Raw genomic sequence first — 57,671 nt, 5'->3', positions numbered from 1 at the left:
CAAGCGAGCCTGAACCGTCACGGGTGAACAACTCCTGCAATAAGGCGCCGTCCTTTTTGTAACTGACACAGTGACAGCGAGGAATATCAGCGGCTATTGTCTGGTTAATGGCATCCAATATTCCTAACTGGTCTTCTCTGGCACCTTCTTCAAGCAAATCAGATAATTGGGCTGAATCGATATTACGACGCAGCTTTCCTGTTTCATCTAAAATGCCCTGATGTTCAGAAAAAACAATCAACTTATCGGCGTTTAAGCTGATGGCAGCCTGTGTGGCGACATCTTCATGAGATAAGTTGAAGACTTCGCCCGTAGACGAGTAACCCATGGGGGAAAGCAATACGATTGAACCATCCTGAAGATGATCGTTGATGCCCATCACGTCAATTCGTCTTACCACACCGGTATGCTCAAAATCGACGCCTTCTCTAACGCCCATGGGCATAGCCACAACCAAATTACCAGAACACACACGAATATGAGCTCCGTGCATTGGCGAGTTAGCTAGCCCCATGGTTAATAGTGCCTCGATTTGCGAGCGCACCGAGCCTGCAGCGTCTTTTACAGATTCCAAGGTTTGTTTGTCGGTGAGACGAATATTATTGTTGAAACGTTTTTCAACCCCTCTTAATGCAATGCGCTGATCGATTTGTGGCCTTGCACCGTGCACTAAAACAAGCTTCACACCCAAACTGTTGAGCAAGGCTATATCATTGATAATGTTAGGAAAATTAACATCCTCAACGGCCTCGCCACCAAACATTAAAACAAACGTTTTGCCCCTATGAGAATTAATATAGGGTGCTGAGTTGCGAAACAACCTAACGCCATCAATGTCTGACATCACCATCTTTCGTTCCTCAGCTCTTTAAACTTTTCAGTTCTGCATCAAGGGCTGCAAACACTGGATGAGCACCTGTGCCACCCAAAATATTGCGTTTGTCCACTAAGTATTCAAGCTCTAATACAGCATATACATCATCTTCAATTACTGAACTGAAGGTTTGCAATTCAGCTATGCTTAAATTTTCAATGGGTTTGTTTTGCTCAATGGCTGCTAGAACAATTTGACCAGAAATATCGTGTGCCGTCCTAAATGGAATACCTTTAGCAACAAGGTAATCTGCCATTTCGGTAGCATTGGCATAACCTTGTTTGGCCGCCTGAGCAGTCCGTTGAGCATCTAACTCAATAGTGTCTACCACTTCTGCAGCGATACACAAACAGATATGCCATTGATTAACTGCATCAAAGGCACCTTCTTTGTCTTCTTGCATGTCTTTGTTATAAGCCAAGGGAAGACCCTTCATGGTAACCAACAAGCCTTGTAAGCTTCCAAATACTCTGCCGCATTTTCCGCGCATTAATTCTAATGCATCTGGATTTTTCTTTTGCGGCATTAATGACGAGCCTGAAGTGACTGCATCACCAAGGGTGATAAAGCCGGCTTCGCCAGAGTTAAAGAAAATAAGATCTTCAGCCATGCGCGATAAATGCATCATTGAAGTACTGGCACAAAACAATAGTTCTAAAACATAGTCTCGATCGGATACGGCGTCTAAACTGTTGGCGCAAGGAGAGCCAAAGCTCAGCTGTTCAGCAATTTCCTGACGATCAATGGCGTAAACCGTGCCGGCTAGCGCGCCACTGCCTAATGGGCATTGATTCATTCTTACCAGCAAATCCTCTAAACGACTAATGTCGCGTTTGATCATCTCAACATAAGCCAAACACCAATGCGGGTATCGTACTGGTTGAGCTCGTTGCAAATGGGTGTAACCAGGTAAGATGACGTCTCTGTTGCGATCAGCAGACAATACCAGCGCACTTTTGATTGCCAGTAAATCGTCTTTCAAGCTTTCTAGGTGCTCTTTACACCACAATCGAAAGTCGGTAGCGACTTGATCGTTACGACTGCGACCGGTATGAAGCTTTCTTCCCAGATCACCAAGTTTTTCAATTAACGCAGACTCAATGAAACTGTGAATATCTTCTTCACTACTGGCATCAAAATCCAATTCATCTGCTTCGGCTTTGCTTAGCAATTCATTTAAAGCAGCTTCTATTTGTTGCTGTTCTTGAGTGGTCAATACACCTGCTTTAGCAATGGCACGTGACCACACAATTGAACCGCGAATATCTTGGCTGGCCAAAATCCGATCAAAGGGCAACGAGTCGTTGACCTGTTTGAACATATTACTGCTGCCCTCTTGAAAGCGGCCTCCCCATAAACCCATGACTAGTTTCCTTTATTCGCGTCGCGCGCTTTTTTATTTAAGGTTGCAATACGACTTGATAAGCTGAACAAACGAATAAATCCTTCAGCATGTTTTTGGTCATACACATCGTCTTGTCCGAAGGTGGCAAAATCTTCTGAATACAAGCTATTTGGTGAACGACGTTGAGTAACAGTAGCGCGACCTTTATATAGCTTAATGACGATGTCACCAGTAACTTGTTGCGCAAATACTTCGGCACCTGCTAACAATGAGTCGGAAAGAGCAGTAAACCAACGTCCGTCATACATCACGTGTGAAAACTCTAAACCTAAATATTCACGGTGTTTTAATGCTGCTTTATCTAAAACCATGCACTCTAGCGCTTTATACGCAGCCATAATGACTGTGCCGCCAGGAGTTTCATAACATCCACGAGACTTCATGCCGACTAAGCGGTTTTCAACGATATCGATTCGGCCAACACCATGTTTGGCTGCAATTTTGTTCAGTTCAACTAGCGCGTTATATGGCGAAAGAGCAACACCGTTAACTGTAGTAAGTTGTCCTTTATCAAAACTTAGGGAAACGCTTTCTGGCTTGTCTGGCGCATCTTCTGGATCGACGGTCATGGTCCAAATGCCTTTGGTTGGTTCACACCAAGGATCCTCTAATTCACCACCTTCATGAGAGATGTGCCAAGCGTTTGCATCACGGCTGTATATTTTAGTGGCAGAAGCACTGGTTTTAATATCACGTTTTGCTAGGTAATCTAATAAGTCTTCACGTGAAACCATATCCCACTCACGCCAAGGTGCAATAACTTGTAAGTCAGGTGCTAGAGCTGCAAAAGTACTTTCGAAACGTACTTGGTCGTTACCTTTACCAGTACAACCGTGGCATAGCGCGTCTGCGCCTACTTTACGGGCAATTTCTACTTGTGCTTTCGCAATTACTGGACGAGCCATTGAAGTACCTAGTAAATATTCTCCTTCGTATACCGCGCCAGTTTTGATTGTTGGATAAATATAGTCAGCAACAAACTCTTCTTTCAAATCAACGATATAACATTCGCTGGCACCGGTTTTAATGGCTTTTTCACGAAGACCTTCTAATTCTTCATCGCCTTGGCCAACATCTGCCGCAAAGGCGACTACTTCACAATCATAATTTTCTTTCAACCATGGAATAATGGCAGAGGTATCTAAGCCGCCTGAATAGGCTAAAACAACTTTTTTAACGTCGGGTTTTGACATAACTATTTCCTAAATAAACTTGTGTTGATTTGTAGTTTGAACAAATCAGCTTCAACAGATTGATTTTTTAAAATGAACTTCGAGTCACTCAATTTTAAGCTAACAACGTTACTAGAATGGCATTTTGGCCATGCATTCTATTTTCAGCTTGTTGCATTAATAATGATTTATCGCTATCAATTAAAGTACCGCTAATTTCTAAATCACGATGAGCGGGTTGGCAATGCATAACATATTGTGCACCGGTTAATGCCATCATAGCTTCGTCGACTTTGTATGGGTCAAAAATGCGTTTAATATCTGATAACGGTGTTTCATCTCCCATTGATAACCACGTATCAGCATAAAGTACATTGGCACCTTTAGCGTCTTCGACGTTATTACTTTGGATGATTTTTGCACCAGATTTTTCTGCAATTTTTTGGCTTAATTCAAATATCCCTTGATCAACTTCGTAACCTGCAGGGGTAACACTAACGATATTCACCCCTAGTATAGCGCCAACCAGCAATAGTGAATGGGTAACGTTATTGCCATCACCTACATAAGCTAAGGTTAAGTTTTCTAATGAACCATAGGTTTCTTGTAAGGTGAGAAAATCAGCTATTGCTTGGCACGGGTGATAGAGGTCGCATAACGCGTTGATTACCGGTACTTTAGAAGCTTGACTAAACTGCACTAAGGTATCATGACTAAACACTCTGGCAACAATCGCATCTGCCCAACAAGCTAAATTTGCTGCTGTGTCTTTGGCGTCTTCTCGGCCAGCTAGTTTACCAGCCTGGGAGTCAAGGTAAACCATGTGTCCACCGAGTTTATTGATACCAATATCAAAACTAACACGGGTACGCAAAGAGGGTTTCTCGAACAAAGCCGCAATTGATTTTCCAGCCAAAACTTGATTGTGTTCTTCAGGCGCAGCTTTAATTTTTGCCGCTAGCGCCAACAAATTATTTAAATCCTGCGAACTCCAATCTTTAAACGTTAATAGGTCCTGTTTCATTTGTTTTCCTTAGACGATGGGAAAATGGTTGTTCCTGCAGAAGCGTTTTCTTCAGTTGGAGTATCTTGGGTTAAAATATCAAGGTTTTTCCAACTTGCTATAGTCACAGACTGTCCTATTTGATTCGCCGCATCTAATGCCGCTTCTACTTTCACTGTCATACCATCGCGAATAACACCATCTGATATCAAAGTTTCAATATCGTCAGACGTGAGTTTATTAATAAGTGACTTATTCTGATCGAGCACACCTGCTACATCTGATAACAAAACTAGTTGTGCATTAAGCAGTTTGGCAATGGCTGTTGCTGCTTGATCGGCGTTGATATTAAGCAATTCACCCTGGTCATCTGCTCCAATGGAGCTCACTATGGGTAAAAAGCCAGCTGCCAACAGAGTCGTCAGTAAAGTTTGATCAATAGGCTCTGCAGAACCTACATTGCCTAATTCTTCACTGATTTGATGGCAATTGGTAATGTTACCATCCAATAAACTTAATCCCACAGGGATAAGTCCACTTTTTTTCGCTAATGCACACAAGTTTTTATTGGCTGTGCCGGCTAAAGCACCGACGACATAATCAATTTGTGATTTCGGCGTGACTCTCAGACCATTTAGTTTATGACTGCTAAGTGACAGATTTTTTAAAAGCTTCTCAACACTGCTGCCACCACCATGAACTAACACTATTGGCTGTTGTTCTTGAGCGGCATAAAGCGCGGCAAAAAAGTCTGCGGAAATACTTGGGTCATCTAAAAATGCACCACCAACTTTGATAACTTTTACTTTCATTTACTCACCTCAGCAATTAATCCAGTAGGAGATGCAAAACCGAAACTTAAGTTAGCACATTGAATTGCTTGAGATGCTGCACCTTTTAACAAGTTGTCGATGGCACTGCCAATGACTAAATATCCAGATTTTTCATCTAACTTCCAATGCAGATCACAGTGCGCAGTATTCACTACATCATCTAACTTAGGAAAATGATTTAGTAAACGGATAATAGGTTTATCACTGTAGGCTTTTTGGTAAGCATCCGATACTTGCTCTTTGCTGGTGCCAGCAACTGTTTTCACCGTAATTGTGGCCAATATTCCGCGCTTAAAATTACCTAAATGGGGAGTAAATATAACGTCGGTACCTAAGGCTTGGCTAATTTCTGGCTGGTGGCGATGGCCAAGAACACCATATGCTTGCAGGCTCACTTCGCAATAGCTATTTCCCAAAGCGGCTTTTCTTCCCGCACCACTAACACCAGATACCGCATTAATAATTGGACGATGCTGGCTGTCTAACAGATTTGAATTAAACAAAGGCTTGAGCGCTGATAGCGAAGCTGTAGGGTAGCAACCTGGCACTGCTACTAGCGATGCCTCAGCAATAGACGCTGCATTCCATTCAGCTAACCCGTAGACCGCTTTTTCAAGTAACGGTTTATGCTGGTGTGCAAATCCATAAAAGTCTGCAAACACGTCTGCATCTTTAATTCTGAACGCCCCTGATAAATCGAATATTTTTGCTTTTCCTGCCGTTAATATAGGCATCCAGTCGTGGCTGGCTTCGTGAGGTGTGGCTAAAAATATGGCATCTAAAGAATCTGCGAGCTCGCTTAACAGACCATCATTAATGGGTAAAACCTTAGTGTCGACTAAACCGCTTAAAGAGGGGTGGAGCTGACTTAAAGCTTTATTTGCATCTTGACTGTTTTGCGAAACAAACAATCCTGCTAGCTCAAATTTAGGATGCAAGGTTAATATTCTGGCGAGTTCTGCGCCTGTATATCCACTTGCTCCGATTACACATGCTTTCAACATAATGATGTTTACCGATAATTTTTGAAAATGTTAACTTAGAAAAATAAAAAAAGCGCCCCAATCCTTTAAAAACTTCTTCTATATCAAAGGAGAGGAGCGTGCTACGCAACCAAAATTAGATTCGTCGGACAGACGTACAAGCGTAGCAAGGCAGGGAGTTATTTGTGCTCATAGTTCTCATTTATTCTCTATTCATCAATTTTCAGGCAATATGCACTGTAATTGATCGTTAAGGTTTAAAAATCAGTTTAAAACTGGTTCTTTGTTGCATGGACGTAGCATGCCATCAATGTTATAAATATGCAATAAAAGTGAATAATTATATTTTAAGGTTCTTATGCCAAATTTAACTTTCTTAGAAGTTTATGAAAAAATCATTTCCATCCCTACAATAAGTGCCGTAGACGAAGATCTAGATATGAGTAATCGTCAGTTAATCGACTATTTAGGGAATCTTTTTTCAGACTTAGGTTTTAGCATTTCTATTCAAAAAGTGCCTGAAGCACGGAATAAATTCAATTTATTAGCCAAACTCGGCACGGGCAAGGGCGGTCTGCTGTTAGCTGGTCACTCAGATACAGTGCCATTTGATGAAGGTCGATGGAATAGCGACCCATTTATACTGCAGCAAAAAAATGATTCCTTTTATGGTTTAGGGACCTGCGACATGAAAGGATTTTTTGCTTTTATTTTGGAAGCTTTAAAAGATATTCCTTTAAAAAAGCTGCAAAAACCACTGTATATTTTAGCCACAGCCGATGAAGAAACCTCTATGGCCGGAGCTAGGTTTTTTGCTCAACAACAGTTAATTAAACCTGATATGGCTATCATTGGTGAACCCACAGAGCTGAAACCAATCGGTAAACATAAAGGACATATGGCGCAGAGCCTAAATATTACTGGAAAAGCTGGCCATTCCAGCGATCCAGATAAAGGCGTAAACGCCATTGAAATTATGCAAATGGCAATACAGCAGCTACTCACGTTACGTGACCAACTTGCCAAAAATTACCGCGACGAAAGTTTTAGTGTTCCCCAAGCAACGATGAATTTAGGGCATATTCATGGCGGCGATGGCGAAAATCGAATTTGTGGACATTGCAAACTTAACTTTGATATTCGCTGTGTACCTGGATTGAGTGATGAAGAAGCAATTGCATTGATTGATGAAGCGCTGTTACCTGTTAAACAGGCTTATCCTGACCGCGTAGACATGCAGCTTATGTATCCGACAGCTCCGGCGTTCTCATGTAAGAATGAGCACAATATTATCGCCTTAGCTGAAAAGTTGACGGATTTTAAAGTCACAAATGCTAATTATGCTACTGAGGCTCCTTTTATCAATCAGCTTGGCTGCGATACTTTGGTTTTGGGGCCGGGCAGTATCAATCAAGCCCATCAGCCGGATGAGTTTATATCGTTAGAATATGTGGACCCCACAGTTTCTTTGTTAAAGAATATGATAAAACACGTGTGCTTTAGCGAATCAGCTAGATAAATACTAGGAAATAATATCCATGACTGAATTAGTAAAAAAGACCATTGCTTTAGTGGCTCACGATCACATGAAAGCGGAGTTAGTTGACTGGAGTCGCACCCATATTGAACAATTGAAAAAGTATAATTTGGTGGCGACAGGTACAACAGGCGGACTAATCGCCGACAGTTTAGATTTACCTGTTCATCGTTTTAAAAGTGGACCTTTAGGTGGCGACCAACAAATTGGCGCATTAATCGCTGAGCGAAAACTAGATTGTTTAATCTTTTTTTGGGATCCACTCAACCCCGCACCTCATGATCCTGACGTAAAAGCTTTACTTCGATTATGTTCGGTGTGGAATTTGCCTGTAGCTTGTAATCGTTGCACTGCGGATTTAATCATTACTTCGCCGCTGTTTGACAGCGACGAATACTTGAGGACTGTGCCTGATTATTGATAGTTAATTTATAACTATCAATAATCTTTAACGTAACCAATGTGATAGTTAGAGTTCGTCGTCTTGATGACGTCTCTTCTTATCATGTTTGTCACCACCTTTGCGGTGTTCTCTTTTTTCATCCATTTTCGCCATTTTTGCCTGTTGTTCCTCATCAAGGATATTCCAGATTTGATGGCGCACTTTTGACATGTCTGTCGACATTTGCAAATGAGCTGCTTGAAGTTTCTCACTCACTGCCAACCATGCTGATTGATCAAAAGTTTCACTTCTAACCAGCTGTTGAGCTTGATCGCGATAACCTTTCACCGTTTCACGCTGAGATTCCATAGCCGCTTTTTGGCTTTCAAACAAAGCTTTAATTTTTGCACTTTGCTCGTCGGTTAAGTCGAGTCTCTTGAACATTTTCATCGGAGAAGAACGTTTTTCTCCTTTATGCCCCTTGCCTTTGCGTTCTTTGCCCTTTTCGCTCATGGCACTCAACTTTTGTTGTTGCTCTGCGGTGAGGGTATTCCAGACAGCGTTGCGTTTGGTCGCCGAGCTTAACGCAAGTTGAGATTTAATATCTTGCTCTTGTTGTAACAAACTCACTACCGAATCTTGATCCCAATCAGTAGATCTAATTAAGCTCTTAAGCTGATTTTTGATGTTGTTTAAATCTTGCTTGTAAATTTCACCATCTGCTTTAGATTGCTGCATGATAGTGCGTACATCAAGTTTTTGCTGATCTGTTAAATCTAGCTTTTTGAATACCGCACGCATTGGTGGTTCTGGACGCTCATGCGCTTGAATTGCAAATGCAGTGACGGCTGCGGTAGCAGCTATGGTAATGATTGCTTTAGAAAAAATCAATTTGCTTTTCATGTGTATCACCTTTTGATTAATGTTTAACGAAATAACGACATTTACCTTGTCGTTGATTTGATAAACATTATAGTTACGTCAATGCAAAGAAGTGTCTGGCCATTGTAAAGCTTGTGTAAATAATGTTCTTTTCGTCTGTCACTTAATCAGCTGGAAGCTTACAATTCACCACATAATGTACCAATGACATATAGAATAATTGAGGTTACATGCAAAATAAATCACTACTTGTTATCGATGATGATAAAGAACTGTGCAACTTGTTGATAGAGTATTTGTCGCCCCAAGGGTATGAAATAGATCAAGCCAATGATGGTGAGACAGGCTTACAAAAAGCCATCGGGCCGAAACATTACGATTTAATTTTGTTGGACGTGATGTTGCCGCAAATAGATGGATTTGAAGTGCTTAAGCGATTACGCACTAGTCATTTAACGCCAGTGTTGATGTTAACAGCTAAAGGCGATGATTTTGATAAAATTTTTGGGTTAGAGCTTGGCGCCGACGATTACTTGCCTAAACCATTTAATCATCGTGAGTTATCGGCTCGAATCAAAGCTATCGTCAGGCGCATGGATTATTTGCCTTCAACAAGCTCTCAGCAACGATTACAAATTGATGATGTTGTATTGAACCCCAATACACAGAGTGTTGAATGTGCTGGAAATATTTTAGAGTTTACCGCTACTGAGTTTTTAATTTTGCATTTGTTGATGATAAACGCAGGTCAAATTGTTAGTAAAAATGATATCAGCGAAAAAGTATTGGGCAGAAAATTGATGGCATTTGATCGCAGTATTGATATGCATGTGAGTAATATTAGGCGTAAATTAATGCAACACAGTGATCAAGAAAAAATTAAAACGGTCAGAGGTACTGGCTATTTGTTCGTGGTTGAACAATGAGGTTTTTAAAAAAGCTTAACCCTGCCAACAGTCTTTTTGGCAAAACGTTTTTATGGTTTTGGTTGGCAGCGATTCTGTTGGGTCTTGTTGGCGCTTGGTTAGCTAAGCAAACCAACTCTAACTACTCAATTAAACCGCTAAATAACGTAGACATTAATCGTATACAGCAAATAGCATCTCGTATTGAGCTAACTGCAGAGCGATTTCCCAAAGCCGAATTAAATCGTTTATTAGGCCGCACGGGGCAAAGAAGCAAAGATGCATTGATGTTAATAGATGCTCAAAGCAAAGAATTTATTTATGGTTTTCCAAGAGAAATGATGCCGTTAAAAGAGCCGTTTTTGGAACTCATTAATGAGACGCAACCTTTTGTTATTCGAACTACGTCAGGGGTCTTTTTTGGGCCAGCTAAAGTCTCGGTAAGAGGACAGACATATTTTCTGTTCACTGGTAAACCGCGCCCTCCAAATCTTGCACGGCAGTTGATGCAGACAAATCCCATAGCGCTTGGCTTAAGCGTATTGCTAGTCAGCGGAAGTCTGTGCGCTTTGTTTGTCTGGTCGCTTGTTCGACCTATTCGACAATTGCAGAAAAGTGCTAGGAAAGTGGCCAATGGTGACTTAACCCAGAACGTAAAATTTGCATCAAAAAGAGGTGACGAGATAGGCGCCTTGGGGCGAGATTTTAATTCTATGACGAAACGCCTTGCCGACTTAATGGGAAGTCAAAAAAGGTTAGTCGCTGATATATCACATGAGTTAAGGTCGCCACTGGCAAGATTGCAACTTGCCATTGGTATTGCTCAAAATCAAAAAGAACAGCTGCCAGAGTCGATTGAAAAACAGCTATTGAGAATCGAAAAAGAAGCACAGCAAATCGATTCAATGATTGGTCAAGTGTTGCGTCTATCTAGATTAGAGGCAGATGTAGCTGTTGAAGATAAACAACTTGTTGGTTTGAAAAGTTGTTTTACAGAGCTTTTCAATGATGCCGAGTTTGAAGCGCAAAATAGTGGTAAGGAATTAATTTTAGGTGACATTCCAGAACTGACTTTAAGTTGTTATCCACACCTACTGAAAAGTGCTGTAGGAAATCTGATTAGTAATGGAATTAAATATTGTTCTACTAAAGTTGAAGTGTCAGTGGTTAATCTGACTACTACACTACAAGTGACGGTAAAAGATGACGGTAGAGGTGTACCTTCTTCGGATTTGGAAGATATGTTTAAACCATTTTATCGGTTGTCTGCGTCACGAAATCGAGATACGGGTGGGGTAGGTTTAGGCTTAGCCATTGTTAAACAAGCGGTAAAATTACACGGCGGTGAAGTCGTAGCCATGAATTCGCCAGAAGGTGGGTTAATTGTAAACATCACGATTCCGATTAAACAATAATGAGTGAAACCTTTGAGGCGAGATCGCGAGTGAATTGTGTTTGTAGATTGATTCTATGCAACATTGCAGTATTACGCATCTTGATAAGTGATTTAATTGTTAGCGTACAACATGATTGAACAGAGCCAAATCCCAGAAGATGAAACTTTGGTAGAAAAGCGGAATCAGCAATTTATAGAACCGTTTTGGCAAAGAAACGTGATTAACGGTTATTTTCTGGGGAAGCAAAAGGTACGAATTGCCTATGCTTATGTGATCAATCCGAATCCTATTGGAAGCATAGCCATTTCCTCTGGTCGTATTGAAACCTTATTAAAATATAAAGAGCTGGTATTCAATTTGTACCACGCAGGTTTTAGTGTGTTTATTCACGACCATCGAGGACAAGGGTTGTCAGGACGAATGTTAGATGATCCAGAAAAAGGGTATGTGGCTGATTTTGCAGACTACGTTGCTGATTTTAAATCGTTTTTTGACCAAGTTATTAGCCCTAATAGCGGTCATAAACCGATTTTACTTAGCCATTCCATGGGAGCCGCAATTTCTAGTTTGTATTTACTCACACACCCTGGAGACTTCGCTAAATGTATTATGTCGGCTCCGATGTTCGGTATCAGGCCGGCATTACCAAAATGGTTAAGTTGTTTGCTAATTGAAAGTTATACCTTGCTAAACCATGTCTTTGGTAAAAGCCCATGGTATTTTATTGGTCAGTCCAAATATAACCCTAAAGCCTTTGCAATAAATGAATTAACCCATTGCCAACAAAGATACAAAATTTTTCGAGATACCTATGAGGCTAATCCGCAATGCAAGCTAGGTGGGGTAACAACAGCTTGGCTCAAACAAGCTGATAAAACGATGTCATTTATCCAAAAAAATGCTGCCGCGATTACTATTCCAGTGCTGTTATTGCAGGCTGGAGATGATCGGGTCGTGAATAACGCTAAACAAACTCAAGTCGCAGCAAAAATGCTAAATTGTGAGCTTATGCGAATTGAAAATGCGAGTCATGAAATATTCTTCGAAACTGAGGATATTCGTGATCAATCGTTACGGGCAATTTTGAGATTCTTAGCTTAAGCGAATTTGCCGCGGCATAGCTTAAAATAGTGAAGTTGCTGGTTCTTGCGGGCGTAATATTTGTTACACTTAAACAATTAGTTTTCTAGAACCTCGATTAAATATGCTTAGTATTGTTTTATATCAACCGGAAATCCCTCCCAACACCGGAAACATTATTCGTCTGTGCGCAAATACAGGTTACGACTTGCATCTGATTGAACCGCTAGGGTTTGACTGGGATGATAAAAAAGTGCGCAGGGCGGGATTGGATTATCATGAATTTGCTGAGGTTAAACGTCACGCAGATCTAACTGCTTATCTTCAATCCGAAAAACCGCAAAGAGTGTTTGCCTGCACCACTAAAGGTACTAAGAATTTCGCAGATGCTGATTTTAAATTGGGTGATGCGTTACTGTTTGGCCCTGAAACGCGAGGCTTACCTGACGAGGTCATTCAGAATTTACCGGCGGAACAACGCTTAAGAATTCCAATGTTGGCCAAGAGTCGCAGTATGAACTTATCGAATGCGGTTTCGGTTTTTGTTTATGAGTCTTGGCGACAATTGGGTTTTGAAGGGGCTGTTTAAGGAGAGGTTAGCTTAACTAACCTTCTACAGTTGGCTCTCTGCCTAGCAACGTAAGTGCGGCACTTTTCGCTGGTTTCCCTTGATAAAGCACTTGGTAAATCTGCTCAGTAATCGGCATTTCAACAGCTAACTTGTCGGCTAAAATTTTGACTTCTTCTGCATTTCGATAGCCTTCTACAACTTGACCAATACTGTCGATAGCATCTTCAACCGACTTTCCTGTTCCTAAGGCTAATCCAAAACGTCGATTTCGAGATTGATTGTCGGTACAGGTGAGTACAAGGTCGCCTAATCCTGCCATGCCCATGAAGGTTTCAGGTTTAGCTCCCATTTTTAATCCTAAACGGGTAAGCTCAGCAAGTCCTCGGGTGATTAATGCGGTTCTCGCATTTGCACCAAACCCTAAACCATCAGATAACCCGGCACCAATTGCGATCACATTCTTAACCGCACCACCTAATTGAACGCCAATGAAATCGGGATTTTTGTATACCCTGAAGCTTTTTGAACAGTGTAATTTTGCACTAAACTCTTCCGCTAAGAGTTCATCCGTTGACGACAACGAAATAGCGGTTGGTAACCCTGCCACCATTTCTTTGGCAAAGGTTGGTCCTGACAGAACAGCCAAAGGAATATCACTTCCCAAAACTTCCTCTGCAACTTCTTGGAGCAATCTACCAGTTTTTGGTTCCAGCCCTTTTGTCGCCCAAATCAAACGATGCTGATCTGTCAAAAATGGCTTAATTGCTGTTAAAGTTTGCGCAAAGGCATGGCTTGGTACAACGACTAGAATATCTTGACTGTTGGCAATTGCCGAAGCAAGATTTGGAATAATTTCCAAGGCGTCAGGAAATATCGCTTCAGGTAAGTATCGTTGGTTGCATCGGGACGTTTGCATTTCTTTCATCTGCGCGGTATCTCGACCCCACAGATAGGTTTGCACTTCATTTCGTGCAAGACAAAACGCAAGAGCAGTGCCATAAGACCCTGCTCCTAGTACTGTAACGCTTTGCTTATTTAGCATTGTCATTACAATGATTAAGCATCAAGTTTTTGCGCTTGACCTTGCTGTTCTTGGGCACGCTTTTGCATGTAAGCAGCAAAGATTGCATCAAAATTAACCGGTGCAAGGTTTAATGGAGGGAAAGTACCTCGATTAACCAAATTAGAGATAGTTTCTCTTGCATAAGGGAACAAGGTATTTGGGCAGAATGAACCTAAAGTATGCGCTTTATTTGCTTCAGGCATTTCACCAATCATAAAGATACCCGCTTGCTGAACTTCACAAAGGAATGCCGTTTCTTCGCCTAAATTTGCGGTTACTGTAACCGATAAAACGACTTCATAAAGATTCGTTTCTAATTCAACTGTTTTAGTATCTAAATCCAGTTTAATTTCAGGTTTCCACTCTTTTTTGAAAATTGCAGGAGAGTTTGGTGTTTCAAACGAAATGTCTTTTGTGTAAACACGTTGAATTGCAAATTGTGCGTTTTGTTGTGGAGCTTGCTCACCGGCTTGGTTAGCTTGGATATCATCTGCCATGTTAATTTTTCCTTGGTTTACTGCGTTATACGCTAAGTAGGTTGTCTAGTTTATTTTGTGACTCTAGTGCATACATGTCGTCGCAACCACCGATATGCTTGTCATCAATAAAAATTTGTGGAACGGTATAACCGCCATTCGCTCGGGTAATCATGGTGTCACGAAGATCAGGGTTTTGATCAATTCGATATTCTTCGAATGCAACGCCTTTTTCTTCTAGTAATGCCTTTGCACGATGGCAATACGGGCAATAACCTTTGGTATATAGTTCAACTTTGCTCATTGTCAGCCTTAAATCTGTTTATTTCGCAACGGGCAAATTTGCACTCTGCCACGAATTCATTCCACCTTTTAGTACGGAAGCATGACTAAAACCAGCTTTCAATAAAGCTGTTGCTGTCTTTTTAGCTGTCATGCCCATGGCACACACTACAATAATGGGTTTGTCTTTGAATTTTTCAAGGGCGCTAAAGTCAGCGCCATTTAGTTGTTCTGTTTTAATTTGTTTTGCGCCAAGAATATGGCCTTTATTGAACTCTGCAGCCGGGCGAATATCCAACACTACAGCATCTTGTCGATTCATAAGAATCGTTGCTTCGTGGGTGCTAAGTTCTTTGACTTGAGAAAAAATCCCAGCCACATAGCTATAGATAATTAACACTACTAGTGCTACCCAACCAGCAGACAAAAAAGGATGGTTTCCAACAAACTCAATAATTTGATCCATTACTACTTCGGCCCCTTGGCGTAGAAAAAAGAGTGCAAAGTATATAGAAAATCTATACAGAAACCAGTCCTTGCATAGTGGAATCTGCAATTCAGCTATAACTTAACTGATAAATACTCTTTAAGTGATGTAGTTCACAGGATAAACTGTTGGGGATCTATCAATATGAATGTTCTCAAAACCGATTCAAAAGTCGATAGATGACTTCACTCTTATTAACAACTTTATCAAAAATTACACAGGAGCAACCTATGCCCAACGCGAAAAAGACGCTAGCACTGCTTATATTGGATGGATGGGGACATCGTGAAGATACCGATAAAAACGCCATTGCTAACGCCAATACGCCAGTTTTAGATAAGTTGGTGCAGGAATATCCCAATACGTTTATTTCCGGGTCTGGTCTTGATGTTGGATTGCCACCTGGTCAGATGGGAAACTCTGAGGTAGGGCATGTTAACTTAGGAGCCGGGCGTGTGGTGTATCAGGAATTCACACGTATTAGTAAAGCGATTGAAGATAACGAATTTGAAAGCAATAAGGTTTTGGCTGCATCTGTAGAAAATGCAGTAAATAAAGACAAAGCTGTGCACATTATGGGGCTTTTATCTCCAGGTGGCGTGCACAGTCACGAAGACCATTTATTTGCAATGGTCAAAATGGCTGTCCATAAAGGTGCTAAAAAAGTCTTTTTACATTGCTTCCTTGATGGTCGAGACACAGCACCAAAAAGTGCAAAGGAATCTTTGCAAAAAGCTGACGAGTTATTTAAAACTCTGGGTGTAGGTAAAACTGCAACTTTAATCGGTCGTTATTATGCGATGGATAGAGATGAGCGATGGGAACGGGTTCAAGCGGCTTATGATTTAATTTCTCAAGGCAAAAGTGAATACCAATATGCGTCCGCAATAGAAGCACTTGAGGCTTCTTACGAGCGTGATGAAAAAGATGAGTTTGTTAAACCTACCATTATTGGTGATGCCGTTAAGGTTGAAGACGGCGATTCACTTATCTTTATGAATTTCAGAGCGGACCGTGCAAGAGAGATAACTCGTGCTTTTGTTGAGCCAGAATTTAGCGGTTTTGAACGGGAATATTGCCCTAAAAATCTAAACTTTGTGATGTTGACTCAGTATGCGGATTCTATCGATGCCCCTTCAGCTTATCCTCCCGAACCATTGGTTAATGTGATGGGCGATTGGTTGGCGCAGCATCATAAAACGCAATTACGTATCTCCGAAACAGAAAAATATGCTCACGTTACTTTCTTTTTCAGTGGCGGTCGTGAATCTGAGTATGAAGGTGAAGAGCGTATTTTGATTCCGTCTCCAAAGGTAGCAACATACGATTTGCAGCCGGAAATGAACTCTAAGTTGCTAACCGATAAGTTGGTTGAGGCAATTGAATCGGGCAAGTACGATGCAATCATTTGTAATTATCCAAATGGCGACATGGTAGGCCACACAGGCGTATATGAAGCGGCTATAAAAGCTGTTGAAGCTGTCGATAGCTGCATTGGACGGGTAACGGAAGCATTGAAGAAAGTTGGCGGCGAGTGTCTGATTACAGCTGACCATGGAAACGCTGAACAAATGGTCAATGCTAAGACTGGACAAGCGCATACCGCTCACACTAGTGAGTTGGTGCCTTTTATTTATGTTGGTCGAGATGCCGATGTTCGCACGGGTGGAACCTTGAGTGACGTAGCACCCACTATGTTGCACCTCATGGGCATGGAGCAGCCAAAAGAAATGACCGGCAAACCCATTATGACCCTTAAAAATTGATGTTACATGTAAATTTGTACACAGTTTAAGATGATACATATTCGTGCTTTACTCCGGCTACTGTGTTTTGCAGTGGTTGGAGTTTGTTTGTCTGTTAGTGCCCAACAAACTGAAGAATTAAAAGATATTCAGGCTCAGATTAAACAAAAACAGCAGCAAATTAAAAAGCAACTTGCCGAAGCAAAACAGTTACAGCAGCAATTAAAAGCTGCTGAACTGAATATCGCGCGAACAGTAGAGAAGATCGAAAATACCCGCAACGAGTTACGCAATAATCAGCGTCAACACACAGAGCTGGTTAATCAGCAAAAATCCTTACAATCACAAGTAAAACAACAGCAACAAGCCCTAGCAAGCCAGTTAAAAAGTATGTACATGGTGGGTGAAAATGATTTCGCTAAGATGTTGTTTAATCTTGAAGATGCATCAAAAATGGAGCGGACTTTTAGTTATTATCGCTACTTAACCGAGGCGAGAAAAAAACAAATTGATGCGTTTCGCAATTTAGTGACTGAACTTCGAGAGGTTTCAGAACAACTCTTAGCCAAACAGCATGAGTTGGAAATATTAGAAAAAGAACTAACTCAGCAACAAGTGCAACTTCAGCAGCAGCAAGATTTGCGACAAATTACGTTAACCAAAATTGAAAAACAAATTGATTCTGAAGCGGCAAAAATAGAACAACTACAAATCAATGAACAGGCGCTACTTAAAGCGATTGAAGAGGCTGAGCGTAACGCTAAGCAAGGGCCTTTGAACTTAACTGGATTAGCAGGCCTTAAAGGGAAATTACTATTACCGACGCAAGGTAAAATGCGTAATATGTTCGGTCGAATTCGACAGGGACAAATTCGTTGGAAAGGAGTGTTGTTTAACGGCAATACTGGGGCTCCCGTGCGAGCAGTGCATGCAGGTAGAGTTTTGTATGCTGATTGGCTTCGGGGGTTTGGTTTGGTTACTGTATTGAGTCATGGTGATGGTTATATGAGCTTGTACGGGCATAATCAGGCGTTGTTGAAAAAGGTTGGAGACACTGTGCAAAGTGGCGAAACCATTGCGCTGGTTGGGCAAAGTGGTGGACAAAGTAGCCCTAACTTATATTTCGAAATTCGTCACAAAGGGACGCCAATTAATCCAAGCCAATGGCTTAAAAAATAATAACTCACATGACATATACTAAGAATTAATCACTATCGTGCATTATATTAAAAAACAGTTACGCAAATTAGCCTGCATGGCTCTATTATATTTCCCAATGTTCCCCTTGTTGGCTGCGGAAATTGCGTTGATTATCGATGATATGGGAAATACTAAGCGTGACGAGGCGGCTTTCAACTTGCCTAAAGAGGTGGCATTTTCAATCTTGCCCCTTACCCATTTATCCGAAAAATTTTCCCGTAAAGCGGCATTCCAAAAACGCGACGTCATGCTGCATATTCCCATGGAGTCGCTGGCCGGAAAACGATTAGGTCCAGGAGCCTTAACCGCAGATATGTCTGCTGAATCTATTCGACAAACACTCATGCAGGCGCTGGCAACTGTGCCTGATGCTATCGGAGTGAATAATCATATGGGTAGTAAACTAACGCAACTTAGTTTACCGATGAATGTCACAATGAAATTCTTAGCTCAGCACCACCTATTTTTCGTGGACAGTAGAACAACGCGATATAGCAAAGCGCTAAAAATCGCGCAACAAAATGGTGTGTTAAGTGCACCACGCAACGTATTTTTAGATAATGATAGTCGAGTTGAAGAAATTGATGTTCAATTTCAACGATTACTCCAACTGGCCAAACAACACGGTCACGCAGTAGGGATTGCGCATCCTTACCCGCAAACTGTGGCCTATTTGCAAAAAGCTTTGCTGTCAGTCGACAAACTGAATGTACAATTAGTTACTATCAGCGAGCTATTGCATACTCAACACCTCGCAGTGGTCCAAGACGTAAATATAAAATCGCGTCGAGTATCATCTGAACTTGAATAAACTCAAAGCAGATAAAAGGAATAACCATGGCTGCTTCTAATCTACTCGCTTTAATTGATGATATTGCCACTATTCTTGATGATGTCGCTGTGCTTTCCAAAGTGGCAGCGAAAAAAACCGCCGGTGTCTTGGGGGATGATCTTGCTTTGAACGCCGAGCAAGTTTCTGGTGTAAAAGCTGATCGGGAATTACCAGTGGTGTGGGCTGTCGCTAAAGGCTCATTTTTAAATAAACTCATTTTAGTGCCTGCAGCTTTAGCAATTAGCGCATTTTTACCTGTGTTAATCACCGTTTTGATGGTTATTGGTGGCTTATATTTAAGTTTTGAAGGTTTTGAAAAGGTATTCCATAAGTTCTTCCACTCCAAAGAAGAGTTACAGGCCGAGCATGCAGAAAAGATAAAAGCTTTGGCAGATCCTAACGTTGATCTCGTTGCTTTAGAAAAAGATAAAATTAAGGGCGCAATTCGCACTGATTTTATTCTTTCTGCTGAAATAATTGTAATAGTACTGGGCACTGTAAAAGACGAAGTTTTCATGACCCAGTTGGCGGTGGTATCTGGGCTGGCGTTACTTATAACCGTGGGGGTCTATGGTCTAGTCGCTGGTATTGTGAAATTGGATGACTTGGGACTCTATCTACTGCGTAAATCGATAACCGGCAAGTTTGATACACTGCAACGCACCTTAGGTAGAGGACTATTAATGTTTGCCCCTATGCTGATGAAAACCTTAGCTATTGTTGGGACTGCTGCCATGTTTCTGGTTGGTGGTGGCATATTGGTGCATAGTATTCCAACTATTCATCATGTGGTTCATGAAATAGTCGCTTGGCTTGAAACCCTATTTGGCAGTGTTAGTCAAAGCGTTGCCCCAATTTTACTCGAAGGTTTAACCGGGGTAATGGCCGGTGCTGTAGTGATGCTTGTTGTGACCTTCGCCACTAAACTGAAAAAATCTTCCTAAAATGAAGTAATAGGTCGCTCAACAAAGCACAAAACCGATTGTTAACTTTATTATCATTTGCGTCGTTTGAGGCTATATTGATTATACAGTGATATAAAGTGAGGTTTTCCACTATGGAATTAGGACAATTTTCGGTTAGCTTGGCAGTGAAAGACATTGTTAAATCCAAAGCATTTTATGAAATGCTTGGGTTTATAACCCATGAAGGCTGTGGCAGCGTTGAAGATAAATGGCTGATATTACAAAAAGACACTACTGTTATCGGATTATTTGAAGGTATGTTTGAAGATAATATTCTTACGTTTAATCCCTTGGATGTCAGATCAATAGAAGCTCATATTCGTAAAAATGGTTATCCAATCGATTCTGAAACTCAAGGAGAGTCAGGGCCTGCCCACTGTATTTTAAAAGACCCTGATGGCAATGTAATTATGTTTGATCAACACCAATGAGTTGTTCAGAATTAACCTGCTGGAAATGTGGCAACCGTCTAACCGATGTTATATTTCCTATGTCTCGCCGAGAAGAATGTGCCAACTGTGGTGCAGATCAGCATGTTTGTAAAATGTGTAAAGATTACGACGGACGAGGTGGCTGCAATGAACCAAGGGCTGAGCAAGTAAGTGATCCTGAAAAGGCAAACTTCTGTGACTATTTCTCACCCTCTGGTAAAACCTTTGCTCAAACTCAGGATCACAAAGCACAGCACGCCAAAGCACAATTGGCCGCCCTATTTGGTGAAGAGCCCGAAGTGAAGGATGTGGCAGAATCTGAAGATAAACAATTAACGCCCGCGCAAATAGCCGAACAAAAGTTACGGGACTTGCTAGGGGATTAATGAATTCAGCGGAATAAATTACGTCCTATATTTGACATTTTTGGCTCGGATTCCATGGCCTAAAGACCATGCTACGGATTTCTGTTGTAGGTGGGTGCTTTAGCCCCGCAATGTGTTTGAGATATTCCATGGCCTAAAGACCATGCTACGGATTTCTGTTGTAGCTGGGTGCTTTAGCCCCGCGATGGCTTTGTGATATTCCATGGCCTAAAGACCATGCTACGGATTTCTGTTGTAGGTGGGGGCTTTAGCCCCGCGATGGGATTGAGATATTCCATGGCCTAAAGACCATGCTACGGATTTCTGTTGTAGGTGGGTGCTTTAGCCCCGCAATGTGTTTGAGATATTCCATGGCCTAAAGACCATGCTACGGATTTCTGTTGTTTAACCCAACAATTGGCCTATAAAAAAAACTAATAACGGTTGCATTTGAATGGAAATGTTATACTATAACGTCCCGGTTTTAATAGGGTAAGATTTAAACTTGATCTTATATCCTGCATTTAATGTAAAACTGAATTAAATAAGCATAACGTGAGAGGTTTAGTTAGCGCCATGGCAACATCTGAAAATAAATCAGTAATGGATAGAGTAGGGATCTGGACGTCCAGTATCTGTGCTTTGCATTGTTTGCTGTTGCCTATTCTCATTCCGCTTGTGCCCTTTGTCAGCGCGAGCTTTTTTGCTCAAGATTGGTTTGAAAAAACGATTCTGACCTTATCGATGATAGTAGGTTTCTGGGCCCTTCTTTTCGGGTTCTATCGATACCACAGACAATTATATCCAATATACAGCTTGCTCTTAGGTGGCTTAATTTATTGGAACAAAGATATGTTTGGTGAGGCTTATGAACCATTTACTATTGGTTTGGGAGCGCTACTGATCGTTGCAGCACATGTTGCCAATATTCGTTTGTGCAAAAGCTGCGATACTTGTCACGATTGTGAGTCTAGTCAACAGCCGAATCAGTAAGAGCTAATCTGGCATTGAGTGGATTATTGCAAAATACTGCGTCCACTCCCCATTTTTGCAATTGTAATAAGTCTTCAGGCTGATCAACGGTATAAACACCCATTTTAAGTCCTCTTCGTTTCGCATCGTAAACAAAATTTTTGTCTACAAATGTCACATCAGCATTAACAAACTCAGCGCCTAAGTTTTCAGCAAATGCAGCGTAGTCAACTGGCTTATTTGCAGTTAATGCGCCTATTCTTGAAGTAGGTGAAATCGTTTTAATGGCTTTTAGTAAATGATGATCAAATGACGAATACAAAATATTTGAGCATGGAATAGATAAGGTTATACAGGCTTGCTGAACGTATTTTAGGAGCAAAGGAACATCCCTAACGCCCTTCAATTCAATGTTGATTTGACAGGATTGACCGATACATTCTAGCGCTTCAAATAGGGTCGGTACTGTTTCCCCTTCTCCTGCATCTAATTTTCTGATTTGCTCAAGTAATAATGAATCTATATTACCAATGCCATTGGTAGTGCGATGAAGCCAGCGATCATGAATTAAAATAAATTCGTTTTGATGTTGGAATACATCAAATTCAATGCCATCGGCTTGCTGGGAAATTGCCGTTTTAAGAGCAAGTAAGGTGTTTTCTGGTGCCAGCGCACTGGCACCACGGTGAGCGTATATAAACACGTAAAATCCATTAATCGCTAGCCTAATAAAAGGAACTATTTGCGATGCAGTTTTTGGGCGTTTACAGTCTCGTAGATTGCTGCAGAAATTACCAGTGTTCCACCGAGAAAAGTTTGCCAGTTAGGTTTTTCATCAAGCACGATAATGGCCAGAATCACGCCATAAAAAGGCTGCATACAGGCTACCAATGCAAAGGTTTTAACCCGTAGATGTTTTAAGCTAGTCGCAATCAAGGCATGGGGTAGGGCGGTTAAAAAGATACCTAGCACCACTAACCACATATAGGTTTCACTACTGGCCGTGAAAAAGTCGTCGGAAACAAAAAATAACAGGCTAATTAATATCACTAACGTCTGGTAAGCCATTGCGTGGGAGCCAGAGTAGTGAGAAAAATACTTTCGATGGCATAAGTTTCTAAGTGCGTAAAGTACCGCAGAAAGCATGCCTATAAGAATTCCTAAGGTTACGTCATTTTTTAAAGAAATTTCAGGAACGATCAGGAAAATACCAATAAATACCACGATTGCGCTGACAACGTCCTGCCAAACTAAACGAATTCCTTCAAAGAACGGCTCTAACAAAACCGCGATAACGGGGAAGGTGAAAAGTGCAATCATACCAACTGACACTGACGAGTACTGCATGGCTGCAAAATACGTTACCCAATGCGCTGACATCAACAAACCAAGGGCTAAGGCAACCCAATAATCCTTAATATTATTAAGGCGCAAGCTAGCCCCTGAGAGCTTGACTAACAATGCCAACACAATACAAGCAACCAATGAACGCCCAAATGTAATATCGGTAGCGGACAGAGGAATAATTTTAGACATTAATGCCGTGGCACCTAACAATATTACGGTTAGGTGCAAAGACCATAGGCTTCGTTTTACTGGATGCATGAATCTTAGTCTTTTAGCGTGGCGAAAACTTCACCTAGTCGTGTTGTGTCACCGTTGGACTGACCGTTGAACTCGATCATTTCCGGTTCAAAACAGGCAACAATAGTAGAGCCCAGTTTGAACAGTCCCATTTCCTCGCCTTTGGCCAAAGTAATGGTATTTTCGCTATCTTTGGGATAACGCCAATGTTGAACATTTTTCCCTGCAGGGGGAGTTACCGTACCAGCCCAAATTGTTTCGATACTGGCAACTATAGTTGCACCTACCAATACAATGGCGAACTTACCGTGCTCAGACTCAAATACGCATACAACACGCTCATTGCGGGCAAATAGTCCTGGTACGTTTTCGGTGGTGAGAGGGTTTACTGAAAACAGCTCTCCGGGTACATAAATCATGTCCGTCAGTACACCGTCCATAGGCATATGGATACGATGGTAATCTTTCGGTGATAGATAAATGGTAGCGAATTTTCCACCTTGAAAAGGTGCAGCAATATCTGGATTACCACCTAAAAGAGTAGTCAGACTGTAATTATGACCTTTGGCTTGGAAAATGGTATCAAAATCAATGTCGCCCAATTGACTTACTGTGCCGTCTACTGACATCGCTAATTGCTTAGGATCATCACAAATTGGGCGCACACCTTCTTTTAATTCTCGGGTAAAAAATTCATTAAATGTGCGGTAGTGGTCAGGCTCTGAAAATTTAGCCTCTGACATGTCAACGTTATATTGTTTAATAAACAACTTAATCAATGCGGTGGTTAATCCACCTGCTTCACTAGCTGCCAGCTTACCCACTAGTCTGGATAGCAGGTGTTTAGGCAATATGTATTGTAACTTAATTTTGAACCAACTGATCAAGACCGGAGCCTCCGTAATTTCGACCAATTTATTGTATCGTATATTGTAATTTTAGTCTGAGAATGAGTCGGTCTAACTCATGCCATTTTGATGGGGAGTAGAAAAACGCCCCATTTTTAGGGGCTTAGAAGCCTATTGTGGAAACAAAAGATTACATTTAAGTTGGAATTGCGCGGTTTGGTCTGTTGTCTTCCATTGAAGATAATATCTTATGGTAACTGGCATATCGTTGCTGAGATATTTCGCCATTTAACGCTGCCTGCTTAATGATACAACCCGGATCATCTAAATGCTTACAGTCTCGAAATTTACAGCCGCCAATATAATCTCTAAATTCAATGAATCCTGAGGTCACTTTTTCTACAGGCAGATGCCAAAGAGCGAATTCCCTGACGCCCGGCGAATCAATAAGATCTCCGCCTCCTGGGAAGTGTAACATTTTAGCCGCAGTGGTCGTATGTTGGCCTAAACCTGAATTGTCTGAGATATCGCCAATTGCCTCATCTGCATCAGGGAGCAATTGATTGACGATACTTGATTTCCCCACTCCTGATTGACCTACAAATACGCTAATTTTGTCTGATAAAATGTGTTTAAGTTGTTCTATACCTTCACCGGTTTTACAACTGGTAAGTAACACTTGGTAGCCTATATCTCTGTATATTTGTAGTTCTTTATCAACGGCTAAACGTGCATCTTCATCTAGCATTTCAATTTTGTTTAACAGCAAAACAGGTTGAATCTGAACATCTTCAGATGCAACTAAGTAACGATCAATAATATTCAATGAAAGCGCCGGTAAAACTGAACTCACAATTATGATTTGGTCGATGTTGGCGGCAATTGGCTTAACACCATCATAAAAATCAGGTCGAGTGAGAACGGAAGTTCGGTCATGGACTAATTCAATGATGCCGCTCACCCCTTCATTGACATCTTTGCCGGGACGAAATTCAACTTTATCACCGCAAACCACACTGCCAATAGTGCGTCGCATGTAGCACTTGGTGATTTCCCCGGATTCATCTTGTACGTCAGCATGTTTACCAAAACGTCCAATAACGGTTCCATTTCGGCTATCAGCTAATTGTTCATCGTTTTGAAAAGACTCTTTGGTGGAAAGCCTTTTTTGACGGTTGGTAGAGACCTGTCGTTTTTGTTTTTTTGTTAACTTTGGTTTTTTTGCCACGTTTACTTTACTTAATTTGGCTCGTAAGACTCATACATGTTAACGTCAGCGCGTGAATTTTGATAATATTTTATTTGGCTTGGCTTATCGGCAAGCTAAATCCTGAAAGATACGCTTGGTGAGATAGATAGTTTAAAACTGTCGAATAGTTGAAGAAAAAACCAGTTGGCCCATTAATAAGGTTTGTTTTATGCCATTAAATAACGAAAATTTAGTTTGGATAGATCTTGAAATGACCGGACTTGAACCTGAAACCGATGTCATTTTAGAAATTGCTACTATTGTCACCGACAAAAACCTCAATGTTCTAGCAGAGGGGCCGGTTTTAGCGATTCATCAAAGCAATGAGATACTCGACAACATGGATGCTTGGTGTGTTGATGTGCACGGTAAGTCGGGCTTAACAGATCGTTGCAAAGCCAGCTCAATAGATGAGAAAGAGGCAGTAAAACAAACAATTGCATTTTTACAGCAATATGTTCCCAGTGGAGCTTCCCCATTATGCGGTAACACTATCGGGCAAGATCGTCGATTTCTTGTGAAATATATGCCAGACCTAGAAAACTATTTTCATTATCGCAGTATTGATGTCAGTACATTAAAAGAGCTAATTAAACGTTGGAAGCCTGAAGTTTTGGACGGATTCCATAAAAAAGGTACTCATCAAGCCTTAGATGATATTCGAGAGTCTATCGAGGAATTAGTTTATTACCGTCAGCATGTGTTCAATATATAAGCGTAATGATTATATTTTTAGCAATTAAAGCAACTTAACTAAATTAATTGAAAATAACACTTGATTCGTTAAATTATTTTTGTACAATGCGCACCCGGTTTAGGATGAACCGAAAGCAAAACGGCAAATCAGGAATTGCCAACCACCACCAAAATGCGGGAATAGCTCAGTTGGTAGAGCACGACCTTGCCAAGGTCGGGGTCGCGAGTTCGAGTCTCGTTTCCCGCTCCAATTTTCTAAATGAAATCTATCTATACATCTAAAGATAACTTTCCCAAACAGGGAATCTGTTATTACTTTACTCGTTCCTGATAACCATAACTTCACTGTTAACCGTTCTTCTTGAGCGTCGAAGTTCAGCGATTATTTTAGCTTGATACTCATTATAAAATAGCTCACACTCTCGTGGTCCAACCAGTAAGTGGAGAATACACCATGTCAGTTAAAAGCCCGTTAAAACAATTTGTCGATAAAGCCAATCAATACCCTCAATGGCTGAGTCAATTTCTGATGACAACTTTGTTCCGCTATAAAGTAAAGTTGGTGGGCACTGCTAAAATCGACATTGTTGAAACGGACGGGGTCTCTGCAACCTTAAAATTGAAAAATAGGCGCAAGGTTCGTAATCATATTGGCACTGTTCATGCGGCTGGTATGGCGTTGTTGGCTGAATCCGCCACCGGATTTGTGGTTGGTATCAATTTACCAGCAGATAAAATTCCGTTAATCAAAACGATGAACCTGAACTATGTCAAACGCTGTACCGGAGATATTACTGCTAAGGCGTGGCTGACTGAGGAACAAATTGAATTAATGCAACACCAGCCAAAAGGTGAAATTGCAGTGCAAGTTGTGATTACTGATGGAGCAGATATTGTACCCCTTGAAGCTGAGATGATATGGGCCTGGGTGCCGAAAAAATAACCCTCCAATTGGCAAATCTGCCGTCCCGGCTCAAAAGGGATAATACAATGCTCAAAATCAGAACCAAATTGGGGCTTGGTATATAAATTATTTATCAACTTTCTTAGCCAACAAGTACGAATTTGAATAAGCGTTTTTTTCTATCCGTAATTTTTCCTTTTAGCCTCGTTTCAATAGTTCTTTTGGCCTATTTTATGCTAATGATTTATGCACCTAAATAGTTCATTAACCTCAACCCTGTAGCGGATCTGCGACGAATTTTACCCGACTTTAAATTGTCATCAAATTTTTATTGACACTAGGTCGTTTTGGTTTTATTTATCCACTTGAATAGACGCACCAATTTGTGTTTTTGTTGTGAATTGCAATAACCAATTTGGAACCAGTTTTTAAGATTGATTATTTTTTGTTTTTTGGGATGTCCATCATGGCAAATATTACAAGAGATTCTTTGACAAAACGCGTTTTCAGCGATGTGAAAAATTATCCTTACGGCTTTTCACGTTCTGGAGACTTTTCGATTAATGAGAGCAAGGCGTTAAGTCAATACGGTGCCTTATATGCTGCTTTAGTAGATGGTGTTATTTCACCTGAAACCGAAGAAGATCAGCACTTTATTGAATCGGCATTTGGAAAGGTAGAACCTGAAACTGTTTCGGAGCGTGCTTGGTTAAAATACCAAAAACGCATTAGTCGACCAAAACTGGGCAGTATCTACGGCAACAAGCCTTCTCATCTGAATGACGACGACGAAGACGCGTCAATAAATGACGATGTAGAGTTAGAAGTGGATATGGATTCCTAAAAGCGTGTAAATAAAATGTAAATTCATCCTATTTATGGCTATTTTAAGCTTGATAATAGGATGTTCATCCTAAAAAAACGGTATATTGGGATATATATCTCACTTTATGCCGTTTTGCTGTTTTATCTTCCTAATCTGTCACGTATAGTCCCTCTATAAATCTAACAGTCACTAATTAATTACACAGGAGGATGTCTGGTGGAAATGATGTCAGGTGCAGCTATGGTAGTTCGCGCCCTTAAAGATTCTGGAGTTACGCATGTGTTCGGATACCCTGGTGGTGCCGTTCTCGACATTTATGATGCTTTGTATGCACAAGATGACGTCAAGCATGTACTCGTCCGCCACGAACAAGCCGCAGCCCATATGGCTGATGGTTATGCTCGCTCTACAGGAAAAACTGGTACTGTTTTAGTGACATCGGGACCCGGAGCAACCAATACAATTACCGGTATTGCCACTGCTTATATGGACTCAATTCCTATGGTTGTGTTGTCTGGTCAGGTGCCTTCAATGCACATAGGTGAAGATGCATTCCAAGAAACTGATATGGTGGGTTGTTCACGTCCAATCGTAAAGCATAGTTTTTTGGTTAAACGAGCAATCGATATTCCTATGGCCATCGCTAAAGCATACTACATCGCTAATACCGGCCGTCCAGGTCCTGTGGTTGTTGATTTGCCAAAAGATTTAGTGAATGTGCTTGAATCTCATCCTTATGAATATCCTTCTGATGTGACTATGCGTTCTTACAACCCAACGTTGAAAGGACACAGTAAACAGATTAGAAAAACTGTTGATACTTTAGTTAGTGCAAAAAGACCTGTGCTTTATGTTGGTGGTGGTGCAATTACCTCTGAAGCCTCTGCATTAATTACTGAGTTGGCTGAGAAACTTAATGCCCCTGTAACTTCGACGTTAATGGGCTTGGGAGCGTTCTCAAGCGTACATGAGCAGTTCGTTGGCATGTTGGGTATGCATGGTACTCTTGAAGCTAATAAAACGATGCACAACGCCGATTGTATTTTTGCGTTAGGCGCACGCTTCGATGATCGTGTGACCAACAATGTGGAAAAATTCTGTCCCCATGCAACTATTATCCACGTTGACATCGATCCCGCGTCAATTTCTAAAACCGTTGCTGTGCACATACCTGTAGTCGGTTCCGTTGATAAGGTTGTTGAGCAAGTATTAAGTCAACTTAATAAAAAAGACTTATCAGGACAGAAACAAAAGCTTGCGGATTGGTGGAATCAAATCAATTCGTGGCGTGATCTCAAGTGCTTAGATTATCAGAAAAATGATGACGTCATTAAGCCACAGCAAGTTATCGAAGCATTGTATAAACATACAAACGGTGATGCATATGTGAGTTCTGATGTTGGTCAACACCAGATGTTTGCTGCGCTTTATTATCCTTTTGCAAAACCGAGAAGATGGATCAATTCAGGTGGTCTTGGCACCATGGGCTTTGGTTTGCCTGCCGCCATGGGTGTTCAAATGGCTAATCCTGAAGCCGTTTCCGTAGTGGTAACGGGTGACGGTAGTATTCAAATGAATATCCAAGAGTTATCTACTTGCTTGCAATATAACTTGCCAGTCAAAATTATTTCATTGAATAACCGCGCGTTAGGCATGGTAAGACAATGGCAAGATATGATTTATAAAGGTCGCCATTCTCATTCGTATATGGATTCTATGCCTGATTTCGTTAAATTGGCTGAAGCTTATGGCCATGTTGGCATTAAAGTTAATCATCCATCTGAGCTTGATGAAGCAATGGAGAAGTGTTTTGCCTTAAAAGATCGCTTGGTCTTTATGGATATAGCAATAGATCAGAATGAACATGTATATCCCATGCAAATCAAATACGGTGCTATGGATGAAATGAGATTAAGTAAAACGGAGCGTACCTGATGAGAAGAATTATCTCTGTATTGATGGAAAACGAACCAGGTTCATTGTCACGCATTGTGGGCGTGTTTTCTCAACGTGGATATAACGTTGATTCACTGTGCGTAGCACCTACTACAGACTCAAGCCTTTCGCGTTTGACCATAGTGACCCACGGTGATGACAAAGTGATTGAGCAAATTACTAAACAGGTAAACAAGTTAATAGATGTACTAAAAGTTACTGATTTAACCGATGGAACCCATGTTGAACGTGAGTTGATGCTAATTAAAGTTGCCGCGAAAACGGATTTAGTGCGCTCTGAAGTGAACCGCACTGTTGATATTTTTCGCGCTCAAATAGTGGACACAGATGCAAAAAATTACACGATTCAAGTAACTGGAACGAGTGATAAATTGGATGCGTTTGCGCAAGCCATGTGGGCTCAGACTGAAGTTATTGAGTCTTCCAGAACGGGAGTTTGTGGTTTGGCTCGCGGTGAAAAGTCACTAAGAGTATAGATTGTAAAACAGTAAACTGTAGCTGGGACGCCCGTCCCAGTTACAGATTTAAGTCATTACCCAAAGCCCCTCGGCCATTATAATCCATTTATGCAACTAGCCAATGCTATGGTTTAGTTCAATTCCATGGCCTAAAGTCCATGCTACACCTGATTTATTTGGCGTCGCTTCCAGTCAAAATTACCGGCGCGCCACCAGTTGAAATGCGTGTTGCGTCACCCGCTACCTCTTGCATCTCGGCACTTTCCAATGTTTGCTGCAACACCTCTGCTGAAGGAAAGGGCATGGAAAACATTTGATAGAATGGGGATGGGTTTTGCGGTTGTGAATCAAATTTGGTTACAGTATAAGGTTTATGGTCTGTGGGGATGTTCATTTTCTCATGAAGCAACGATATATGTGCTGGATAATCGATCTCGAATTGAGCCACATCAGTTGGTTGAGGGTATAAAACAACTAATTTAACTTCTGACATAATGCATTTCCTTATTATTAATAGTTCTGCAACGGCATTGTTAACAGAACTCTAAACCATATCGCCTTGGGCTGTGGCAACACTAGAAACTTCAGCAATTAAGCCAACTAGAGGTTACGAATGCCTCAACTGAATCTCGAAAAGTTATTTATCATTGATTTTGCGCTTTTACTTTTGTATCACATAAAACCCTTAACTACTCGATAAAGTAAGTACCCCAACCATCGTAGTGTATATTATGTTTGTCAGCGATTTTTAGCAGTGTATCCGTATCTTTATTGATCAAATCAATATCTAGCATTCTTTCTACAACAGCATCAAAGCAGAATACGGTGCCACCATCGTCTAACATCAACTCTTCGGCATCACCCACTTCAAAACCCGCTTTGAAAGCATCTACAGCTGCTTTTTCGAGGACATCAAAATCAGAATGAGCAAAATGATATTCGATAGTGTGTGGCAATTCTGCATTGCTTCCGTCTTCAATTAAAGCTTCAACGGTTTCTTGATTAAATTCGTACCACTCTTCTTTTTGTTCTGCATTGCTCATTGGCTATCCTTCGTTGTTTATACTTTTGAGATAATCTATTTAACTTCGTCGATTTGTGCAACTTGATTGTCAAGTTCCGCAATCTTGATTTTCATCCGGTTATGGATTTCTTTGGCCCAAGTTTTGGCGTCATGTTGTTTATCCAAGATTACGGGCTCGCTCAAGTCAATAAGCAAAGTGCCATTATCCCATCGGTTCAACTGTATTTTTTGATGTAAATTACTCGTGCTTACCATCACGATAGGTTCGTTGACAGCTTGCGCAATTCTGAATGCTCCGGTTTTAAAACTTAATAGACCACGACCTCTACTTCGTGTCCCCTCGGGGAAAAAGAATACTGAAAGTTTGCGTTGATTAATTTTGTCTATAGTTTGCTTCAAAGTATCTTTAGCTCGTCCAGAATCTTTACGGTCAATCAAGATATTGCCAGATAACCAATACAACCAACCAAAAATGGGAATCAGTACTAGGCTTTTTTTGCCCACAGAAACAACGCCCTTTTGAGCGGAAAGACACACTGTGATGAGATCATAACTATTCTGATGGTTTGCAACAAAGACGAAAGGGCCACCATTTTTAACGCTGGTTGGCACATTGACCTTTACTTTCAAGCCTATCATGGGTGCAATAGCACCATATACCTTGCCAATAACATGCACGTTGTTACGATGAAATGGACGCACTAGGCACATCACAATCATTGCTAAACTTGCAAGTGTAAAATAGCACAAAATGAATATCACTCGTCCAATAGCTAACACGTGTACTCTCAAATAAAAAATGGGCGGTGAGTATACAATGTTTCTGATTAATACCAAATCTTAACCTAATCTAGTTATAAGCGACTTTTTCAGAAATTAACTCTGTTCACGGCAGTGCTTAACCAATAAAGTAGAGATATGCTGTGTAGATCGTGTTCAGATGGTCGATAACTATTAGTTATTATTGAACTTTGTGATATTGCTTGAGGTAAATCAAATTGATGCAAACCTTTACTCCAGAAGATCTTGATGATGATATCTTGAATGATCTCCTCGATGAAATTAATGAACTTTATGAGGCCAGTGAGCAAACTCTAATTGAATTGGAGCTGCGACCAGAAGACAACGAGCTGCAACGTTCGCTCTTTCGCTCAGTGCACACTATCAAAGGGGATTTAGGCTTAGTTAACTTTAAACCTCTGTTGCCGTTGCTCCAACACGTTGAAGACCTGCTCGATTTTTTACGCAAAAACCAAGTTAGATATACCAGTACAATGAGTGATCTGGTTTTGCTAACCATGGACAGAGTTAAAATCTTCGTGGAAAGTTGCTTCGAAAAGGGTTTTGCTCAGTACGATCCAGAGCTGTATCGTCTGTTAGTTAACCATGTAGCGAAAATCACCCCGGAAAATTCTGCTTCTCATGAGCAACTGCTATCTGATGCGGTACTGTTACTCAATCCTGATTTAGACCACACGGCAGCAGATGTTATCGAAGAAGCTGCAGGTGAAACCACACCATCGCGGTCAGTCACATTGGCTAATACCGGTATTCCTAAAGGGTTAAGTAATGAAAAACAAATGGACATTTTGTTTTTCAGAGAACTCATGAAACCGATAGAGCGACGTTCTATGTATTGGGAAGGCCGCGGAGATCGCATTGCAAAGTTGGCTTTTTATATCAATAGCATTGCGGGTAATCCAATTGAAGAAGATCAGCTTGCCGTAGCCTGTTATGTGCACGATTTTGGAATGGCCTTTATGCCTCTTAGTATTTTACACAAAGAAGGTAAATTGACTGCCAATGAGTTTAATTTGGTGCGTTCACACGTGTATAAGAGCTCAAGATTATTAGAACATCTTGATCAATGGAATAGTGCTCGAAAAATTGTGATGCAACATCACGAACGCATCGATGGAAGTGGCTACCCACTAGGTATTAAGGACAAAGATATCTGTGAAGGTGCAAGATTGTTAGCCATTTTAGATAGTTTTGATGCGATTACTCACAGTCGTGCTTACACTGGACATAATCAACAGCCTAAGAAAAGAGCAGTGGTTGAGATAAATAGAGCGGCGGAAGGTCAATATTGTAAAACTTGGCTTGGACATTTCAACCGAGGAATGGCAGTTTTACTTACCAAAGGATAATTTTGTTATAGAAGGATTTAGCAAGCTGGATTATTGATTTCCAGCTTGCCTACCTACAGTCACTATTCAGCCTGTGCAGTAATGAATGAACCTATTTGCGTAGCGTTGCGCTTTGCAGAAAATTCAACCAAAGATTGACCAGAACAAGTAACATTGTTATCAGCTAAAACACGCTTAAGAACACGCTTTCTAGAAGAACCTAGCTCGCCAACAAAACGGTTTAATGACAATTTGAAAAGCTCTACGTCGTTGTTGACTACTGCTTTACAAAATGATGCATACTCTAAATCACCAATGAATTTTACGCTTTCAGCAGAAGACTCTGAAGCTGAAGCTGTAAATGGAACAGATAGGGCAAGCAAACTTGCTAATACTAATTTTTTCATAATGGACACCTATTTAATAAATATAAAATAAATTTTGAATCACTGATTACCTAACCAGTGACTTTATTGTAATTAAATTTCAGTTTAATGTTGTTTTTATACTGTATAGGTTTGATTAAAATTGTGTTACACGCTTCCGGAAAACGTTACATTTGACTCTAAGTTATTGATTTAGTTGGTTTGTTAGGTTTTTCCATATATCATAAAGATATATCTTTTCTTATTTTTATATGAAAGTTGTATTGTAATTTAATTACAAAATGCCTTGCAGCCTATGTTTAACAAGGAGTTGTTAAAAGAATTAACTGTTTTTTACATCAAAACGCGAGAATTTAGGAATACCTTGCGCGGTAACTAAGCTCAAACTGGTTGTTGCTAGTCAATTTTTCGAAGCTTATTTGATGCACCAGTAGCAAGTAGCGTTCAGTTCTTTCGCTGTTTGTTGTTATTTGCTCACAGTTCGCGGAATAAAATGTGGGCTATAAGAACACAGTTAAGCATCCCTTCAGCTTTTATTCATCTTAATTGGTCCACAATGATTCTCAGATTAACAGGAAAGTTTTTGGAGTAAGCATGACCCGATTTACATTAATTAGTACTTTTTCACTAATGTTCTCAATCGCTTCGTTTTCAGCCTTGAGTGCGCAAAGTGATACAACGGAATCCATCAGTGTTACTTCTACAGAATCTCAATACGGTTCAGTGTTAGCTCAAGTGAACAAAAAAGGCGTACCGGGAAGTGTTCAAAAACAATCAATGGAGTCAGTTTCATTAGATAAAGCTGAAGCCCACAAAATGCGGCAAGCGGCAGCGCCTTTAACTAGGCCACTTGATCGTGATTTACGTATGGTCGAAGACGATCCTGATTTTTGGATTTACGATGCAACCGTATTTTTAGATATAGATCGCGATGCTGACGGATATTACTCTGGATTCACTCTGGAATTTGATGCCGACACTATTTATACCGAAGCGGAAGTTTATGCCCGTTTATATTTGGCAAGAGGTGACGTATTTGAAGAATATCACACTACCTCGCTATTTTTTATCAACGGTGATTCTAGTTCAGATAGCTATGTTATTGAGAGTGACCTGCAAACTGGTTTTCCTCCCGGTGATTATGAGTTGTTAATTGAACTCTATGACACCTATGACAATCGTTTAGTCGCGATCTCTGATGGATATAGTGATGCAGACTTAAGTTTACTCACACTTGAGAGTCAAAGTTACGAACAGCCACAAGTAATTATCGTCACTGAACACGGTGGAAGTTTTGGATTTCTTACCTTGTTGTTAATACCAATACTAATGGGAAGAGTATTTTTCACAAGAAGTTAGGTTTGGTTAGGTAAGATTTTCTGGGAGCTTAGGCTCCCTTTTTTTATGGGGCTAATTTGTACAAAGAAATTTTATTTAAGATCTTGAAGTTTTTGTATCAAACAATATCTACCTTGATATGCCAATTTGGGCTGACTTAGGCTAGCATGCTCGCCACAGTTTTGAATGTTGTATTAACTCACCCTTTTGTATTTAGCGGAGATTAAGTTTGAATAAAAGTATTGCCACTAATGGTTTGGCCGCATTGTTAGTGTTGGTTGGTTTCGGTTTAGATAATAGCATAGTGAAAACCGTGGGGTTATTTGCTTTGTCAGGGGCACTTACCAACTGGTTAGCCGTTCATATGTTATTTGAAAAAGTCCCTGGATTATACGGTTCTGGCGTGATTCCTGAGCATTTTGAAGACTTCAAATTAGGTATTCGAAATTTGATTATGGAACAGTTTTTTAATAGCGAAAATATTCAACGTTTCTTGACGGATAATAAACCTTCTTTAGCTATACATGTGGGCGCGCTGCTCAAAAAAGTGGATTTAAACCCCACGTTTGATTCGTTGATAGCGGTGATTAAAGAGTCTTCATTTGGGCAAATGCTTGGTATGTTTGGAGGTGAAGCAGCCTTAGAGCCCCTCAAACAGCCCTTTGTTACTAAAATGGAAACATCACTTGAAGGTATAGTTCAAGACCCAGCATTTATGGCTGCTCTGCAAGAGCAACTCGCTGGATCCAATTCCAATGACGATCTCATAGCAAATATTAATAAAATTGTTGAGCAGCGTTTAAATGAGCTCACGCCAACCATGGTAAAAGTACTCGTACAACAAATGATTAAACAGCATTTGGCTTGGTTAGTGGTATGGGGAGGTGTTTTCGGTGGTTTAATTGGTTTAATAGCGGCAATCTTTGTGTAGACCGAGGGATGGCTAACTTGATGACGACTAGGTATAAGCTGACTTAAGCCTTTTTCATTGTTCTCGCCAGTTAGCACTGAGCTAACTAGCGCAGAAACTAAAAACCCCGGTACAACCGGGGTTTGTGTTTAGAAAAAGATTAAACTCAGAGTGCTTGAATTGTATCTCGCTGTTCGTTGAGTTTATTTATCTGCATTTGGAAGTCATCCAATTTAGCTTTTTCTTTGTTAATAACAGCTTCAGGAGCATTGCTGACAAATTTCTCATTGCTCAGTTTACCTTGTGTACGGGCAAAATCTTTTTCGATTTTGTCCAAGGCTTTAGCAATTCGCGATAGTTCCGCGTCTTTATCTATCAGACCTGCCATTGGGATAAGAATTTCCATTTCGCCCACAAGTGCTGTCGCTGAGGCTGGCGCTTTATCGCCGGCTTTCAGCTCTGTAATGCTCTCAAGCTTCGCCATTTTTGCTAAGAAACTCTCACTCAAGTCTAAGCGAGACTGATCTTTGTCACTGACATTTTTTAAAAGTACATTGAGGGGTTTATTGGGTGATATATCCATTTCACCACGAATGTTACGTATTCCTACAATGAAGCTTTTCACCCATTCAATATCGGCTAATACACTTTCGTTTTGACGGGAAGTATCTAATTCAGGAAATGGTCTTTCCATGATGCTATCGCCTTCAAGCCCACATAAAGGTGCCACTCTTAACCAAATTTCGTCCGTAATAAATGGCATAATAGGGTGCATAAGACGCAACAGACTTTCCAGAACATTGATAAGTGTATGTCGAGTGCCTCGTTTTTGCGCATCAGTGCTGGTTTCAGCATTCAGAACTGGTTTAGACAACTCTAAGTACCAATCACAGAATTGATTCCAAGTGAATTCATACACAGCTTGGGCGGCAATATCAAAACGATAATCTTTGATCGCCGATTCAAATTCACTTAGGGTTTGTTGAAAACGTGCCCAAATCCATTTATCAGCGAGACTTAATTCCAACTCACCACCCTGAATGCCGGTATCTTGTTCTTCGGTATTCATTAATACAAAACGTGAAGCATTCCACAATTTATTGCAGAAGTTACGGTAACCTTCCACTCTGCCCATATCAAAGTTGATATCTCTGCTGGTGGATGCCATTGCTGCAAAGGTGAAACGCAACGCGTCAGTGCCATAGGCATTGATACCATCTGGGAATTGTTTTGTCGTGCGTTTGGTTATGGCTTTAGCTTTTTGCGGCTGCATCATGCCCGCGGTACGCTTTTCCAATAACGCTTCTAAGGTAATACCGTCAATTAAATCGATGGGATCAAGCACGTTGCCTTTCGATTTAGACATTTTATCCCCTTGCTCATCACGAATAAGTCCAGTGATGTATATTTCTTTAAAGGGAATCTTGCCGGTGAATTTTTTGGTCATCATGATCATTCTGGCTACCCAGAAGAAGATAATGTCGAAGCCAGTTACCAGCACTGAACTAGGCACAAAAGTTTCTAATTCCGGTGTCTCTTTCGGCCAGCCCATAGTGGCGAATGGCCAAAGGGCGGATGAAAACCAAGTATCCAATACGTCTTCATCTTGGCGTAAATTAACATCTGCGCCTAGATTGTGTTTTTCACGCACTTCGGCCTCATTGCGGCCTACGTATATTCCCCCTTTATCGTCATACCATGCTGGAATTCTATGGCCCCACCATAATTGACGTGAAATACACCAATCTTGAATGTTGTACATCCATTGGTAATAGGTCTTATTCCAGTTTTCTGGGACAAATTTTATCTCACCGCTTTCTACCGCTTCAATCGCAGGTTTGGCTAAAGATTCAACGGCAACATACCATTGGTCTGTTAAGTAAGGTTCGATTACCGCACCTGTGCGATCGCCTCTAGGCACTTTTAGTTTGTGATTTTCGACTTTAACTAAAATATCCGCCGCTTCTAAATCTGCGACAATTTGTTTACGCCCATCAAAGCGGTCTAGCCCTCGATATTGCTCCGGAGCGGTATCATTTATTTTTGCGTCTGCCGTGAAAATATTAATCATTTCTAGGCTATGGCGTTTACCCATCTCATAATCGTTAAAATCATGGGCTGGGGTAATTTTCACGCATCCAGTACCAAATTCCGGATCCACATAATCATCAGCGATTATCGGAATTTCTCGTCCAGTTAGCGGTAATGTGATGCTTTTACCAATTAAACTTTGATAACGTTCATCATCTGGGTGCACTGCCACGGCGGTATCGCCAAGCATTGTTTCTGGTCTTGTTGTCGCTACCACCAACTCGCCACTGCCATCCGTTAGCGGGTAGCGCATGTGCCACATGAAGCCATCTTCTTCTTCGTTTAACACTTCTAAATCAGACACTGCGGTGTGTAACACTGGGTCCCAGTTTACTAGGCGTTTACCACGATAAATTAGACCTTCTTCGTGCAATTTAACAAATACTTCTTGAACTGCTTCAGACAGGTCAGGATTCATCGTAAATGCTTCTCTTTCCCAGTCTGGAGAAGTACCTAAGCGGCGCATTTGTTGAGTAATATTACCGCCTGATTCCTCTTTCCAATCCCAGATTTTGTCGACAAAGGCTTCTCGGCCTAAATCATGGCGGGTTTTACCTTGTGCATTTAATTGGCGTTCTACAACCATTTGGGTGGCAATACCTGCATGGTCAGTTCCACATTGCCAGAGAGTATTATCGCCTTTCATTCGGTGATAACGAATCAGTGAATCCATGATGGTATGCTGGAAAGCATGTCCCATATGTAGGTTACCAGTAACATTCGGTGGTGGTAACAAAATACAGTAAGGGTCACCTTTTCCGCTGGCTTTAAAATAGCCTTTTTGTTCCCAGAGTTGGTAACGGGCTTGTTCGATATTCTGTGGACTAAAAGTCTTATCCATGTTGATTCTCATTAATGCTACTCGCGGGCAGGTTATGCATGTTTAATCCTGCTGCGCGGTATTGTTTATATCTTTCTCGAGCCTGTTGCTTAGCGGTTTCTTCTGCGGGCACAAAATCGAATATTTGTTTGAAGCGCTGAGCGTCGCTGGGCACTTGGTTGGCAAGGTTGATTACCACTGGCCTATTGCCGGGGTTATTCACCTGCCAGCATATTTCCACTGGAGCGCCTCCACTTGGGCCTTCGCCACTTAAATTGTGGGGGACAAAAGCCTCCAGTGGTTGCTGCCAAAGAAGCTCATCGAAGGCTTCAGCTGTTTTTTTATCGTCACAGATAACTAAACAACGGCGCTTATTACGATAGCTATTGGCGGCTAATTCACATGCTGTTAGCCAATGCGCAGGATGCTCTTCATCTGCTTTTTCTAGCATGTAAAAAGTAACATCAGTCATTACTCTTCAGTTTCCAGTCCTGCACGATTCATCAAAAACTGGGTCATCATAGGCACGGGTCTTCCGGTCGCACCTTTGTCTTTGCCACTGCGCCATGCCGTGCCAGCAATATCCATATGCGCCCAGTTATATTTTTTAGTGAAACGAGACAAGAAGCAGGCCGCTGTTATGGTACCTGCTGCACGTCCACCTAAGTTGGTCATGTCTGCAAATGGGCTATCCAGTTGTGATTGATATTCATCCCACAAAGGTAAGCGCCAAGCTTTATCACCACTTTGCTCTGAAGCATTTAGCAGTTCGTGAGCTAAAGGATTGTGATTACTCAATACGGCAGATGCATGGGCTCCTAAGGCAACGATACAAGCACCGGTTAAGGTAGCCATATCAACAACTAACTCAGGGTCAAATCTTTCTACGTAGGTCAATGCATCACATAACACCAAACGACCTTCGGCGTCGGTATTCAGAACTTCGACAGTTTGCCCTGACATGGTTGTTAGAATATCACCTGGACGATATGCGTTGGCATCGGGCATGTTTTCACAGCCAGCTAAAACGCCAATCACATTGAGTGGAATGTTCAGGGCGGCAATGGCATGCATAGTACCTAACACGCCCGCTGCACCACCCATGTCATATTTCATTTCGTCCATGCCTTCGCCTGGCTTAATAGAAATACCACCTGAATCAAAAGTCAGTCCTTTGCCGACCAAGACTACTGGCGCCTGATCTTTCGGGCCGCCATTGTGATGAATAATAGTCATAATCGATTCGTTAACTGAACCACGCCCGACAGCCAGATAAGAGTTCATTTGTAATTCGGCCATTTGCGCTTCATTTACCGACTCAATTTTGATGCTGGCGTAATCTTTTTCTAATATTTTTGCTTGTTCCAACAAATATGCTGGATTACAAATATTAGGTGGCATGTTAGCTACATCTCTTGTGGTTTTCATTCCAGCTGAAATAGCCAATCCGTGCTCAACAGCACGTTCGCCAGCAGGCAATTCGCGACGAGTCGGCACATTGAAAACAATTTTACGCAACGGACGACGGGGCTCGCCTTTTTTAGTTTTGAGTTGTAAGAAGGTGTATAGTGAGTCTTGAGTTGTTTCTACTGCTTGGCGGACTTTCCAATAAACATCTCGACCTTTAACATGCAGTTCACTTAAGAAACACACCGCTTCCATCGAGCCAGTTTCGTTAAGTGTCTTGATGGTTTTATCGATAATTTGCTTGTACTGACGTTCGTCTAATTCACGTTCTTTTCCGCAACCAACCAATAATACTCTTTCACTTAGAATATTAGGGACATGGTGAAGCAACAGCATTTGGCCGGCTTTGCCTTCCAAGTCGCCTCGTCGTAACAGGTTACTGATATAACCTTCGCTGATTTCGTCTAGTTGTTCTGCTACTGAGGTTAAACGTCGGGGTTCAAATACACCAACGACTATACAAGCGCTGCGTTGCTTTTCAGGGCTACCGCTTTTTACGCTAAATTCCATGCTAATTCCTCATTGTAATCGAAGTAACTGATGCTATGTTATTCAAATAATGACCAGCAATCAGTCAGCAATATATTTTCAGGATTGTCTGTCTTTTTGCTATTGCCTGACAGATTCGAAGAAATTCAAGTCCAAGAGTGGCTTTATTTAAAGTCATTCATACATTAAACTTGTCAAAACACTAAGTTTACTTAAAAATTCGCATCATGCCACTAAAAAAGCGACTTTTCCCTTGGACAAAAAGTGCTGATATTCCGCTATTTACTTAAAGAAACCGTAAAGTCACAATTGGCTGTGTTTCTTGTCATTATGGCCATTTTCCTCACACGTAATTTCGTGCGGGTATTGGCAGACGCCTCCGACGGCGAAATTCCTGCCAGTTTAGTGCTAGGCTTTTTGGCCTTGAGCACCCCTTATTTGGCATCTTTAATCTTACCCTTGAGCTTATTCCTCGGAGTGATGTTAGCCCATGGACGCATGTACGTAGACAGTGAAATGTCGGTGATGAGAGCCTGTGGCATCAGCGAATGGTATATCACTAGAGTGATGTTGGTGCTGTCGGTATTGATGATGGTAGTGACCGCCACTTTAACCTTGTGGTTGGCTCCCTTGTCCGTTGAAAGTGAATATCAATTGCAAGAAAAAGCCGGTGCCGAAAGTGGTTTGACTGCGTTAATCGCTGGTCGCTTTCAAGAAACGGCCAATCGTAAGGCGGTGATATTTGTCCATGAAATAGATTCAGATAATGCTTCATTGAACAAAGTGTTTCTTGCACAGCACGACAAACGCGACGAACAAGAGGTGCATATTGTCTATTCTCAAAAGGGTAAAGTCAGTTTGGATGACGAAGGCTCACAGCAATTAATTTTGCAACAAGGGGTTCAATATGAAGGTAAACGGGGCAAAAGGGATTACCGAGTTGTTGAATTCGATCAGTACCAAATTGAAATTTCAGAACGGGAAGCCGAACAAAAGCGCCGTAAAATGACCGCCATCCCGACTATGGATCTATTGGAGGATGACAGTATTGAAGCGATTGCTGAATTACAATGGCGGATTGCAATCCCGTTGTCTTTGCCTTTCCTTATTTTAATTGCTGTTCCATTGAGTTCAGTAGACCCACGGCAAGGCCGATTTGGCAAAATGTTCCCTGCATTATTACTTTATCTTGGATACTTTATGTTATTGATGGCAGGCAGAAAAGTATTAGAGGATGGTAAAATCCCCCCTGCTTTTGGATTATGGTGGGTGCATGCTGTGGTGTTGCTAATTGGAGTAACATTAGTGGTCAAAGGTCGTCCGATTGGAGTGCGGTTTAGAGCCGCGTTTGGCAGAGGGTAGGCATGTTTCGTATTCTAGATATTTATATTGCTCGCACCTTGCTTGGCACCACGGCGATTAGTTTGTCTGTACTTGTAGGTTTAAGCGCTCTGATTAAATTCGTAGAGCAAATGAAAAGCGTCGGCCGTGGCAGTTACGATATGACAGCAGCTGGTATTTATGTGCTGCTCAGTTTACCCCGCGAGTTAGAGCAGTTCTTTCCAATGGCCACCTTATTGGGCGGTTTGATCGGATTGGGTATTCTGGCAAGCAATTCTGAGTTGGTGATCATGCAATCGGCCGGGTTATCACGTTGGAATATCACAGTATCGGCAATGAAAACGGCCATTGTGATGGTTTTATTTGTGATGGCAATTGGTGAATGGGTGGCACCTGTTACCGAAGCAAAGGCCAAAGAAATAAGAACCCAGGCTATATCTGGCGGCAGTTTGTTTTCATCTGACAGTCTGGTGTGGGCAAAGGATGGTGATAACTTTGTGAGCATAGGTGAGGTTGTTGACCGCAATAATCTTATCGATATCAATGTCTACGAATTTGATTCAGATTTGAACCTTCGTCAGATTACGAGCGCTGAAAAAGCGGAGTTTGTGGATGACGTTTGGCGCTTAACAAACGTTGATTATACGTTTATTGGCGATAAGAAAATACGTGGACAAAATGTCAAGTTAGGCAGTTGGCAATCAACTCTCACTCCTGACAAATTGAGCGTGGTAAGTGTCAAACCCGAAGCATTATCAATTCAAGGTTTGAATGGTTACGTGCAATATTTAGAAAATAACAGCCAAGATTCGGGGCGTTATAATTTGGCATTGTGGCGTAAAATTTTGCAACCCGTGTCTATTGGCGTAATGTTGTTACTAGCCTTATCCTTTGTGTTTGGCCCGTTGCGCAGTGTGACTATGGGAGCTCGGGTCATTATGGGAGTATTAGCGGGGTTTGCGTTTTTCATTAGTAATGAAACCTTTGGCACCTTCAGCTTAGTCTTTCAACTGCCCCCTTTCCTCGGTGCAATAACGCCAAGTTTAGTTTTTGCTGCAATTGCCGGATTTTTGCTCAAACGCTAACCCCCAAAAATAAATCAAGGGGTAAGATCCCTTTGATTTATTTCAAGTTAAATATATAGCGCAGCATAAATATGCCAGCCATGATGTAAGTAAGGGCCGATATTTGTTTGTATTTGCCCATCCCCAGATTCACCCCAACATAAGTGATAAAGCCCAATGCGATACCTTCGCTTATGCTAAACGTGAGTGGCATTGTGAGTAAGGCTACAGTGGCGGTTGCTAACGAGGGCAAGTCATCAAAATCTAGTTGACGAATAGACTCCATCATAAATATACCTACCATCACTAATGCTGGCGTGGTTGCCATTACGGGCACTACAACCATCAATGGAGTGAAGAACAAGGCTAACACGAAGCAAAGGGCGACAATTACCGCAGTGAGCCCCGTTCTGCCGCCGGCTGACACCCCTGATGCTGATTCTACATATGATGTGACCGGTGATGTACCTAAGGTTGCTCCTACCACACTGGCTGCAGCATCAGCGGTCATGGCGCTGCCCATCTTCGGTAATTCACCATTACTATCAAGTAAGTTGGCTTTGCGAGATACGCCTATTAGGGTACCTATAGTATCGAACATATTCACAAACAGTAGGGCGAATATTAGATCCCAGGTGTGCGCAAAATTTTCTATGGGATACATAATATCCATTGCAAAAAACGTTGATGATATGCTCTCTGGTAACCCAACTATTCCGGCGGGAGTAGGGGTTAATGTACCTTCTCCATGGGGAATGAAGGCGCCAATAATGGCTAAACCAATAACCGATATTAAAATTGCCCCAGTAATATTCTTCGCGACTAATATGATGGTACCGACTATGCCCGCTAATGCCAGTAGGGTCACAGGTTGAGATAAGTCCCCTAAAGACACCAATGTGGCTGGGTTATCGACAATCAAGCCGGCATTTTTCAGTCCGATAAAAGCAATAAATAGTCCGATACCGCACTGCACACCTATCTTTAAGGCATTCGGTATAGAATCGGCAATTTTTTTGCGGATCCCCAATAACGATAACAGTACAAATAAAATCCCATTCCAAAATACAATACCAAGGGCCGCTTCCCAAGGCACCTCTCGAGTAATACAGATAGTAAACGCAAAAAACGCGTTGAGCCCCATGCCCGGTGCCATAGCAATCGGATAATTAGTCATGAATGCCATCAACAAAGTGCCAATACAGGCAGCCAATGCAGTTACCGTAATTAAGCCGGCGACGGGCATACCAGAGGCGGATAAGATGCTTGGATTGACTACTAATACATATGACATAGCGGCAAATGTCGTCAGACCGGCAATGCATTCGGTTTTAAAGTTTGTACCGTGTTGCGACAGACTAAAAAAGCGCTCTAAAAATGTGTTCATTGGATGATGTCTCTAGTTATTATAATTGACCTGATGTCTATCAGCATTTTTTATACTATTAAAATCAAGCGCTTGGTGGATTTTGGCGATAATTTTTCCAATCGTCAAGTAGGGCTTTTACGACTGTGCTACCTACCGTATAGGCTGATTCCAAGGCCGATTGCATGCCAGCAAAGCCCGCCTCACCGCTTTCCATCGCCAGATTTTCGGCGGCACTTAAACCTGTTGGTTGCATAGAGTAATTGCTACCTGTACGCAGCACCATCACTCTGTCTCTATCTACTTTATCTATTCGGTCTAAATACTCTATGGCTTGCATAGTGCCGGTGTCTTCCATACCGGAGCTGACAAAGTTACCCTGACCGTTGGTCCAAAAGGTTGTCCAGTCATTTGCCCATTGATTAAGTCGTTTTCCGTGCCAGAACGTAGACGAGGCAAGCTGATCACCTTTGAGCACAAAAGGTTTTTTCTGCGCATTTGCAAAGTCGCTGTATTTGGCCCGCAATTCTGCCATTGCTGGGTAATCTGTTAATTGAATATTTTTAGTGAGCTGAAAAGCCCATTCCGTTAACGATGGATTCAGTTTATAAACTTCACCGTTAGCGCTGTGCTGGGTGTCTGATGCGTGTTCTGAATCAGAATATGGAGCATTGGCAAAAAGCGGAAAATAACCAGAAGACCACTGTTCTGGAATTTCTCGTGCGTCAATTTGGTGGGCTAAGTCGCCATCTACAATCCATGTTGCCCAAGCGGCAGAACCAATAGATGCATCAGCGGGATCAAAACCCGCTATGCCGGCTACCAACCAATAGGCCTTACTTAAATCAAAGCGAGGATCTAAACCTAGCGCCATTATTGCTGCAGTGGCCTTAGCGGTGCCCATGCCGGTGACAATTCCCATCACGCCAGTGTCAGTATTCATATATATATCGTGATGTGAGTGGGGGAAATCGAATTTGGTTGAGAGTTTTTGGCCGGCCTTCCAAAGTTGGAATTCACCGGGTTTATCCCCTTCATCTTCACCAATTTCAAACATGGTTACCACAACCACTTTTACTTCAATCGCTGTTGGAAGCGTTGTTGAATTAGATTCACTGTTATCGACAGTACAAGCTGTCAACCCTAATATAGCGACACTGAATAATGCGCTGTTAAATAATTTTTGGAGTGTAATGCCGAACATTTGTCGATTCCTGTAAAAAGGGTAAATATGTCGAAACAACATATTTACCCTAATACCAATAAAACAATTAACTCATTTTAACGTTATTTTTAAGATTAAAATTTATAGCTAAATTTCGCTTGGTAATGTCTTGGTAACTCAGGTAGCACAATTTGCGCCCCAAATAGATCTGGGAAATTTGCGCGATAGTATTTTTCATCCGTAAGGTTCTTAATGGATAAACTCGCAGTCCAGGTATCTGCATCGTAAACAACCCCTGCATTGACCAAAGTATAGGCAGGTAATTCAACCGATTTAGAGAAGCTAGAGTAAGTTTCGTCAGCACGAATTACACTCCCGTTTATTGCAAAACCATTCTGGAAATCATAGGTCGCGGTTGCGGTGTAGATGTTTTCTGGAATCCCTTGTTTACGGGCATCTTCTTTACTTGCACCAACATCGATTAAGGTTAAGCCGATGGGATTACCACCAAATACAAGTGATGGGTCAGATAGGCTAGTCAGATCTTCAGCACCCAAGAAACCAAATAATGAACCACCTTCACCATTGTTGTATGCAGTTAGGTTGTATACTTTCATGTTGGTATAACCAGCGGTAACAACTAATTGCTCATTCACAACCCAACGTAATTCAAACTCAGTACCTTTGTTCTCAGTAGTTGCATTGGTAACAATCGCTTGTGCATTAAAATCGGAGCGTTCTTGTTTATAGGAAGATAAAGCAAAATACAAGGTATCATCTAAAAACGAGCCCTTGATACCAATTTCTTTCAATTCAGAAGTATCAAATGCACCGTTATATGAATTGCCATCATCATCAATCAATTGACCATAACCAATCTCAGCACCTTGACCTGCAATCACGGTTGCTTGTTCCGCTATCGTGATGTAGGGAATCAAACCAATTGGCGTTTTATATGAAATACTGGTGTTCCATGAGGTGCCATTGAAACTATCCTCAGCACTAACAACAGGCCCTTTCACCAATAGCTTATCGCCGTGGCTAGTGGTTTCTACATCGATAACGTCATAGCGAAGACCTAACACGATATTCAGGCCGAAATCCCAGGTTAAATCGGTCATCGCAGCAATACCATAATCGATGTAATTACCTTCGTCATAGTTATCGTAATTGTCGTCGATACGTGTGGCTAATTCACGTCTATCTAACGCGGTTGACTCCATGGTTAAATCGCGACGGTTAAAGTACTCATAGGTAAAATCATCACCATGTAAGAACTGAGTGCGTCGAATAGATGGTGACACCTGAAATTGTGCAAGTAGAGAGTCGTTTTCGTATTCAGTTGAAATAATCAATTTGTTTTCGAAAACAGAACTTTCATGGAATTGAGAGAAACCATAGGCATTTTCATTGAGGTTTTCATATGCCTCATAAAACATTTGGTTTTTAATTTCCCAATCATTTTCTGTGTAATAAATAATATCGAAATATAGGGTATCAACAGTGTTAGTTAGGACATCGTCGGCGGCAACTAATACCTGATTACCGCTTAATGTTGTGGTGCCAGGATTATCAAGCTGCATCAATTCAGTGGCGTCGGCATCGGTGAACGATGGTGCAAATGCATAGAAAAAGTTTTCTCCAGCTAGATTTACAGCACCATACTCTTCATGGGAAATAGCTCCTGAACCATCGGTATCAATATTTTTGGCGGTACCCGTTATGTAGGTTCCTGTGTCAATTAAATCTTGGGTTAAGCGGTTCCAACCGGCTACTTGATTTCCATCATAATCATGATGCATTCCACCAAATTCAAGGCGTAAATTATCAGTGATATCAATATTAAACGATGCTTGTAACACGGTTTGATCGGTTGCTGAGTTATCATAGTAGCTGCCAGAATTCTCAACTTCACCATAGAGATAGAAGCCCATTTTTTTATCGCCGATTGACGCTGGGCCACCTAATTCGGCAGTTAGGACACTTTTGTCCCAACTTCCTAATGTGTATGAGAATGCACCTTTATTTTCATCCAAATATTGGCCACCGCTAGCACGGGCAGATTTAGGGTTAAAGTTGAGGTATCCCCCAATTTTAGCTGGTCCGTAAATAGGGGAAGCTGGGCCTCTTACAATATCGATACTGCTTGAGGCACCAATTGGAGTTGGATAGTTTCCAGGATTATCTAATCGTTTAACCCCTCGAAAATATGCTTCACCCGGAGTACCACGTACATCCAAAGAGCCCGCAACACCAAAGAATGATTGGGTATAAGTACCTGGAGCGAAAGCGACTAAATCATCTATGTCGGATACCGCAAAACGCTCGAGTTGTTCATCACTAATCGTGGAGGCTGAACGGGGAGTCTCCAGTATAGATTTTCCAAAACCGAATACTGACTCTACATCTTGACCAGGCAAGCTACCTAAGGAGCCTGTAACAGAGATGCGCTCCACGCTTTCAGTTGCATCTTCTTCAGCTTCTTGTGCATATAAACTCAAAGGCTGCAAAGTCGCAAGACCAATAGCAATTCCCAATGCTACCGGATGAAACTTTTGTTTGTTGTTGTTTTTCATAGTGTGTTTCCTGGCTTGTGTGTAATTCTTATTTGAATAAATTGATTTTGATTTCTGAATCAATTAGTCAAGAGAGTTAGCACAAAAGATGCCATATAGTTGACCGAATGGTCAGCTTTTTTATTGTTTCATAAGGTGTTGAAATGTAACGGTATTTATTGGTTTTTTGATGGAGGGGGTATTTTTTTCGCAGGCTGCTTAACGTCTAAGTGCACCACAAAAGGCCTAAAAAATGAGCATTGCACCATACTGAACACTCTGTGAAAAATAGCGCTTGTGAGCCTTAGATCCTTTTATTTACCGATGTCGTTGAATAATCCTAAATAGCAGCAAGAAACAATTCTGATTGAGTTCATTAGCGATGATTAAGTGCTTAAAGTGATTTCCAAGCACGGTGATGATTTGCATCTTTGCTTAACACCAGCATTTCCGTTCCTGCCAGTCTATCTTGCAAAGATTGTTTATTTTTCACATCAAATAATACTAAAAGTGTTCCCAATCCCCCTAATGAGAAAATAATTCGCATTAAAGCTCGACCGTAGCCCAACGGCTGATCGGTTGTACTAAATAAACGTAATCGCCAAGCACGCATGCCGATGGTTTGTCCACCATTTCGCCAAAACCACAAAAAGAAAACCAAAATCCAGAATCCAACCCAGATTTGCTCGCTGATTCTAAACCACAGGGATTGGTCAGTAAAATCCATGAAATGGGTAAAACCTTGCTTATCAATTATGCCATTTTCAAATAACATCAAGCCAATAACTGAATAAATAAGTCCTGCACACATGCCAATTGCCACGGCAACTAGGATGTCATATACCATGGCTGCTAATCGTTTAAAAAAGCCAGCACGAGGAAAATGTTGGGTAGTTTGGGTCATGTTAACCTAAATGATAATGATGCTATGGGCGCACAAAAATAGTTGGCAAAATTTAAACAAATCAAGCTTATATTGTATTCACAACAACATAAGCCATGCTGATATTAACCGACCAAGTGAGTCAAAGAATAACGATCACGGGTTTCATTGGATTTTTTTCTGACTTCTTCCAATGCTTCGGCTTCAGATATTTCAAATAATGAATTAATTAAACGATGAAAATGGCCGTGCATAGCCGCTCGTGCTTCTTGAGAGTCATGCTTTTTCAGTGCCAAATAGATGCGTCTATGTTCTTCAAGACGATCTTGAACACTACTACTACATACACCTTTATATGCAGCAACAATTTGTGGCTGAGACTCACGTAACGTCCAATAATGTTGTATCGAATAAAGCAAAGCTGTATTGCGAGTTGCAGTAGCAATAATCGAATGAAATTCGCGATCAGCGGCTTCTGGCTCATCGCCATTTTCCATTGCTTTTAACGTTTTCTCTAGTGCTTCGAGTTCTTTATCGGTAATTGATAATGCAGCAAGGGCGGCTGCTTCTCCCTCAACTAAAGCGCGCGCTTGTGTTAATTCAAATGCGCTGATGTTGGGCGTAGATTCGCCTTTAGATGCAGTATCAATGACGTATACACCTGAACTCACTTTTACTTCAACTCTGCCTCTTACTTCTAGCGCAATTATCGCTTCTCGAATAGTAGGGCGACTGACTTCAAAGTTTTCTGCTAATTCTCTTTCTGGTGGAAGGCGACTGCCCACAGGGTAACGGCCAGCGTCAATCTGTGATTCAATTTTACTTACAATCTGCCAAAACATACGACGATTTTTCATTTTCTAAATTTTTCCTGAAACAAAATTTATACAGCAAAGAACAATTAGCCAGAGTCTGCATCTATAATAATGCAAATTGTACGCGTACTTAACTGCAATGCCAATTTGTATAGCCCAACGTGCTAACTGTACTAAGTTGAGCAAGCAACTGAGAAATACATTGGTAAGCAAGATTAAGTTAAGGATCTTACCGTGCAGAGCAATTGATTTAATACAATTTTAAGTGGCTAAATACTTTTTATTTTGTACTAGTCTACACCTTATTCTGTTTACGAATCTTGTTAAGTGTTCAATTTTATTTAGCAATAATAATTCTCAGCAATAATGATTTCAACAAGCCTAGATTTCATAAACAAATACCTGACCATTTGATTTAGTTGTTTTATTTGGATTTGGTATTTTTGGTTATACCTTTTTTATGTTTTGGTTGACAATGCGGTTTGTTCAGGTAACTTACTCATGCCCGCGTACCCTGCGGAGGCCACCTCGGTGGCCTAATTTCCCTCTCTCTCATTTTAAATCTTTATATTTCAAACCCATCGACATTAATTTGTGATCATAATATTGTGGTATGACCAATATTTGTAATTGGTAATGTTATCATTCTGTTTTGGTTAGTTTGTTGTTGGCGGTTTTTATTCAATATGAATCGACAGAAACTGGACATAATTAGCAGATCTTCATGATCTAGGTGTGGTTTTACAAACAAGTGAGCTGGATAATGGTGCAACAAAGTGATAATTCGCAGATATATTCTTCAAAACCTATTGTCATGATTGGGGAATGTATGATGGAGCTAAGTCAATACGGAGATGACAAGTTTCATAAGGGCTTTGCTGGGGATACTTTTAATAGCAGTGTTTATATGAAACGTGCTTTTGAGCAATTAAATGTTAATTTTATGAGTTGCATTGGCAGCGATACTGTAAGCACACAACTGCTCGATATGTTGCAATTAGAAGGCTTAGATAATCGTTTTATCGAAGTAGATGAAAAGCGTATTATGGGTGCTTACATGGTGCAAACAGATAATCAAGGTGAGCGTTCTTTTTTATATTGGCGCAACGACTCTGCGGCTAAATTGTTAATGCAGAACTTGTCAAAAAATGCCGAACAAGCCCTTCAAGATTGCCAATTAATCTTTTTTTCCGGTATCACCTTAGCTATCTTAAATGACAATGATCGTGCTCAGTTACTGCATATGCTTTGTCGTTTGCGTAATAAAGGTGTCAATATTGCATTCGATCCAAATTATCGCCCCGCTTTATGGGAAAACGAAAAAGTCGCCCAAAATGCCATAGGTCAGGGTTTTCAGGTAGCCAATATTTTATTGCCGGGAATGGAAGACTTCGAACTATTTGGGTTGCGACAACGGCAACAAATTGTCAAATTTTTAAATAGTTGTGGCTTTGATGAACTGATTATTAAAGATGGCTCGAAGAGTGTTTTCGGCTATTCCTCAGATGCATGTTGTGAAGTGCAAGTTGCCCCTAATCCCGCCGTTATCGATACCACTTCAGCTGGCGATGCTTTTGCTGGTGTTTACCTTGGAGCAAGAATCCTAGGCTTAGATATGAAAAGTGCCATCGAAAAAGCGGCTGCAGTTGCCAAAGAGGTCACTAATCATCGCGGCTCGATTATGCCCCAAGAAAAATTTAAGAACTTCTGGAAAGGTTACAAAGCAGCGTAAAAGTCTTTGCTAGACCTAGGTTTATAGGTTGCATTTAGCCTTATCCAAGTACACTATTAGTTATTATGAATTTGGTTAAATGCCCTAGCAAAAATGTCCCCTGATCCTACTATCAATAAACGTCATGATTTAGTCTTGCGAGACATTAATCGTCTTAAACAAAAAATCACTTTTAATAATGTTCCACCGTTTTACCATGCAGTTTCGACTTCCTTAGGCCTAGCCGAAGGAATGTTTCGTTATGGCTTTGAGAACTCTCTTGATGGATTATTAAATCAGGCTAATTGGAATCCCAAAACCCTTGATGGTAAGGCCGGCCAGCTTGGCTCAGTCGAATTTACGCGAGCTCCTAGGTTGTCTATTTACAAGGTGTTTACCCATCGAGGGTTTGAAATTCATTGCATTCCTTGGATGAAAAACCAAGAAGTTGATAGAGGTTTAATTAATCATCCAGATATGGAATTTAAGCGCTGGATCCCAAGTTCAATGAAAGTGTTGTTTCGCATTGCTCAGTTGCATACTTTTATACAAAGCTACTTTGATGTGGGGGACGAGGCTGATTTGGAGTTAATTAAATACGCGCATAATATTAGTGAAGATTTCATTGATGATTTGCAACACAAGCTGAATGTTGTCAAAGTCCACGGGATTTCAATCAGAGCATTTTTTGACGTAATGCAGAAAAAACACAAAGCAGGCGAAGATTTTTATTTACCTAAAGTGTATGACTTCAGTGAGCAATAAAGATCTTCGTTTGCGATTTTTAATTAGAGACTGCTTGCAGCTTAATTAAACCGACTTAAATTAACCTACTAGTGTCCTTTATGGGAGGCATGTCGTTTCGACAACCAAGTCGATATGGCAACTTCACCCTCGGCTCTGAGCTTAGCCAATTTCTCGTCCGTCACTGTCTCAAGGGGTTTATTCCGCACACAAATAAGATTTTGATTAAATTGTTGGCAGCTGCCCTTGTGTAGTTGTAGGTTGGCTGACACGTATCCACAAGGGGTTGCTATAGCCTTCTCAGCGCATGCTTGTAATGCTGTATCGTCAATGTGCCCTTGATGAGCAACACTGTTAAAAGCAACTAATCCAACTATCAATACATATTTTTTCATCATTTTATCCTTAAATAATTACTCGCTAACCAAGTACCCTTGTTCACCTTTGAAACAACCGATAAACATATTTTCTCCAGCGCTCGCCGAATGGTAGTGATAGCCTCTAGTGTCATCACTATGACCACGACATTCGTCCAAGTCGTAATCTTCTTCGCCAGACATATTTAGCATTCCATAAATACCGTATCCGTCGATGGCATAACCTAATAAACTGGCGTGATTGTCGTCTTGAAATACCGATTCTGTGCAACCAGTTGAAGCATGATAGTGGTAGCCTTCAAACGGATTGATGTGTCCACCACAATCATCAAACGCAGCGATGGTATTGGCTGCAAGAATAGCGTCAACAGGAGCAGGAGGAGCTAACACCACGCCGTTAACTGTTATTCCCAAATCGTTATTGTTGATACTGTCGGGATTGCTCATTGCAACGGGTTCAACGGGGATTAAAAAGGTTTGAGACACTGCACCACCAAAGTAAGTGAGTGAGCATTCGACACAGTGATTTTGGTATTCTTCTGCAACATTCGGGCGGGCCGCACCTTCGCAAGAAGCTTGCGTATTGGTTACATTGACGTTGCCTGTTTCAGGATCATAAAGTTGCCAATCGGCGCCGTAGAGATTGGCAAGATTGAGAATAAATTCGCCATCAATATCATACACTTCCCCTGAACCGTCAAACCAGATTCCTCCTTCACTGGCATCGGAATAAATAGTAGGAGGACAAAAGGGACCGATGTCCGTTGTGACAGGCTCGCCAGCGATAGTGATCCGGTAGCAAGTCGTTGAGGTTCCACCTGATAAAGTGCAGTTTTCAATGGTAGGGGTTTCAAGTAGCGCACCATCGTGAAACACATCTGGGTCGAAAGTAGATTGGGTTGTCAGCGAACTGTCGTCACTGCTACTTCCATCATCAACAGTGACATCATCTGTTTGGCTGCCATTACATCCGTATAACAATACGCTGCTAATTATCAATGATAGAGCAAAACATGATTTTTTTTGCATTCTAGAGCCTCTACTTTGTACTCAATATTTGAATGAGCGAAAGCATAGCGACGAAATGTGCAGAGACTGTGCAAATAAAGTGTGTTTTTGATTGAATTTTAAAGCCCTTGGAAGATTCGCTGCCCGTACTTATTCGATTTTATAACCAACGCCATAAATTGAATGTAGCAGGGGATTTGCGGATTGACCTATTTGTAATTTAGCTCTTAGATTTTTCATGTGACTATCAATAGTACGTGAGCTAACAATTCGCTCATCCTCATAACAGGTATTCATTAGTTGGTCGCGTGAAAATACCACGCCAGGACGCTTAACTAAGGCCAGTAATAACCTAAATTCCACCGGGGTTAATTCAACGTGAACATCCGCTACTGTGGTCTGGTGACGAGCTAAATCCAGTTGAATATTTTTATAGGTAACTACATTGTCTAAGGAAATCGATTGTTGTTCAAATCGACGCAATATGGCTTGTACTCTTGCTACCACTTCTCGGGCGGAAAAAGGTTTGCAAACATAATCATCGGCTCCAATTCCTAAGCCCATTATTCTATCTATTTCATCTACTCTGGCGGTTAACATCAGAATCGGAACCGTGGAAAATTGACGAATTTCTTTACATAGAGTGTAACCATCTTTAAACGGCAACATGACATCCAGAATAACGAAGTCAGGGGAGTGTTTTTTGACAAACTCGATTACGTTTTTGCCATCGTGTAAAACGGTAGCCTGAAAATCTTCTAGTTGTAAAAACTCAACTAAGATTTGAGCGATCTTGGGCTCATCTTCAACAATCAGAACATGTTTTTGTTGATTCACTTTTCACCCCTTGGTAACGGAAACATTACTTCGATACATAAGCCACCTAGCGAAGATGGTGATGCCTTAATTTGCCCCTGATGGGCTTCTGCAATATTTTTACAAATTGTAAGACCCAATCCTGCACCGGATTCTCTGCTGGTGCGCGATGAATCTAACCTAAACATGGGTTCAAATAGCTTCTCGCAATCGCTATGTTTAACTGATGGTTTGGAGTCGTTGATGCGTAAGCTAATGTGCTCTTGTTGTACCGATAAAGCTATATCTATCTGCCCAGGCGTATCTGTATATGCAATGGAATTCATTAGCAAGTTCAAGCACAGTTGTTCAATTCGCCTATTATCCATGGTCATCATAATATTGTGTTGAATGTCGGCAGTTATTTTTATCGACTTTGCTCCTGCGTGCTGGCTAACACTTTGAATGCAGCGTTCAACAGTTTCGGATAAGTTTGTCTGAACCATGGAGTACTTCAATGCTCCCACATCCGATAGAGATAGTTGGTACAAATCTTCAACCAGATGATTTAGACGCTCAGTTTCCTGTTCCAGAGATAGTAAATTTTTCAAGTTAAAGGGTCTAACCCCTTCTTTTAATAAATCAATTTCACCGGTTAGCACTGTTAACGGAGTTCTCAATTCGTGAGAAATATCCGCAAAAAGCCGATTTTTGGCAGAGCGGTTTTTATTTAAGGTTTGGCTTAAGTAGGAAACGTTATCCATTAGTTCGCCAAGTTCATCTTTGCGATTTGTGGTGAGATTAACAGCGTAATTGCCGCTACTAAGTTGGGAAACACCTTGCATAATTAGTTTGATGGGCTGCAACAATTTACGAGATACCAACAGTGACAGCAAGCCGGCCAAAATTAAACAGACGAGTCCAATAATTAAAAAAGCAGAAAATTGTTTTTGCGCAAATAGGTTTGCTGACTCAGAGGAGCCTTCAATGCTTGGCCAGCTTCTAAGTTCGCCCACTTTTATATTATCTATATACAATGGATAGCTAAACGAGTTCTGACTATTATCTGAGTGGTCATCACCTGAAAGTAGCGCGCCATTTACGTCGAATAACCCCGTTGGAGGGCCGGACGTGTTATCCCGCCAGGGCGCACCTGGATTGGGTTTCTCGTTAGGCCTATTGGCAAGCAGTTGCTGGTGGGGAGGCGGAGCATGTCTTGGCCGCTCTCCACCACCTCTATTATTCATGGGCGGATGTTTTGGCGGAGAATTAAAACGTTTATTGTTGTTGATAAAGTCTTCCAGACCAATCCGTTGAACGTCTTCCCAACTGTTCTTGGACAATACATATTGCGCCAGTACATCGTTACTTATTTTCTCAAGACGGCTTTGTTCGATACCAGAAACAAATTCCAGAAATCCTTGTTTAAAGCTCCACTGGGCAAGGCTTAAAGAAATCACCAGCATAGTGGTGATAAGGCCCAATAAAATCAAAAATAGTTTAGTTGTCATTTTCATGGCGCAAGTATATCGGGTGAATTTGGCTTGCACTAGTCACAAAAGCTGAAGTAGCGCTTTATTCCACGGTAAATGCACACTTTCTGCACATTCATTTGTTAACCTTTAACCAGTGAAAATAGTCAATTTAATCGTTTACATCTTTTAATTTTGGAGAATTGTATATGCAAAAATCAGTGATGACACTTTTGATTTTGAGTTCCGTTTTAGTCAGCCCATTAACGCTAGCAAAGCCAGATAGAGAAGGGCGAGGTGGTAAGCCTCCACAAGAAGCACTCGAAGCTTGTGAAGGAAAAAGTGAAGGCGATGAAGTGAGCTTCAGTACGCCCCGTGGTGATACCATTACCGCTACTTGCCAAACCATGCAAGACGAACTTGTAGCTGTGCCGGAAGGGCATGGACAGCGCAGATCTGAAGACAATAACTAATACCGGAGCGAACAATGCAAATTAATAGTCAAAGCAGTTCAATCAATATGTCAGATATCAACATGGATGATACTCAACAAAGACGTCCGCCACCACCGCCACAAGGTGCAGTGCCGCCAGGTCTTGAGTCATCAGTGGCGTCTTTATCATCTGAGCAGCAAGAGCAAGTGACATCCATGTTGAGTTCTTTATCTAAAGATCAACAAGCGGAATTGAAATCATTTCTGGATAGCAATAAGTCTCAGGCAGATAAGCTAAGTGATGAGGAAAAAGGCAGTCAATTTCTTAACGCGCTTTCTCAAATTAGCGGACAAAAATCCAGTTCTGATAGTTTGTTAACTGTTGATACTTACGCTTAGCAGTAAAAATTCAGTTCATGAGCACATCATTTGTCCGATTATGCCTAATTTATCGACATTTGATGATGTTCATTGCATAAAATACTTGCAAGCAGAAATTGCGAAGATATAATGCCTGCCACTCGTTAGCACAGCGAGTATACCAAACGCTTAATCAAATAGATTAAGCGTACGTTGCCAGAGTGGCGGAATTGGTAGACGCAGCGGATTCAAAATCCGCCGCCAGTAATGGTGTGCCGGTTCAAGTCCGGCCTCTGGTACCAAACATTAAACCAACTTTTTAGTTGGTTTTTTTGTGCCTGAAATTTGAGTTAATCTCAACTCGCCGGACTATTCGTGAGGTGAGCTCTTCGAATTAACGCTAGACAAAACCCAATTTGAACCCATCCATGGTGGCTCACCCAGCCACGCCATCCTTGGCGTGTCGTGCGGCTGGGCGCAACTGCGTTGCTAAAGAAACCAGCCTTACCCTCTGGTACCAAACATTAAACCAACTTTTTAGTTGGTTTTTTTGTGCCTGAAATTT

Annotated in this window: 58 protein-coding genes and 2 tRNA genes (1 of these 60 running past the window's edge); 29 read left to right on the top strand and 31 right to left on the bottom strand. The window is 41.3% G+C overall.

Annotation, left to right across the window (positions count from 1 at the left end; all coding sequences use genetic code 11):
* The 6 genes from argA to argC form a co-directional block, all read right to left on the bottom strand.
* On the bottom strand, positions 1-850 hold the 5' portion of the coding sequence (argA, locus tag KO530_RS12670) for an amino-acid N-acetyltransferase (RefSeq protein WP_216048812.1). 467 nt of this gene lie to the left of the window's left edge; 850 of the gene's 1,317 nt are visible here — the first part of the coding sequence; it begins with the start codon at positions 848-850; its stop codon lies beyond the left edge, outside the window.
* 10 nt (positions 851-860) lie between these two features.
* A complete protein-coding gene (gene argH / locus KO530_RS12665) occupies positions 861-2,237 on the bottom strand; it encodes an argininosuccinate lyase (RefSeq protein ID WP_216048811.1) in 1,377 nt (458 codons plus the stop codon).
* A 2-nt stretch (positions 2,238-2,239) separates the two neighbouring features.
* Positions 2,240-3,472 carry an argininosuccinate synthase gene (locus KO530_RS12660; RefSeq protein WP_216048810.1) on the bottom strand — a complete coding sequence of 411 codons (1,233 nt, stop codon included), beginning with the start codon at positions 3,470-3,472 and terminating at the stop codon, positions 2,240-2,242.
* Positions 3,473-3,566: 94 nt separating this feature from the next.
* Entirely contained in the window at positions 3,567-4,475 is a 909-nt protein-coding gene (locus KO530_RS12655; protein ID WP_216048809.1) for an ornithine carbamoyltransferase, read from the bottom strand.
* Positions 4,472-5,266, bottom strand: a complete 795-nt coding sequence (gene argB / locus KO530_RS12650; protein ID WP_216048808.1) for an acetylglutamate kinase — start codon at positions 5,264-5,266, stop codon at positions 4,472-4,474. Before argB ends, KO530_RS12655 begins: the two co-directional genes overlap by 4 nt.
* Complete coding sequence (argC, locus tag KO530_RS12645) at positions 5,263-6,291, bottom strand: N-acetyl-gamma-glutamyl-phosphate reductase (protein WP_216048807.1); 1,029 nt, start codon at positions 6,289-6,291, stop codon at positions 5,263-5,265. Before argC ends, argB begins: the two co-directional genes overlap by 4 nt.
* A gap of 337 nt (positions 6,292-6,628) precedes the next feature.
* Here argC and argE point away from each other — a divergent pair, with 337 nt between their 5' ends.
* Positions 6,629-7,789, top strand: coding sequence for an acetylornithine deacetylase (gene argE / locus KO530_RS12640; protein WP_216048806.1), 1,161 nt, complete (start codon positions 6,629-6,631; stop codon positions 7,787-7,789).
* A gap of 19 nt (positions 7,790-7,808) precedes the next feature.
* Entirely contained in the window at positions 7,809-8,228 is a 420-nt protein-coding gene (locus tag KO530_RS12635) for a methylglyoxal synthase (protein ID WP_216048805.1), read from the top strand.
* Between the two features lie 48 nt (positions 8,229-8,276).
* Here KO530_RS12635 and KO530_RS12630 read toward each other — a convergent pair whose 3' ends face one another.
* Positions 8,277-9,092, bottom strand: a complete 816-nt coding sequence (locus KO530_RS12630; RefSeq protein WP_216048804.1) for a Spy/CpxP family protein refolding chaperone — start codon at positions 9,090-9,092, stop codon at positions 8,277-8,279.
* A 209-nt stretch (positions 9,093-9,301) separates the two neighbouring features.
* Here KO530_RS12630 and KO530_RS12625 point away from each other — a divergent pair, with 209 nt between their 5' ends.
* From KO530_RS12625 to trmL, 4 genes are all read left to right on the top strand, one after another.
* A complete protein-coding gene (locus KO530_RS12625; RefSeq protein WP_216048803.1) occupies positions 9,302-9,997 on the top strand; it encodes a response regulator transcription factor in 696 nt (231 codons plus the stop codon).
* The gene (locus KO530_RS12620; RefSeq protein WP_216048802.1) at positions 9,994-11,391 is read left to right on the top strand and encodes an ATP-binding protein; all 1,398 of its coding nucleotides are present in this window, start codon (positions 9,994-9,996) and stop codon (positions 11,389-11,391) included. The genes KO530_RS12625 and KO530_RS12620 overlap by 4 nt, the downstream gene beginning before the upstream one ends.
* Before the next feature lie 111 nt (positions 11,392-11,502).
* Positions 11,503-12,474: an alpha/beta fold hydrolase gene (locus tag KO530_RS12615; RefSeq protein ID WP_252729245.1), complete on the top strand. Its 972-nt coding sequence runs from the start codon at positions 11,503-11,505 to the stop codon at positions 12,472-12,474.
* 103 nt (positions 12,475-12,577) lie between these two features.
* Positions 12,578-13,042, top strand: a complete 465-nt coding sequence (gene trmL, locus KO530_RS12610) for a tRNA (uridine(34)/cytosine(34)/5-carboxymethylaminomethyluridine(34)-2'-O)-methyltransferase TrmL (RefSeq protein WP_216048800.1) — start codon at positions 12,578-12,580, stop codon at positions 13,040-13,042.
* Between the two features lie 16 nt (positions 13,043-13,058).
* On the opposite strand, the gene gpsA is transcribed toward trmL, so the two are convergent.
* From gpsA to KO530_RS12590, 4 genes are read right to left on the bottom strand one after another with little or no spacing between them, the layout of a single operon-like run.
* Positions 13,059-14,072: an NAD(P)H-dependent glycerol-3-phosphate dehydrogenase gene (gene gpsA / locus KO530_RS12605; RefSeq protein WP_216048799.1), complete on the bottom strand. Its 1,014-nt coding sequence runs from the start codon at positions 14,070-14,072 to the stop codon at positions 13,059-13,061.
* Between the two features lie 8 nt (positions 14,073-14,080).
* Positions 14,081-14,584: a protein-export chaperone SecB gene (gene secB, locus KO530_RS12600; RefSeq protein ID WP_216048798.1), complete on the bottom strand. Its 504-nt coding sequence runs from the start codon at positions 14,582-14,584 to the stop codon at positions 14,081-14,083.
* Positions 14,585-14,609: 25 nt separating this feature from the next.
* Positions 14,610-14,867 (bottom strand): glutaredoxin 3, encoded by a 258-nt coding sequence (gene grxC, locus KO530_RS12595; RefSeq protein WP_216048797.1) that lies wholly within the window; start codon positions 14,865-14,867, stop codon positions 14,610-14,612.
* Positions 14,868-14,885: 18 nt separating this feature from the next.
* Positions 14,886-15,311, bottom strand: coding sequence for a rhodanese-like domain-containing protein (locus KO530_RS12590; protein ID WP_216048796.1), 426 nt, complete (start codon positions 15,309-15,311; stop codon positions 14,886-14,888).
* 251 nt (positions 15,312-15,562) lie between these two features.
* Here KO530_RS12590 and gpmI point away from each other — a divergent pair, with 251 nt between their 5' ends.
* From gpmI to KO530_RS12555, 7 genes are all read left to right on the top strand, one after another.
* A complete protein-coding gene (gene gpmI, locus KO530_RS12585) occupies positions 15,563-17,098 on the top strand; it encodes a 2,3-bisphosphoglycerate-independent phosphoglycerate mutase (protein ID WP_216048795.1) in 1,536 nt (511 codons plus the stop codon).
* An 87-nt stretch (positions 17,099-17,185) separates the two neighbouring features.
* Entirely contained in the window at positions 17,186-18,256 is a 1,071-nt protein-coding gene (locus KO530_RS12580; protein WP_252729243.1) for a murein hydrolase activator EnvC family protein, read from the top strand.
* A gap of 76 nt (positions 18,257-18,332) precedes the next feature.
* Positions 18,333-19,088, top strand: coding sequence for a divergent polysaccharide deacetylase family protein (locus KO530_RS12575; RefSeq protein ID WP_216048793.1), 756 nt, complete (start codon positions 18,333-18,335; stop codon positions 19,086-19,088).
* 26 nt (positions 19,089-19,114) lie between these two features.
* A complete protein-coding gene (locus KO530_RS12570; RefSeq protein ID WP_216048792.1) occupies positions 19,115-20,053 on the top strand; it encodes a DUF808 domain-containing protein in 939 nt (312 codons plus the stop codon).
* Positions 20,054-20,166: 113 nt separating this feature from the next.
* On the top strand, positions 20,167-20,505 hold the full coding sequence (locus tag KO530_RS12565; RefSeq protein WP_216048791.1) for a VOC family protein: 339 nt from the start codon (positions 20,167-20,169) through the stop codon (positions 20,503-20,505).
* Positions 20,502-20,891, top strand: a complete 390-nt coding sequence (locus tag KO530_RS12560; protein ID WP_216048790.1) for a hypothetical protein — start codon at positions 20,502-20,504, stop codon at positions 20,889-20,891. Before KO530_RS12565 ends, KO530_RS12560 begins: the two co-directional genes overlap by 4 nt.
* 555 nt (positions 20,892-21,446) lie before the next feature.
* Entirely contained in the window at positions 21,447-21,863 is a 417-nt protein-coding gene (locus KO530_RS12555; RefSeq protein WP_216048789.1) for a MerC domain-containing protein, read from the top strand.
* Here KO530_RS12555 and KO530_RS12550 read toward each other — a convergent pair.
* The 4 genes from KO530_RS12550 to rsgA form a co-directional block, all read right to left on the bottom strand.
* On the bottom strand, positions 21,841-22,545 hold the full coding sequence (locus tag KO530_RS12550; RefSeq protein ID WP_216048788.1) for a glycerophosphodiester phosphodiesterase: 705 nt from the start codon (positions 22,543-22,545) through the stop codon (positions 21,841-21,843). The genes KO530_RS12555 and KO530_RS12550 overlap by 23 nt on opposite strands.
* Before the next feature lie 35 nt (positions 22,546-22,580).
* Positions 22,581-23,447 carry a DMT family transporter gene (locus KO530_RS12545; RefSeq protein ID WP_216048787.1) on the bottom strand — a complete coding sequence of 289 codons (867 nt, stop codon included), beginning with the start codon at positions 23,445-23,447 and terminating at the stop codon, positions 22,581-22,583.
* Between the two features lie 5 nt (positions 23,448-23,452).
* Positions 23,453-24,313, bottom strand: a complete 861-nt coding sequence (gene asd, locus KO530_RS12540) for an archaetidylserine decarboxylase (protein WP_216048786.1) — start codon at positions 24,311-24,313, stop codon at positions 23,453-23,455.
* A gap of 157 nt (positions 24,314-24,470) precedes the next feature.
* The gene (rsgA, locus tag KO530_RS12535; RefSeq protein ID WP_216048785.1) at positions 24,471-25,502 is read right to left on the bottom strand and encodes a small ribosomal subunit biogenesis GTPase RsgA; all 1,032 of its coding nucleotides are present in this window, start codon (positions 25,500-25,502) and stop codon (positions 24,471-24,473) included.
* Between the two features lie 190 nt (positions 25,503-25,692).
* Between rsgA and orn the strand changes: the two genes are divergently transcribed.
* From orn to ilvN, 6 genes are all read left to right on the top strand, one after another.
* Entirely contained in the window at positions 25,693-26,238 is a 546-nt protein-coding gene (gene orn, locus KO530_RS12530; protein WP_216048784.1) for an oligoribonuclease, read from the top strand.
* 155 nt (positions 26,239-26,393) lie between these two features.
* Positions 26,394-26,469: transfer RNA gene (locus KO530_RS12525), tRNA-Gly, on the top strand.
* Between the two features lie 204 nt (positions 26,470-26,673).
* On the top strand, positions 26,674-27,162 hold the full coding sequence (locus tag KO530_RS12520; RefSeq protein WP_216048783.1) for a DUF4442 domain-containing protein: 489 nt from the start codon (positions 26,674-26,676) through the stop codon (positions 27,160-27,162).
* Positions 27,163-27,589: 427 nt separating this feature from the next.
* Positions 27,590-27,967: a DUF413 domain-containing protein gene (gene maoP, locus KO530_RS12515; RefSeq protein ID WP_216048782.1), complete on the top strand. Its 378-nt coding sequence runs from the start codon at positions 27,590-27,592 to the stop codon at positions 27,965-27,967.
* 198 nt (positions 27,968-28,165) lie between these two features.
* Positions 28,166-29,884: an acetolactate synthase 3 large subunit gene (locus KO530_RS12510; protein WP_216048781.1), complete on the top strand. Its 1,719-nt coding sequence runs from the start codon at positions 28,166-28,168 to the stop codon at positions 29,882-29,884.
* Complete coding sequence (ilvN, locus tag KO530_RS12505; RefSeq protein WP_216048780.1) at positions 29,884-30,381, top strand: acetolactate synthase small subunit; 498 nt, start codon at positions 29,884-29,886, stop codon at positions 30,379-30,381. Before KO530_RS12510 ends, ilvN begins: the two co-directional genes overlap by 1 nt.
* A gap of 154 nt (positions 30,382-30,535) precedes the next feature.
* Here ilvN and KO530_RS12500 read toward each other — a convergent pair whose 3' ends face one another.
* From KO530_RS12500 to KO530_RS12490, 3 genes are all read right to left on the bottom strand, one after another.
* The gene (locus KO530_RS12500; protein WP_216048779.1) at positions 30,536-30,856 is read right to left on the bottom strand and encodes an EthD family reductase; all 321 of its coding nucleotides are present in this window, start codon (positions 30,854-30,856) and stop codon (positions 30,536-30,538) included.
* 196 nt (positions 30,857-31,052) lie between these two features.
* On the bottom strand, positions 31,053-31,406 hold the full coding sequence (gene rraB / locus KO530_RS12495) for a ribonuclease E inhibitor RraB (RefSeq protein WP_216048778.1): 354 nt from the start codon (positions 31,404-31,406) through the stop codon (positions 31,053-31,055).
* 35 nt (positions 31,407-31,441) lie between these two features.
* The gene (locus tag KO530_RS12490) at positions 31,442-32,167 is read right to left on the bottom strand and encodes a 1-acylglycerol-3-phosphate O-acyltransferase (protein ID WP_216048777.1); all 726 of its coding nucleotides are present in this window, start codon (positions 32,165-32,167) and stop codon (positions 31,442-31,444) included.
* 221 nt (positions 32,168-32,388) lie between these two features.
* On the opposite strand from KO530_RS12490, the gene KO530_RS12485 reads away from it, so the two are divergent.
* Positions 32,389-33,537, top strand: a complete 1,149-nt coding sequence (locus KO530_RS12485; RefSeq protein WP_216048776.1) for an HD-GYP domain-containing protein — start codon at positions 32,389-32,391, stop codon at positions 33,535-33,537.
* Positions 33,538-33,599: 62 nt separating this feature from the next.
* Here KO530_RS12485 and KO530_RS12480 read toward each other — a convergent pair whose 3' ends face one another.
* Positions 33,600-33,923 (bottom strand): DUF3718 domain-containing protein, encoded by a 324-nt coding sequence (locus KO530_RS12480; RefSeq protein WP_216048775.1) that lies wholly within the window; start codon positions 33,921-33,923, stop codon positions 33,600-33,602.
* A 573-nt stretch (positions 33,924-34,496) separates the two neighbouring features.
* Between KO530_RS12480 and KO530_RS12475 the strand changes: the two genes are divergently transcribed.
* Positions 34,497-35,261, top strand: a complete 765-nt coding sequence (locus KO530_RS12475) for a choice-of-anchor H family protein (RefSeq protein ID WP_216048774.1) — start codon at positions 34,497-34,499, stop codon at positions 35,259-35,261.
* 208 nt (positions 35,262-35,469) lie between these two features.
* Positions 35,470-36,171: a DUF445 family protein gene (locus KO530_RS12470; protein ID WP_216048773.1), complete on the top strand. Its 702-nt coding sequence runs from the start codon at positions 35,470-35,472 to the stop codon at positions 36,169-36,171.
* 145 nt (positions 36,172-36,316) lie between these two features.
* Here the strand turns inward: KO530_RS12470 and KO530_RS12465 are convergent, their stop codons facing one another.
* The 3 genes from KO530_RS12465 to pepA are packed head-to-tail and all read right to left on the bottom strand — an operon-like array spanning position 36,317 to position 41,038.
* Positions 36,317-39,082 (bottom strand): valine--tRNA ligase, encoded by a 2,766-nt coding sequence (locus KO530_RS12465; RefSeq protein ID WP_216048772.1) that lies wholly within the window; start codon positions 39,080-39,082, stop codon positions 36,317-36,319.
* Positions 39,075-39,533: a DNA polymerase III subunit chi gene (locus tag KO530_RS12460; protein WP_216048771.1), complete on the bottom strand. Its 459-nt coding sequence runs from the start codon at positions 39,531-39,533 to the stop codon at positions 39,075-39,077. Before KO530_RS12460 ends, KO530_RS12465 begins: the two co-directional genes overlap by 8 nt.
* Complete coding sequence (gene pepA / locus KO530_RS12455; RefSeq protein WP_216048770.1) at positions 39,533-41,038, bottom strand: leucyl aminopeptidase; 1,506 nt, start codon at positions 41,036-41,038, stop codon at positions 39,533-39,535. The genes KO530_RS12460 and pepA overlap by 1 nt, the downstream gene beginning before the upstream one ends.
* A 243-nt stretch (positions 41,039-41,281) precedes the next feature.
* Between pepA and lptF the strand changes: the two genes are divergently transcribed.
* A complete protein-coding gene (gene lptF / locus KO530_RS12450) occupies positions 41,282-42,379 on the top strand; it encodes an LPS export ABC transporter permease LptF (RefSeq protein WP_216048769.1) in 1,098 nt (365 codons plus the stop codon).
* 2 nt (positions 42,380-42,381) lie between these two features.
* Complete coding sequence (gene lptG, locus KO530_RS12445) at positions 42,382-43,443, top strand: LPS export ABC transporter permease LptG (RefSeq protein WP_216048768.1); 1,062 nt, start codon at positions 42,382-42,384, stop codon at positions 43,441-43,443.
* A 37-nt stretch (positions 43,444-43,480) separates the two neighbouring features.
* On the opposite strand, the gene KO530_RS12440 is transcribed toward lptG, so the two are convergent.
* The 5 genes from KO530_RS12440 to KO530_RS12420 all read right to left on the bottom strand — a co-directional run bounded on the left by KO530_RS12440 (position 43,481) and on the right by KO530_RS12420 (position 50,248).
* The gene (locus KO530_RS12440; RefSeq protein ID WP_216048767.1) at positions 43,481-44,809 is read right to left on the bottom strand and encodes an NCS2 family permease; all 1,329 of its coding nucleotides are present in this window, start codon (positions 44,807-44,809) and stop codon (positions 43,481-43,483) included.
* A 64-nt stretch (positions 44,810-44,873) separates the two neighbouring features.
* Positions 44,874-45,992: a purine nucleoside permease gene (locus KO530_RS12435; protein WP_216048766.1), complete on the bottom strand. Its 1,119-nt coding sequence runs from the start codon at positions 45,990-45,992 to the stop codon at positions 44,874-44,876.
* Between the two features lie 95 nt (positions 45,993-46,087).
* Positions 46,088-48,529, bottom strand: coding sequence for a TonB-dependent siderophore receptor (locus tag KO530_RS12430; protein ID WP_216048765.1), 2,442 nt, complete (start codon positions 48,527-48,529; stop codon positions 46,088-46,090).
* Positions 48,530-48,902: 373 nt separating this feature from the next.
* Positions 48,903-49,412 carry an RDD family protein gene (locus KO530_RS12425; protein WP_216048764.1) on the bottom strand — a complete coding sequence of 170 codons (510 nt, stop codon included), beginning with the start codon at positions 49,410-49,412 and terminating at the stop codon, positions 48,903-48,905.
* A 104-nt stretch (positions 49,413-49,516) separates the two neighbouring features.
* Complete coding sequence (locus KO530_RS12420) at positions 49,517-50,248, bottom strand: FadR/GntR family transcriptional regulator (protein WP_216048763.1); 732 nt, start codon at positions 50,246-50,248, stop codon at positions 49,517-49,519.
* A 721-nt stretch (positions 50,249-50,969) separates the two neighbouring features.
* Here KO530_RS12420 and KO530_RS12415 point away from each other — a divergent pair.
* On the top strand, positions 50,970-51,938 hold the full coding sequence (locus KO530_RS12415) for a sugar kinase (protein WP_354667876.1): 969 nt from the start codon (positions 50,970-50,972) through the stop codon (positions 51,936-51,938).
* A 93-nt stretch (positions 51,939-52,031) separates the two neighbouring features.
* Positions 52,032-52,682 (top strand): hypothetical protein, encoded by a 651-nt coding sequence (locus KO530_RS12410; RefSeq protein ID WP_216048761.1) that lies wholly within the window; start codon positions 52,032-52,034, stop codon positions 52,680-52,682.
* A gap of 68 nt (positions 52,683-52,750) precedes the next feature.
* Here KO530_RS12410 and KO530_RS12405 read toward each other — a convergent pair whose 3' ends face one another.
* The 4 genes from KO530_RS12405 to KO530_RS12390 form a co-directional block, all read right to left on the bottom strand.
* A complete protein-coding gene (locus KO530_RS12405; RefSeq protein ID WP_216048760.1) occupies positions 52,751-53,056 on the bottom strand; it encodes a hypothetical protein in 306 nt (101 codons plus the stop codon).
* An 18-nt stretch (positions 53,057-53,074) separates the two neighbouring features.
* Entirely contained in the window at positions 53,075-54,067 is a 993-nt protein-coding gene (locus tag KO530_RS12400; RefSeq protein WP_216048759.1) for a YHYH protein, read from the bottom strand.
* A 129-nt stretch (positions 54,068-54,196) separates the two neighbouring features.
* Positions 54,197-54,883 carry a response regulator gene (locus KO530_RS12395; protein WP_216048758.1) on the bottom strand — a complete coding sequence of 229 codons (687 nt, stop codon included), beginning with the start codon at positions 54,881-54,883 and terminating at the stop codon, positions 54,197-54,199.
* A complete protein-coding gene (locus KO530_RS12390) occupies positions 54,880-56,352 on the bottom strand; it encodes an ATP-binding protein (RefSeq protein WP_216048757.1) in 1,473 nt (490 codons plus the stop codon). Before KO530_RS12390 ends, KO530_RS12395 begins: the two co-directional genes overlap by 4 nt.
* A 170-nt stretch (positions 56,353-56,522) precedes the next feature.
* On the opposite strand from KO530_RS12390, the gene KO530_RS12385 reads away from it, so the two are divergent.
* From KO530_RS12385 to KO530_RS12375, 3 genes are all read left to right on the top strand, one after another.
* Entirely contained in the window at positions 56,523-56,786 is a 264-nt protein-coding gene (locus tag KO530_RS12385; RefSeq protein WP_216048756.1) for a hypothetical protein, read from the top strand.
* Between the two features lie 14 nt (positions 56,787-56,800).
* Complete coding sequence (locus tag KO530_RS12380; RefSeq protein ID WP_216048755.1) at positions 56,801-57,145, top strand: hypothetical protein; 345 nt, start codon at positions 56,801-56,803, stop codon at positions 57,143-57,145.
* A 176-nt stretch (positions 57,146-57,321) separates the two neighbouring features.
* Positions 57,322-57,408: transfer RNA gene (locus KO530_RS12375), tRNA-Leu, on the top strand.
* Positions 57,409-57,671 lie beyond the last annotated feature (263 nt).

This window comes from Aliiglaciecola lipolytica (assembly GCF_018860635.1).
GTDB classification, from domain to species: Bacteria; Pseudomonadota; Gammaproteobacteria; order Enterobacterales; family Alteromonadaceae; genus Aliiglaciecola; species Aliiglaciecola lipolytica_A.
The sequence above is the reverse complement of the archived record's forward strand: the minus strand, read 5'-3'. Positions and strand labels throughout refer to the sequence as shown.

What these genes read in the sequence shown, in the direction of transcription:
- argH (WP_216048811.1), bottom strand. Translation starts at nt 2,237, where the DNA reads ATGGGTTTATGGGGAGGCCGCTTTCAAGAGGGCAGCAGTAATATGTTC.
- KO530_RS12660 (WP_216048810.1), bottom strand. Translation starts at nt 3,472, where the DNA reads ATGTCAAAACCCGACGTTAAAAAAGTTGTTTTAGCCTATTCAGGCGGC.
- KO530_RS12655 (WP_216048809.1), bottom strand. Translation starts at nt 4,475, where the DNA reads ATGAAACAGGACCTATTAACGTTTAAAGATTGGAGTTCGCAGGATTTA.
- argB (WP_216048808.1), bottom strand. Translation starts at nt 5,266, where the DNA reads ATGAAAGTAAAAGTTATCAAAGTTGGTGGTGCATTTTTAGATGACCCA.
- argC (WP_216048807.1), bottom strand. Translation starts at nt 6,291, where the DNA reads ATGTTGAAAGCATGTGTAATCGGAGCAAGTGGATATACAGGCGCAGAA.
- argE (WP_216048806.1), top strand. Translation starts at nt 6,629, where the DNA reads ATGCCAAATTTAACTTTCTTAGAAGTTTATGAAAAAATCATTTCCATC.
- KO530_RS12635 (WP_216048805.1), top strand. Translation starts at nt 7,809, where the DNA reads ATGACTGAATTAGTAAAAAAGACCATTGCTTTAGTGGCTCACGATCAC.
- KO530_RS12630 (WP_216048804.1), bottom strand. Translation starts at nt 9,092, where the DNA reads ATGAAAAGCAAATTGATTTTTTCTAAAGCAATCATTACCATAGCTGCT.
- KO530_RS12625 (WP_216048803.1), top strand. Translation starts at nt 9,302, where the DNA reads ATGCAAAATAAATCACTACTTGTTATCGATGATGATAAAGAACTGTGC.
- KO530_RS12620 (WP_216048802.1), top strand. Translation starts at nt 9,994, where the DNA reads ATGAGGTTTTTAAAAAAGCTTAACCCTGCCAACAGTCTTTTTGGCAAA.
- KO530_RS12615 (WP_252729245.1), top strand. Translation starts at nt 11,503, where the DNA reads ATGATTGAACAGAGCCAAATCCCAGAAGATGAAACTTTGGTAGAAAAG.
- trmL (WP_216048800.1), top strand. Translation starts at nt 12,578, where the DNA reads ATGCTTAGTATTGTTTTATATCAACCGGAAATCCCTCCCAACACCGGA.
- gpsA (WP_216048799.1), bottom strand. Translation starts at nt 14,072, where the DNA reads ATGACAATGCTAAATAAGCAAAGCGTTACAGTACTAGGAGCAGGGTCT.
- secB (WP_216048798.1), bottom strand. Translation starts at nt 14,584, where the DNA reads ATGGCAGATGATATCCAAGCTAACCAAGCCGGTGAGCAAGCTCCACAA.
- grxC (WP_216048797.1), bottom strand. Translation starts at nt 14,867, where the DNA reads ATGAGCAAAGTTGAACTATATACCAAAGGTTATTGCCCGTATTGCCAT.
- KO530_RS12590 (WP_216048796.1), bottom strand. Translation starts at nt 15,311, where the DNA reads ATGGATCAAATTATTGAGTTTGTTGGAAACCATCCTTTTTTGTCTGCT.
- gpmI (WP_216048795.1), top strand. Translation starts at nt 15,563, where the DNA reads ATGCCCAACGCGAAAAAGACGCTAGCACTGCTTATATTGGATGGATGG.
- KO530_RS12575 (WP_216048793.1), top strand. Translation starts at nt 18,333, where the DNA reads ATGGCTCTATTATATTTCCCAATGTTCCCCTTGTTGGCTGCGGAAATT.
- KO530_RS12570 (WP_216048792.1), top strand. Translation starts at nt 19,115, where the DNA reads ATGGCTGCTTCTAATCTACTCGCTTTAATTGATGATATTGCCACTATT.
- KO530_RS12565 (WP_216048791.1), top strand. Translation starts at nt 20,167, where the DNA reads ATGGAATTAGGACAATTTTCGGTTAGCTTGGCAGTGAAAGACATTGTT.
- KO530_RS12560 (WP_216048790.1), top strand. Translation starts at nt 20,502, where the DNA reads ATGAGTTGTTCAGAATTAACCTGCTGGAAATGTGGCAACCGTCTAACC.
- KO530_RS12555 (WP_216048789.1), top strand. Translation starts at nt 21,447, where the DNA reads ATGGCAACATCTGAAAATAAATCAGTAATGGATAGAGTAGGGATCTGG.
- KO530_RS12545 (WP_216048787.1), bottom strand. Translation starts at nt 23,447, where the DNA reads ATGCATCCAGTAAAACGAAGCCTATGGTCTTTGCACCTAACCGTAATA.
- orn (WP_216048784.1), top strand. Translation starts at nt 25,693, where the DNA reads ATGCCATTAAATAACGAAAATTTAGTTTGGATAGATCTTGAAATGACC.
- KO530_RS12520 (WP_216048783.1), top strand. Translation starts at nt 26,674, where the DNA reads ATGTCAGTTAAAAGCCCGTTAAAACAATTTGTCGATAAAGCCAATCAA.
- maoP (WP_216048782.1), top strand. Translation starts at nt 27,590, where the DNA reads ATGGCAAATATTACAAGAGATTCTTTGACAAAACGCGTTTTCAGCGAT.
- ilvN (WP_216048780.1), top strand. Translation starts at nt 29,884, where the DNA reads ATGAGAAGAATTATCTCTGTATTGATGGAAAACGAACCAGGTTCATTG.
- KO530_RS12500 (WP_216048779.1), bottom strand. Translation starts at nt 30,856, where the DNA reads ATGTCAGAAGTTAAATTAGTTGTTTTATACCCTCAACCAACTGATGTG.
- rraB (WP_216048778.1), bottom strand. Translation starts at nt 31,406, where the DNA reads ATGAGCAATGCAGAACAAAAAGAAGAGTGGTACGAATTTAATCAAGAA.
- KO530_RS12485 (WP_216048776.1), top strand. Translation starts at nt 32,389, where the DNA reads ATGCAAACCTTTACTCCAGAAGATCTTGATGATGATATCTTGAATGAT.
- KO530_RS12480 (WP_216048775.1), bottom strand. Translation starts at nt 33,923, where the DNA reads ATGAAAAAATTAGTATTAGCAAGTTTGCTTGCCCTATCTGTTCCATTT.
- KO530_RS12475 (WP_216048774.1), top strand. Translation starts at nt 34,497, where the DNA reads ATGACCCGATTTACATTAATTAGTACTTTTTCACTAATGTTCTCAATC.
- KO530_RS12465 (WP_216048772.1), bottom strand. Translation starts at nt 39,082, where the DNA reads ATGGATAAGACTTTTAGTCCACAGAATATCGAACAAGCCCGTTACCAA.
- KO530_RS12460 (WP_216048771.1), bottom strand. Translation starts at nt 39,533, where the DNA reads ATGACTGATGTTACTTTTTACATGCTAGAAAAAGCAGATGAAGAGCAT.
- pepA (WP_216048770.1), bottom strand. Translation starts at nt 41,038, where the DNA reads ATGGAATTTAGCGTAAAAAGCGGTAGCCCTGAAAAGCAACGCAGCGCT.
- lptG (WP_216048768.1), top strand. Translation starts at nt 42,382, where the DNA reads ATGTTTCGTATTCTAGATATTTATATTGCTCGCACCTTGCTTGGCACC.
- KO530_RS12440 (WP_216048767.1), bottom strand. Translation starts at nt 44,809, where the DNA reads ATGAACACATTTTTAGAGCGCTTTTTTAGTCTGTCGCAACACGGTACA.
- KO530_RS12435 (WP_216048766.1), bottom strand. Translation starts at nt 45,992, where the DNA reads ATGTTCGGCATTACACTCCAAAAATTATTTAACAGCGCATTATTCAGT.
- KO530_RS12430 (WP_216048765.1), bottom strand. Translation starts at nt 48,529, where the DNA reads ATGAAAAACAACAACAAACAAAAGTTTCATCCGGTAGCATTGGGAATT.
- KO530_RS12425 (WP_216048764.1), bottom strand. Translation starts at nt 49,412, where the DNA reads ATGACCCAAACTACCCAACATTTTCCTCGTGCTGGCTTTTTTAAACGA.
- KO530_RS12420 (WP_216048763.1), bottom strand. Translation starts at nt 50,248, where the DNA reads ATGAAAAATCGTCGTATGTTTTGGCAGATTGTAAGTAAAATTGAATCA.
- KO530_RS12415 (WP_354667876.1), top strand. Translation starts at nt 50,970, where the DNA reads ATGGTGCAACAAAGTGATAATTCGCAGATATATTCTTCAAAACCTATT.
- KO530_RS12410 (WP_216048761.1), top strand. Translation starts at nt 52,032, where the DNA reads ATGTCCCCTGATCCTACTATCAATAAACGTCATGATTTAGTCTTGCGA.
- KO530_RS12405 (WP_216048760.1), bottom strand. Translation starts at nt 53,056, where the DNA reads ATGAAAAAATATGTATTGATAGTTGGATTAGTTGCTTTTAACAGTGTT.
- KO530_RS12400 (WP_216048759.1), bottom strand. Translation starts at nt 54,067, where the DNA reads ATGCAAAAAAAATCATGTTTTGCTCTATCATTGATAATTAGCAGCGTA.
- KO530_RS12390 (WP_216048757.1), bottom strand. Translation starts at nt 56,352, where the DNA reads ATGACAACTAAACTATTTTTGATTTTATTGGGCCTTATCACCACTATG.
- KO530_RS12385 (WP_216048756.1), top strand. Translation starts at nt 56,523, where the DNA reads ATGCAAAAATCAGTGATGACACTTTTGATTTTGAGTTCCGTTTTAGTC.
- KO530_RS12380 (WP_216048755.1), top strand. Translation starts at nt 56,801, where the DNA reads ATGCAAATTAATAGTCAAAGCAGTTCAATCAATATGTCAGATATCAAC.